Annotated in this window: 46 protein-coding genes and 1 pseudogene; 24 read left to right on the top strand and 23 right to left on the bottom strand. The window is 68.0% G+C overall.

Features of this window, described 5'->3' with window-relative positions:
* Both Q1K70_RS11550 and Q1K70_RS11545 read right to left on the bottom strand, forming a co-directional pair.
* Window positions 1-874: pseudogene (locus tag Q1K70_RS11550) on the bottom strand (malate synthase G); the annotation flags it as partial.
* Between the two features lie 201 nt (window positions 875-1,075).
* Window positions 1,076-1,696: a nitroreductase family protein gene (locus Q1K70_RS11545; RefSeq protein ID WP_300159496.1), complete on the bottom strand. Its 621-nt coding sequence runs from the start codon at window positions 1,694-1,696 to the stop codon at window positions 1,076-1,078.
* A gap of 185 nt (window positions 1,697-1,881) precedes the next feature.
* Between Q1K70_RS11545 and Q1K70_RS11540 the strand changes: the two genes are divergently transcribed.
* Complete coding sequence (locus tag Q1K70_RS11540; protein WP_300159493.1) at window positions 1,882-2,799, top strand: AraC family transcriptional regulator; 918 nt, start codon at window positions 1,882-1,884, stop codon at window positions 2,797-2,799.
* On the opposite strand, the gene Q1K70_RS11535 is transcribed toward Q1K70_RS11540, so the two are convergent.
* Window positions 2,796-3,551 carry a TlyA family RNA methyltransferase gene (locus Q1K70_RS11535; protein WP_300159490.1) on the bottom strand — a complete coding sequence of 252 codons (756 nt, stop codon included), beginning with the start codon at window positions 3,549-3,551 and terminating at the stop codon, window positions 2,796-2,798. The two genes, Q1K70_RS11540 and Q1K70_RS11535, sit on opposite strands and share 4 nt — an antisense overlap.
* 141 nt (window positions 3,552-3,692) lie before the next feature.
* Complete coding sequence (locus Q1K70_RS11530; RefSeq protein WP_300159487.1) at window positions 3,693-5,030, bottom strand: sigma 54-interacting transcriptional regulator; 1,338 nt, start codon at window positions 5,028-5,030, stop codon at window positions 3,693-3,695.
* Window positions 5,031-5,235: 205 nt separating this feature from the next.
* Between Q1K70_RS11530 and Q1K70_RS11525 the strand changes: the two genes are divergently transcribed.
* Window positions 5,236-5,805: a hypothetical protein gene (locus tag Q1K70_RS11525; RefSeq protein ID WP_300159485.1), complete on the top strand. Its 570-nt coding sequence runs from the start codon at window positions 5,236-5,238 to the stop codon at window positions 5,803-5,805.
* Window positions 5,806-6,128: 323 nt separating this feature from the next.
* Here Q1K70_RS11525 and thrC read toward each other — a convergent pair whose 3' ends face one another.
* The 7 genes from thrC to rpsF all read right to left on the bottom strand — a co-directional run bounded on the left by thrC (window position 6,129) and on the right by rpsF (window position 12,155).
* Complete coding sequence (gene thrC / locus Q1K70_RS11520; RefSeq protein WP_300159483.1) at window positions 6,129-7,580, bottom strand: threonine synthase; 1,452 nt, start codon at window positions 7,578-7,580, stop codon at window positions 6,129-6,131.
* Between the two features lie 16 nt (window positions 7,581-7,596).
* Window positions 7,597-8,103 carry a DUF456 domain-containing protein gene (locus tag Q1K70_RS11515; RefSeq protein ID WP_300159480.1) on the bottom strand — a complete coding sequence of 169 codons (507 nt, stop codon included), beginning with the start codon at window positions 8,101-8,103 and terminating at the stop codon, window positions 7,597-7,599.
* The gene (locus Q1K70_RS11510; RefSeq protein ID WP_300159441.1) at window positions 8,100-9,398 is read right to left on the bottom strand and encodes a phenylacetate--CoA ligase; all 1,299 of its coding nucleotides are present in this window, start codon (window positions 9,396-9,398) and stop codon (window positions 8,100-8,102) included. Before Q1K70_RS11510 ends, Q1K70_RS11515 begins: the two co-directional genes overlap by 4 nt.
* A 200-nt stretch (window positions 9,399-9,598) precedes the next feature.
* Complete coding sequence (gene dnaB, locus Q1K70_RS11505) at window positions 9,599-11,056, bottom strand: replicative DNA helicase (RefSeq protein ID WP_300159438.1); 1,458 nt, start codon at window positions 11,054-11,056, stop codon at window positions 9,599-9,601.
* Window positions 11,028-11,573, bottom strand: coding sequence for a 50S ribosomal protein L9 (gene rplI / locus Q1K70_RS11500; protein ID WP_300159435.1), 546 nt, complete (start codon window positions 11,571-11,573; stop codon window positions 11,028-11,030). Before rplI ends, dnaB begins: the two co-directional genes overlap by 29 nt.
* 12 nt (window positions 11,574-11,585) lie before the next feature.
* Window positions 11,586-11,843 carry a 30S ribosomal protein S18 gene (gene rpsR, locus Q1K70_RS11495; RefSeq protein ID WP_029459286.1) on the bottom strand — a complete coding sequence of 86 codons (258 nt, stop codon included), beginning with the start codon at window positions 11,841-11,843 and terminating at the stop codon, window positions 11,586-11,588.
* Between the two features lie 3 nt (window positions 11,844-11,846).
* On the bottom strand, window positions 11,847-12,155 hold the full coding sequence (gene rpsF, locus Q1K70_RS11490; RefSeq protein WP_300159431.1) for a 30S ribosomal protein S6: 309 nt from the start codon (window positions 12,153-12,155) through the stop codon (window positions 11,847-11,849).
* Window positions 12,156-12,354: 199 nt separating this feature from the next.
* On the opposite strand from rpsF, the gene Q1K70_RS11485 reads away from it, so the two are divergent.
* Window positions 12,355-14,466: a SpoIIE family protein phosphatase gene (locus Q1K70_RS11485; RefSeq protein WP_300159428.1), complete on the top strand. Its 2,112-nt coding sequence runs from the start codon at window positions 12,355-12,357 to the stop codon at window positions 14,464-14,466.
* Between the two features lie 12 nt (window positions 14,467-14,478).
* Here the strand turns inward: Q1K70_RS11485 and Q1K70_RS11480 are convergent, their stop codons facing one another.
* On the bottom strand, window positions 14,479-15,273 hold the full coding sequence (locus Q1K70_RS11480; protein ID WP_300159425.1) for a nitroreductase family protein: 795 nt from the start codon (window positions 15,271-15,273) through the stop codon (window positions 14,479-14,481).
* A 274-nt stretch (window positions 15,274-15,547) separates the two neighbouring features.
* Window positions 15,548-16,081 (bottom strand): nitroreductase family protein, encoded by a 534-nt coding sequence (locus Q1K70_RS11475; protein ID WP_300159422.1) that lies wholly within the window; start codon window positions 16,079-16,081, stop codon window positions 15,548-15,550.
* A 495-nt stretch (window positions 16,082-16,576) separates the two neighbouring features.
* Between Q1K70_RS11475 and Q1K70_RS11470 the strand changes: the two genes are divergently transcribed.
* The gene (locus tag Q1K70_RS11470; protein ID WP_300159419.1) at window positions 16,577-16,981 is read left to right on the top strand and encodes a response regulator; all 405 of its coding nucleotides are present in this window, start codon (window positions 16,577-16,579) and stop codon (window positions 16,979-16,981) included.
* Window positions 16,982-17,191: 210 nt separating this feature from the next.
* Here the strand turns inward: Q1K70_RS11470 and Q1K70_RS11465 are convergent, their stop codons facing one another.
* The 6 genes from Q1K70_RS11465 to Q1K70_RS11440 form a co-directional block, all read right to left on the bottom strand.
* Entirely contained in the window at window positions 17,192-17,434 is a 243-nt protein-coding gene (locus tag Q1K70_RS11465) for a hypothetical protein (RefSeq protein ID WP_300159416.1), read from the bottom strand.
* Window positions 17,435-17,714: 280 nt separating this feature from the next.
* A complete protein-coding gene (locus Q1K70_RS11460) occupies window positions 17,715-17,999 on the bottom strand; it encodes an RNA-binding protein (protein ID WP_300159413.1) in 285 nt (94 codons plus the stop codon).
* Window positions 18,000-18,424: 425 nt separating this feature from the next.
* The gene (locus tag Q1K70_RS11455; protein ID WP_300159410.1) at window positions 18,425-20,128 is read right to left on the bottom strand and encodes a dynamin family protein; all 1,704 of its coding nucleotides are present in this window, start codon (window positions 20,126-20,128) and stop codon (window positions 18,425-18,427) included.
* 20 nt (window positions 20,129-20,148) lie between these two features.
* On the bottom strand, window positions 20,149-20,787 hold the full coding sequence (locus Q1K70_RS11450) for a hypothetical protein (protein WP_300159408.1): 639 nt from the start codon (window positions 20,785-20,787) through the stop codon (window positions 20,149-20,151).
* A 112-nt stretch (window positions 20,788-20,899) separates the two neighbouring features.
* Complete coding sequence (locus Q1K70_RS11445) at window positions 20,900-21,235, bottom strand: STAS domain-containing protein (protein WP_300159405.1); 336 nt, start codon at window positions 21,233-21,235, stop codon at window positions 20,900-20,902.
* A gap of 18 nt (window positions 21,236-21,253) precedes the next feature.
* Window positions 21,254-21,670, bottom strand: a complete 417-nt coding sequence (locus Q1K70_RS11440; protein WP_300159402.1) for an ATP-binding protein — start codon at window positions 21,668-21,670, stop codon at window positions 21,254-21,256.
* A 260-nt stretch (window positions 21,671-21,930) separates the two neighbouring features.
* Here Q1K70_RS11440 and Q1K70_RS11435 point away from each other — a divergent pair, with 260 nt between their 5' ends.
* Complete coding sequence (locus Q1K70_RS11435; RefSeq protein ID WP_300159399.1) at window positions 21,931-22,740, top strand: YkgJ family cysteine cluster protein; 810 nt, start codon at window positions 21,931-21,933, stop codon at window positions 22,738-22,740.
* Window positions 22,741-22,875: 135 nt separating this feature from the next.
* Entirely contained in the window at window positions 22,876-23,289 is a 414-nt protein-coding gene (locus Q1K70_RS11430) for a hypothetical protein (RefSeq protein ID WP_300159396.1), read from the top strand.
* Here the strand turns inward: Q1K70_RS11430 and Q1K70_RS11425 are convergent, their stop codons facing one another.
* Both Q1K70_RS11425 and Q1K70_RS11420 read right to left on the bottom strand, forming a co-directional pair.
* Complete coding sequence (locus Q1K70_RS11425; RefSeq protein WP_300159393.1) at window positions 23,290-24,489, bottom strand: hypothetical protein; 1,200 nt, start codon at window positions 24,487-24,489, stop codon at window positions 23,290-23,292.
* Window positions 24,486-24,992: a hypothetical protein gene (locus Q1K70_RS11420; protein ID WP_300159390.1), complete on the bottom strand. Its 507-nt coding sequence runs from the start codon at window positions 24,990-24,992 to the stop codon at window positions 24,486-24,488. The genes Q1K70_RS11425 and Q1K70_RS11420 overlap by 4 nt, the downstream gene beginning before the upstream one ends.
* Window positions 24,993-25,303: 311 nt before the next feature.
* Between Q1K70_RS11420 and Q1K70_RS11415 the strand changes: the two genes are divergently transcribed.
* The 5 genes from Q1K70_RS11415 (at window position 25,304) to Q1K70_RS11395 (ending at window position 31,009) form a co-directional block, all read left to right on the top strand.
* The gene (locus Q1K70_RS11415) at window positions 25,304-25,855 is read left to right on the top strand and encodes a chemotaxis protein CheW (RefSeq protein WP_300159387.1); all 552 of its coding nucleotides are present in this window, start codon (window positions 25,304-25,306) and stop codon (window positions 25,853-25,855) included.
* 103 nt (window positions 25,856-25,958) lie between these two features.
* Window positions 25,959-28,070: a methyl-accepting chemotaxis protein gene (locus Q1K70_RS11410; RefSeq protein WP_300159384.1), complete on the top strand. Its 2,112-nt coding sequence runs from the start codon at window positions 25,959-25,961 to the stop codon at window positions 28,068-28,070.
* A 47-nt stretch (window positions 28,071-28,117) separates the two neighbouring features.
* Window positions 28,118-30,289: a chemotaxis protein CheA gene (locus tag Q1K70_RS11405; protein WP_300159381.1), complete on the top strand. Its 2,172-nt coding sequence runs from the start codon at window positions 28,118-28,120 to the stop codon at window positions 30,287-30,289.
* Between the two features lie 32 nt (window positions 30,290-30,321).
* Window positions 30,322-30,654, top strand: a complete 333-nt coding sequence (locus Q1K70_RS11400) for an STAS domain-containing protein (RefSeq protein ID WP_300159377.1) — start codon at window positions 30,322-30,324, stop codon at window positions 30,652-30,654.
* Complete coding sequence (locus tag Q1K70_RS11395; RefSeq protein WP_009179869.1) at window positions 30,647-31,009, top strand: response regulator; 363 nt, start codon at window positions 30,647-30,649, stop codon at window positions 31,007-31,009. The genes Q1K70_RS11400 and Q1K70_RS11395 overlap by 8 nt, the downstream gene beginning before the upstream one ends.
* Before the next feature lie 162 nt (window positions 31,010-31,171).
* Here the strand turns inward: Q1K70_RS11395 and Q1K70_RS11390 are convergent, their stop codons facing one another.
* Together Q1K70_RS11390 and Q1K70_RS11385 are read right to left on the bottom strand one after the other, a co-directional pair.
* Complete coding sequence (locus Q1K70_RS11390; RefSeq protein ID WP_300159364.1) at window positions 31,172-32,530, bottom strand: glycerate kinase; 1,359 nt, start codon at window positions 32,528-32,530, stop codon at window positions 31,172-31,174.
* 84 nt (window positions 32,531-32,614) lie between these two features.
* Complete coding sequence (locus tag Q1K70_RS11385) at window positions 32,615-33,148, bottom strand: hypothetical protein (RefSeq protein ID WP_300159362.1); 534 nt, start codon at window positions 33,146-33,148, stop codon at window positions 32,615-32,617.
* A gap of 642 nt (window positions 33,149-33,790) precedes the next feature.
* Here Q1K70_RS11385 and nudC point away from each other — a divergent pair.
* The 13 genes from nudC to gspE all read left to right on the top strand — a co-directional run bounded on the left by nudC (window position 33,791) and on the right by gspE (window position 50,608).
* On the top strand, window positions 33,791-34,684 hold the full coding sequence (gene nudC / locus Q1K70_RS11380) for an NAD(+) diphosphatase (RefSeq protein WP_300159359.1): 894 nt from the start codon (window positions 33,791-33,793) through the stop codon (window positions 34,682-34,684).
* Window positions 34,685-34,774: 90 nt separating this feature from the next.
* On the top strand, window positions 34,775-35,212 hold the full coding sequence (locus Q1K70_RS11375) for an Rrf2 family transcriptional regulator (protein ID WP_300159356.1): 438 nt from the start codon (window positions 34,775-34,777) through the stop codon (window positions 35,210-35,212).
* A 179-nt stretch (window positions 35,213-35,391) separates the two neighbouring features.
* Entirely contained in the window at window positions 35,392-36,693 is a 1,302-nt protein-coding gene (locus Q1K70_RS11370; protein ID WP_300159354.1) for a cytochrome ubiquinol oxidase subunit I, read from the top strand.
* 80 nt (window positions 36,694-36,773) lie between these two features.
* Window positions 36,774-37,802, top strand: coding sequence for a cytochrome d ubiquinol oxidase subunit II (gene cydB, locus Q1K70_RS11365; RefSeq protein ID WP_300159350.1), 1,029 nt, complete (start codon window positions 36,774-36,776; stop codon window positions 37,800-37,802).
* Between the two features lie 218 nt (window positions 37,803-38,020).
* On the top strand, window positions 38,021-38,293 hold the full coding sequence (locus Q1K70_RS11360; RefSeq protein ID WP_300159347.1) for a hypothetical protein: 273 nt from the start codon (window positions 38,021-38,023) through the stop codon (window positions 38,291-38,293).
* 14 nt (window positions 38,294-38,307) lie between these two features.
* The gene (locus tag Q1K70_RS11355; RefSeq protein WP_300159344.1) at window positions 38,308-40,539 is read left to right on the top strand and encodes a heavy metal translocating P-type ATPase; all 2,232 of its coding nucleotides are present in this window, start codon (window positions 38,308-38,310) and stop codon (window positions 40,537-40,539) included.
* Window positions 40,520-40,960 (top strand): HMA2 domain-containing protein, encoded by a 441-nt coding sequence (locus Q1K70_RS11350; RefSeq protein WP_300159341.1) that lies wholly within the window; start codon window positions 40,520-40,522, stop codon window positions 40,958-40,960. The genes Q1K70_RS11355 and Q1K70_RS11350 overlap by 20 nt, the downstream gene beginning before the upstream one ends.
* 86 nt (window positions 40,961-41,046) lie before the next feature.
* Complete coding sequence (locus Q1K70_RS11345) at window positions 41,047-41,688, top strand: HD-GYP domain-containing protein (RefSeq protein WP_300159502.1); 642 nt, start codon at window positions 41,047-41,049, stop codon at window positions 41,686-41,688.
* A gap of 47 nt (window positions 41,689-41,735) precedes the next feature.
* Window positions 41,736-42,809, top strand: a complete 1,074-nt coding sequence (locus Q1K70_RS11340; protein WP_300159338.1) for a GGDEF domain-containing protein — start codon at window positions 41,736-41,738, stop codon at window positions 42,807-42,809.
* Window positions 42,810-42,826: 17 nt separating this feature from the next.
* Entirely contained in the window at window positions 42,827-45,022 is a 2,196-nt protein-coding gene (gene feoB / locus Q1K70_RS11335) for a ferrous iron transport protein B (protein WP_300159335.1), read from the top strand.
* Between the two features lie 90 nt (window positions 45,023-45,112).
* A complete protein-coding gene (locus Q1K70_RS11330; protein WP_300159332.1) occupies window positions 45,113-46,543 on the top strand; it encodes an outer membrane homotrimeric porin in 1,431 nt (476 codons plus the stop codon).
* Between the two features lie 181 nt (window positions 46,544-46,724).
* On the top strand, window positions 46,725-48,779 hold the full coding sequence (gene gspD, locus Q1K70_RS11325; protein WP_300159329.1) for a type II secretion system secretin GspD: 2,055 nt from the start codon (window positions 46,725-46,727) through the stop codon (window positions 48,777-48,779).
* A complete protein-coding gene (gene gspE, locus Q1K70_RS11320) occupies window positions 48,776-50,608 on the top strand; it encodes a type II secretion system ATPase GspE (RefSeq protein WP_300159326.1) in 1,833 nt (610 codons plus the stop codon). The genes gspD and gspE overlap by 4 nt, the downstream gene beginning before the upstream one ends.
* The last annotated feature ends 67 nt before the right edge of the window (window positions 50,609-50,675 follow it).

Raw genomic sequence — 50,675 nt, 5'->3', positions numbered from 1 at the left:
GGTTATGGTAGGCCAGCGCCTTGTCCGGGCCGTCCACCACGGCCACGGAATCCTCGCAGTCGAGGATGGTGGTCACGGCGGCTTCGAGCAGCACGTCCTTGAGGCCCGAGGGACTGGCTTTGCCCACGGGATGGTTGCGGTCGAAAACGAGTTCGATGTGCAGGCCGTTGTTGCGAAGGAGCACCTGCGTCGGCGCCGCGGAATCGCCCACGTGCCCGGCAAAGCGCTCGGGGCGGGCCAGACCCGTGGTCTGGCCGTTTGCAAAGGAAACGGTGAGCGTGCCGTCCGCGACGGCATACGCGGTCACGTCGGCGTGGCGGCCGAAGGCCAGGGGCACGGCCATGTCCAGGAAGCTTGCGGCGTAGGCGACCACGGCCGCGCCGCGCGCCGGGTTGTAACCCGGCCCTTTGGCGGCGTCTCCGGTTTCGGGGATGACGTCCGTGCCGTAGAGCGCGTCGTAGAGGCTGCCGTAGCGGGCGTTGGCGGCGTTTATGGCATAGCGCGCGTTGGTGATGGGCACCACGAGCTGGGGACCGGGGATGGAGGCGATTTCCGGGTCCACATCGGCGGTTTCTATGGCGAAATCCGGGCCTTCGGGGAGCAGGTAGCCGATGCCGGCCAGGAAGCATTTGTAGGCTTCGGGATCATGGGGTTGTCCGCCGCGTTCCTTGTGCCAGACGTCGATGGCGGCCTGCATGGCGTCGCGTTTGGCGAGCAGTTCGCGGTTTTTCGGCCCGAGCGTGGCGACGATGTCGGCCAGGGAGGCGAAGAAGGCTTCGGGCGCGATGCCGGTTGCGGGGAGGATTTCCCCGGCGATGACATCGTAGAGCATTTTTTCGACGGACAGGCCGGCGACGGCGATGCGGTCTGACATGGGCGACGCTCCTTGCTGCTGCGGCCGTGATCGGCCCCGGATGGGGCAACGTCGCGGCAGTGTACGGTATTTGGCCGCTCGCGCAAAGGGGGGACGGGATTACGGGGTCATTTCATGAATTCGCTTTCAGGAAGCGGCAAGGCAAAGGTTAGCTTTGGCGAAGCGGGGCCGGCGGCGGTACCCGCCGCCGGCCTGTCGCCGTTATTTGAGCACGATCTCTTCCATCGCCTTGCGCTTGCGCGGATACACCTCCGGCTCGTCGGGATGGCCCACGGCCAGGATGTTCACAATGCGCATGCCTTCGGGGATGGCGAAACGCGCCTTGATGTTCGCCTCGTCGAACATGCCCACCCAGCACGTGCCAAGGCCCATCTCCACGGCGCGCAGCATGAGGAACGCCTCGGCAATGGCCGTGTTCATGGCGCAAGCGCCGAACTTGGCCTGCTCCGCCGCCTCGGCCTCGCGCGCCACATAGGCGTCGATGCCGTCCATGGGCTCGCCCGTGATGATTTTGCCGTCGCGGTAGAAAAACGCCGCGGACTGCGAATCCTTCACGTAATGGGCCAGATCGGCGCAGCAGATGAAGATGGCGGCCGCGCCGGCCAGCCAGCCCTGCCTGCGCGAAGCTTCGCTGGTGCCGAACCAGGCGATGTCCGCCGGGGCCGTCACCACCTTGAAGCGCCAGGGCTGGGAATTGAGGCTCGACGGCGCGCTTCTGGCCGCCTCCAGCAGTTCGTGGATCTCGTCCTTGGTCAGCGGTTCCTTGGCAAAGGCGCGCACGCTGTGGCGCGCGGCGATGGCTTCCTTGACGCCCATGCTCATGATCGCGTCTCCTTGTTGGCGTGTATCGGGCGGACGTCCCGTCCGCCACGCCCTCGTCCTACCCCGCCGACGCGCCGGCACCAAGGCGGGTTTCTGTCGCCGGCTTGCCTGATCCTGCGAAATTTCGCATTTTCAGCTGCAAGAAACGCCGTTTTGCGGCAACTTGCCCCCAGGGAGCGCCACGAATGACGCCATCGACCGAAACATCCCGGGAGCGCCTGGCCGGGCTTCTCGCCGTCCAGGCCAGGCGCGACGGGTTTTCCGACTCGCCCCTGCCCGGCGTGCGCTACGCCAGGGCCGTGAGCCACTATCCGCTGGCCCCGGCGCTCTACGAGCCGTCCGTGGTCATCCTGGCCACGGGGCGCAAGCGAGCCTTGGTCGGCGGCGCGGTCCACAGCCTGGACCCGGGCCACTACTGGGTGGTGGCGGTGCCCCTGGCCTTTTCCTGCGAGACCTTCGCCACGGCCGACGCGCCGCTTTACGGGCTCTCGGTGCGGGTGGATCCGGCCGTGCTCGGGGAACTGTTGCTGGAGATGGATGACGCGCCCGGAGACGCGTTCGGCGCGCCATCCGAGCCTGCCGACGCCGTGGGCATGCGGGCCATGCCCATGACGGCGCACATCGCCGACGCGGCGGCGCGGCTGGCCGAGTGCCTGGGCGCGCCGGACGAGGCACGCATCCTGGGGCCGGGCATCGTGCGCGAGATCGTCTTTCGGGTGCTGCGCGGCGGCCAGGGGCCGACGCTGCGGGCCCTGGCCGCGCAAAACGGCCGGCTGCGCGCGGTCTCCCGGGCGCTGCGGCGCATCCATGCGGATTTCAAGGACGAACTGGACGTCGAGTCGCTTGCCCGCGAGGCCCACATGGGGCTTTCGACCTTCCATCACGCCTTTCGGGCGGTCACGGCCACGACGCCGCTGCAATACGTGAAGGCCGTGCGGCTGCACAAGGCGCGCGCCCTGCTGGCCGAGCCTGGGGCCACGGCGGCCGAGGCCGCCCAGCGCGTGGGCTACGCCAGCGCTTCCCAGTTCTCGCGGGAGTACAAGCGGCTCTTCGGCGCGCCGCCGTCCGAGGAAATCGCCCGCCTGCGGGGCGCGGCGGGCTAGGACGAGCGGACGAACGCCGCCAGATATTCCTGGTTGCCCTTGGGGCCCTTGACCTTGGACGGCACGACGCCGATGGGCGAGAGCCCCAGTTCCTGGCGGGCGAAGGCCGTCACCTTGTCCACGGCTTCCTGGCGGAAGGCCTCCTCGCGCACCACGCCGCCCTTGCCCACCTTCTCGGGCGTGAGTTCGAACTGGGGCTTGACCAGCGCCACGACAAGCCCACCGGGCTTCAGGAAAGGCAAGAGCGCCGGCAGCACCTTGGTCAGCGAAATAAACGACAGGTCGGCCACCACCACGTCCACGGGCTCGGGCAGCAAATCCGGCGGCGCGTGGCGCAGGTTGACGTTTTCCATGGAGACCACGCGCGCGTCGGCCTTGAGCTTCTCGTGCAGCTGCGCCGTGCCCACGTCCACGGCGTAGACCCGGGCCGCGCCGTGCTGGAGCAGGCAGTCCGTGAACCCGCCCGTGGACGCGCCGGCGTCCAGAGCGACCAGGCCCGAAACGTCCAGGGAAAAAGCCTCCAGGGCCGTTTCGAGCTTGCCCCCGCCCCGACTGACGTAGCGCTCCCCCGCCTCCAGGGAAAAGGCCGTGCCCGTCGGAAACATCCGCCCGGGCTTGTCCACGGCCGCCTCCCGGCCGTCCGCGACCACGCGCACCAGCCCGGCCATGATCAGCCGCTTGGCCCGCTCCCGCGTGTCCGCCAGCCCCTGTTCGAAAACGAGCTGGTCCGCCCGTTGTTTGTCCTTGGCCATGATGCGTCCTTGTGCGGAGGAAGACCGGGGCGCCGCCCCGGGCCCCGCCGGGGGGAATGATTCCCCCCGGCCCCCTCGGGGTGGAAAGGGAAGGAGCGGGTCAGACGCAATGTACGTCCAATAGAAGATTTTGCAGACGCATTATGCGTCCTTGTCGCACCGTCCCAGGATGCGGCGCAGGGTGTCCTTGGAAATGCCCAGTTCGCGACAGGCGGCGTTGCGGTTGCCGCCGTGGCGGTCCACCGCCTCCTGGGCGGCCTGATACCGGACCTCGGCCATGGTCCGGCCGAGCTTCGGGCCGCAGTCGCAGTCGTCGCCGCGCAGATGCTCCGGCAGGTGACAGGGTTCGATGACCCGGCTCTGGCAGAGGATCGCCGCGTATTCGATGATGTTTTCGAGTTCCCGGATATTGCCCGGGTAGCCGTAGGCCATGAGCCGCTCCATGGCCTCGGGGCTCACGGATTCGATGTTCTTCGACACGGCCATGCGGCAGCGCCCGAGCACGCGCTCGACGAGCAGCGGCACGTCGCCGCGGCGCTCGCGCAGCGGCGGAATGCGCACCACCACCACGGACAGCCGGTAGTAGAGGTCCTGACGGAACTGGCCGTCGGACACCATGCGGCCGAGGTCGCGGTTGGTGGCGGCGATGACGCGCACGTCGGCCGGCACGGTCTCCACGCCGCCCAGCGGCTCGTAGGAACGCTCCTGGAGGGCGCGCAGGATCTTGGCCTGCATGGCGTAAGGCAAATCGCCGATCTCGTCGAGGAGCAGCGTCCCGGAATCGGCCAGGGCGAACCGCCCCGGCTTGTCCTTGCGCGCGTCGGTGAAGGCCCCGGATTTGTAGCCGAAAAGCTCGGACTCCATGAGCTGCTCGGGCAGCGCCCCGCAGTTGACGGCCACAAAGGGGCCGGCGCTGCGCTGGGAGAGCTTGTGGATGGCCCGGGCGAAGACCTCCTTGCCCGTGCCGGATTCGCCGAGCAGCAGCACCGTGGAGTCGCTCTGGGCGATCTGCGGCAGCATGCGCACGATCTCGGACAGATGCGGATCGCGGGTGCCGAAGTCGTCGAGCGGCTGCAACCCGGCCAGACGGCTGACGAATCCTCCGCCGGACAGGTCGCGGAACACCTGCACACCGCCGATGACCGTGCCGCCCGTGGCCCAGATGGGCGCGACGCTCACGCACACCGGCACGTCCGGGCAGCCGTTGCGCTTAAGCGTCACGATGCGGTTGGCGATGGGCCTGGCCTCCTCCATGGACTGGCGCAGCACGCAGACCGTGCGGCAGTTGGAGACCCCGAACACCTCCCGGCAGGTGCGGCCCACGGCCTCGGCCGGGTCCATGCGGGCGATCTCGCCGGCGGCCAGGTTGCAGTAGCGCACGATGAAGTCGCGATCCACGGCGAACACGGCGTCGGCCACGTTCTCCAAGGCAAAGGCGCTGGCGTCGTCCCCGGGAAACACATCAAGGGGTCGCTTCATGCAAACTCCAAAAACAACGTCGTCCGCCGCCGGCCTCCCCCTTCAGGGAAGCGGGAATCGCCCCGGCGGACGCAAAAATCGTCCTTACCATACATTAAGAAGAAATCAAAAACAACAACATATTGAAATAATAGATTTTAAAAAACGGCATGAAAAGTGCTTTTTTTCTCAAATAATCACGCCCCGCCCTCCAAGGAGAAACGATATGGACCTGACTCTTACCATCACCGGCCTGTGCTGCGATCTGGCCCTGCATCCGGTGGACGACGAGAACGCCGCCCGCGTCTGCCGGCTCGGCGAGAACCTCTACAAGACCAACTCCCTGGAATGGTGGCGGGCCAACGGCAACAACACCTGCGGCATGCGCCTGACCCGGGATTCCGCCATCGTGGCCGCCTGCGACAGCGGGGCCATGGACCTCGACCCCGGCCATGTGGCCACGGCCGCCGTCGAACTCACCCAGCGCGAGCTGCTCACACGCCCCGAGGACAACGTCTGCCTGCTCGGCTACGACGACGAGGTCTGCTCCCGGAGCTGGACCTGGCGCGACGTGACCGCCTGCGACGCCGAGCGCTTCCGGTTTCTGGTGCAGCGCTGGGACCGCATCCTCGGCGAGGCCGACTATCTGGTCCTTGAGGACGTGTTCTACGACGGCCGCCCGGCCGACAGCGCCACCTGGGGCGAGAGCCAGGGATTTTCCTTCCGCGAGCCCATGGTCGTGCCCATGGACGTCGTGCGCCAGGAGCTCGGCTCCTGCGCGAAGGAAGCGGCCTGACGCCGCGGCCGTGACGGACGGCGAAAATTTTGCCGACGCAAACCACGAGGAACCGACACCAACGTCAATCCAGGGATCGTGGGACCTGACCCCTCCCGCGCCCGTTCATCGGCGAGGCCTCCGCCCGACACCCTGCCCTCCTTCAGGGAGGAGACCCTCGCCGATTCTTTTCCCCCAGCCCCGCCGGTCGCCCCGAGGCAACAACACCAGCCGAGGGGTCCCCGGCGGGACTTGTTTTTCCGAAAGCGCCGGCACGGCCCAAAAACGACGCCGGCGCGGGAAGGGCCTTCCCGCGCCGGCGCTTGTTTGGTCGTAAAAGCCCGCTATTTGCGCGAAAGCCCCAAGGCCTCGACGATGGCCGCCGCGGCCTTGGCCGTGTAGTCCCCGGGGGATAGGGCCGCCTTGTCCGCGTCGGTGAGGATGCCGCGCGGCCGATTGACGAACCTGGCGTCGGGCGTGATGCCGTAGGCCGCCGGGAAGCTCCCGTCGTAATACATTTCCTGGAAGCCGATGAACTTCAGGTGATGGGCCGTGGCGTCGAGGATCGATACTTCCGAGGGCTCGACCAGGCCGAGTTCCCGGGCCTTGATGAGACCGGCCAGGCATTCGCCGCCCTGGGTGCAGCTGATGTGGCCGTGGCGGTTGGCCGTGAGCATGCCCTCGATGATGGCCTGCTCGGTCACCTGGATCACCTGGAAGCTGCCAGGGCCGCCGATCTTTTCGTATTGCTCCACGAAATGGGCCACGCGCGGAAAGGACACCGGGTTGCCGATCATGGCCGCCTGGGCCACGGAGGGCGTCACGGACACGGGCTCGTAATGCCGCTTGGCCGGATCGGCTTCGTCGTAGTAGCGCCAGACCGGGTCGGCGTGGTGGGACTGGACGCCGAAGATGCGCGGCAGGGAGCGGATGACGCCGAGCTTCTTGAGCTTCAGGAAGCCGCTCATGATGGCCGTCACGTTGCCGGCGTTGCCGATGGGCACGAACACGCACTTGCGGTAGGTGTCCCAGCCGAACCACTGGGCCACCTCGAAGGCGTAGGATTCCTGGCCCAGGATGCGCCAGGCGTTTTTCGAATTGAGCAGCGCCACCCGGTAGTTGTCGGCCAGGTGCTCCACCACCTTCATGCAGTCGTCGAAGACGCCCGGCACCTCGATGACCGTGGCCCCGCTGCCGAGCGGCTGGGCCAGCTGCTGGGGCGTGACCTTGCCCTTGGGCAGGATGACCACGGACTTGATGGGCCCGCCGACGTAGGCGGCGTAGAGCGCGGCCGAGGCCGAGGTGTCGCCCGTGGAGGCGCACACGGTCAGCACCGAATCCCAGGCGTTGACCCGCACGAGGTGCTTCAGATAGCTGAAGGCGCAGGCCATGCCCCGGTCCTTGAAGGAGGCGCTGGGGTTCTGGCCGTCGTTTTTGTAGAAGAAGGGCACGCCCACGGCCTCGGTCAGGGCCTCGTTGGCGGCCACGAGCGGGGTGTGGCCCTCGCCCAGGTAGACGATGTCGCCCTCGTCCATGACCGGGGCCATGAGCTCGTAGTAGCGCAGCACGCCGCGAAGGGCCGTCACGCGCGTCGCGGCCCGCTTGTCGAACAGCGACTGCCAATAGCTGGCCGGGTATTCGAGCAGGCTGTCGAAGGTCGTGTCCTCGAGGATGAACACGCCCCCGCAGTGCGGGCAGGTGTAGTAGAGCTCCCGGATATCGAACCGGGCCTGGCAGCCCAGGCAGACATACTCCATCTTGCCCCGGTAGGCCGGGAAATCGCTGACCGTGATCATGCCGCTTCCTTTTCTCTTAGGCCGGCCACAAGGCCCTGGCCGTGGCCACCCACATGACGACGCCGCAGGCCACCTTGGCCGTCATACCGAACACCTTGCCGTACATGGCCCCCATGGCCGCCCGGCGGGCCTCGGCCCCGGCGCGCCCGTGGGCGCGCTCGAAGACATAACAGCCGACAAACGCGCCGGCAACGGCCCCGAACAGGGCTCCCAGACCGAGCAGAAAGGGCGCGCCGAGAAGCGCCCCGGCAAAGGCCCCCAGGAATCCGCCCAGGTTGCCCTTGCCCGTGGCCCCGTATTTCTTGGCCCCGAAGACCTGGGCGAAAAGCTCCACCGCCTCGCCGGCCAGACCCACGCACACGAGCATGGCGTAAAAGGCGAAGCCCAGATGCGGCGCGGGATGGAAATAGTCCCACAAGGCCACCAGTCCAAGGAGCAGCCAGTTGGCCGGCAGGCCGAGGACGTGCAGCGTCAGGCAGCCGAGAAGGAGCAGCAGGAAAAGAACGACGAAGGCGATGGTCACGCACCCTTCTCCCGGTTGTCGATGACGCGCGTGGCCTTGCCCTCGGACTTGGGCAGGGAGTTGCGCTCCACCAGCTCCACCTTGGGCGTGACCAGTATCTCGTCGCGAAGCCGCGACACGATGCGCTTTTGCAGGGCGCCCAACTGCCGCATGTCCTCCACGAAATACTCGTCGCGGATCTCCACCTTGACCCGGATGCCGTCGATGAACCCGTCCCGCTCGAGCACGATCAGGTAGTTCTGGCCCACCTCGGGCATGGCCATGAGGATGCGCTCGATCTGCATGGGAAAGATGTTGCACCCCTTGACGATCATCATGTCGTCGCAGCGCCCGTGCAGCCGGTCGATGCGGCGATGCTCCCGGCCGCAGGGGCAGGCCCCGGGCAGAAAGCGCGTCATGTCGCGGGTGCGGTAGCGGATGATGGGCATGCCCTCGCGCCCGAGGCTCGTCATGACCAGCTCCCCCAGTTCGCCGTCGGGCACGGGTTCGCCGCTGGCCGGATCCACGATCTCGGCCAGGTAGGCGTCCTCCCAGACGTGCATGCCATGCTGTTCCTGGCACTCGAAGGCCACGCCCGGCCCGTTCATTTCGGACAGGCCGTAGGAGTTGTAGCACTTCATGTCGTAAAGGGCCTCCAGGCGGCGGCGCGTCTCCTCGGTGTAGGGCTCGGCCCCGACCAGGGCGATGCGAAGGGGGAGCGAGCGCGGATCGACGCCCATCTCGGCGAAGACCGTGGACAGGTACAGGGCGTAGGACGGAATGATGTGGATGCCCGTGACCTTGAAGTCCATGAGGAGCTTGATCTGGCGGTGGCTGTTGCCCGCGCCGGCCGGAATGGTCAGGCAGCCGAGCTTCTCCGCGCCGCAGTGGATGCCGAGGCCTCCGGTGAAAAGGCCGTAGCCGGACATGTTCTGGAAGACGTCGGTTTTTCGCAGGCCGACCATGTGCATGCAGCGGGCCATGAGCGAGGCCCACCAGTCCAGGTCGTTTTTGGTGTGGTAGATGACCGTGGGCGTGCCGGTGGTGCCCGAGGAGACGTGCATGCGCACCATCTCGCTTTGGGGCATGGCCAAGAGCTTGTCCGGGTAGCTGTCGCGCAGGTCCTGCTTGGTGGTAAAGGGCAGGCGCTTCACGTCGTCGAGGCTGGCCAGGCCCTCGGGATCGACGCCGCACTCCTTGAAGCGCTTCGCGTAAAACGGCGACCCGGCCGCCTGCTTGAGCGTCTTTTTCAGGCGCTCAAGCTGCAACCGCTCGATTTCCGGCCTCGAAAGCCCTTCCGCTGCATCGTAATACACGGCCGCTCCTTTATTGATTGAAGGAAAGGCAGGGAAGATGTGGGGAGGAACCCCCCTCCTCCCCCCAAAAACTTTCAACGTGATACACGCCGCCCCGGCCTCTCGTCCATGCCGGGCGGACGCCCGCAGGTGGGGAGGTCCAGGAGGGGGTCACCCCCTCCTGGCCGCCGGAGGCATCTTCCCTCCTCCCTCGCCCCGCCTTAGCCGAATCCCAGTTCGGACGGGGGCGGGATGTCGGAGAGGTTCTCGAAAGCGGTGGATTCCTTGAAAAAGGTCAGGCGCACCATGCCCGTGGGCCCGTTTCGCTGCTTGCCTATGATGATTTCGGCCACGTTGTCCTCGGGCGTGAGCTCTTCCTTCTTTTTGTAGGCCGCGCCGCGGTAGAGGAAGATGATGACGTCGGCGTCCTGCTCGATGGCTCCGGACTCGCGCAGGTCGGACATCATGGGTCGCTTGTCGGCGCGCTCCTCGACCTTGCGGTTGAGCTGGGAGAGCGCGATGACGGGCACGTGCAGTTCCTTGGCCAGGGCCTTGAGGCTGCGGGAAATGTCGGAGATCTCCTGCTCGCGCGAATCGATGTGGCGCGAGGCGCGCATGAGCTGGAGATAATCCACCACGATGAGCCCCAGGCCATGCTCGGCCTTGAGGCGGCGGCAGCGGGCGCGCAGGTCCATGGTGGTGATGGCCGGGGTGTCGTCCACGAAGATGGGCGCGGCCGAAAGATGGTTGGCGGCGTCGTAGAGCTTGGCCCAGTCGTCGTCGTCCAGGCGTCCCCGGCGCAGCTTGGCCAGGTCCACCTTGCCCCAGCAGCAGAGCATCCGCTGCATGATCTGCTCCATGGACATTTCCAGCGAAAAGACGGCCGTGGGCACGCCGTGCATGGCCGCGCCGCGCATGGCCACGTTCATGGCGAAGGCGGTCTTGCCCATGGAGGGCCGGCCGGCGATGATGATGAGGTCCGAGGGCTGCAGCCCCGCCGTGTACTCGTCGAACTGGTAGTAGCCGGTGGGCACGCCGGTGACCAGCTCCTTGTTCTCCATGCGCTTTTCGATCTGCTCGAAGACGCGGGTGACGAGGTCCTTGGAGGAGTGCAGGCCCTTGGTGGTGCGCGAGTCGGCGATGGCGAAGATGGCCTGCTCGGACTCGTCCAGGAGCTTTTCGGTTTCCTGGCCGCCCTCGTAGCAGCGGCTGATGATGTCCACGGCCGCGCCGATGAGCTTTCGCTGCACGGCCTTTTCCCGGACGATGCCGGCGTGGTGCAGGGCGTTGGCGGCGGAGATGGTCGAAGCGGTCAGATCGGCCAGGTAGGCCGGTCCGCCGACCTCGTCCAGGCGGCCGGAGGCGCGCAGGGCCTCGGCCAGGGACACGAGGTCGATGGGGGCGTTCTGGCGCGAGAGGTCCAGGATGGCCTGGTAGATGAGGCGGTGGGCCGGGGAGTAGAAATCGTCCTCGCCGACCAGGTCGACGAGATTGAACAGGATGGAGTTCTTGAGCAAAACCCCCCCCAGAACCGCCTGTTCGGCTTCGAGGTTCTGGGGGGGGACTTTTTTCAGGACGTCGGAGGAGACCCGCTCCAGGGCCTGCCCGGTCAGCGGCTCGCCGCTTCCGACAAGGCCGGAAGTCTTGGAATTACGCGGTTTCTTCCTCGGACTGTCCACTGGCTTCGGCGGCTTCGACAGCTTCGGGGGCGGAGGCTGCCGGCGCGGCGAGGGTTTCTTCTTCCTCGTTCCCGCCCTGGCGCACGACGGTCACGTTGACCACCCCGCGCAGCTCGGGCAGGAGCTTCACCTGGACGGCGTACTGGCCGAGCGCCCGGATGGGCTCGTCGAGGACGATCTTCTTGCGGTCGATCTCGACGCCGGCCTCGGCCAGCTTGTCGGCGATGATGCCGGAGGTGACCGATCCGTAGAGCTTGTCGCCCTCGCCCACGCGCACCTCGATGACGATCTCCGCGGCGGCCAGCTTGTCGGCCAGGCTCTGGGCGGCGGAGGCCAAGGCGTCGCGCTTGGCCTGCAGTTTCTTGCGCTCGTTTTCGAAGCGGCGCAGGTTGGCGTCGGTGGCCAGCATGGCCAGGCCCTGGGGTATCAGATAATTGCGGCCGTAACCGGGCTTGACGGCGACCTTGTCGCCAAGGCGGCCCAGGTTTTCCACGTCCGCGCGCAAAATCAGTTCCATGGCGTCCCTACCTTACATTTTCTTGAGGTGCTCGGCGCTATGGGTGGCCGTGTAGTACAGAAGGGCCATCTGCCGGGCGCGTTTGATCTGCAGGGTCAGGCGACGCTGACACTTGGCGCAGGTGCCGGTGATGCGCCGGGCGATGATCTTGCCCCGCTCCGTGACGAAATCCTTGAGGATGTCCGGGCGCTTGTAGTCGATGGGCAGGTTCTTGTTGGCGCAAAAGCGGCAGAACTTCTTTTTCGGGGTGAATTTCTTCTTGAACGCCATGGCTTAGGCTCCCTCGGGCACGTACTTGTCGGCGAGCTTGACGGTGACGAACTTCATGATGCCGTCGGTGATGCGCACGATACGCTCGAATTCGGCGATGGCCGGGGCCGGGGCGGCGAATTCGAAACGGGTGTAATGACCGCGGGTCTTCTTCTGGACGGGGTAGGCCAGCTCGCGCATCCCCCACTCGTCCACGGCCAGCATGGCGGCCTTTTCGCGCTCGAGAACGCCCTTGAGGTTCTCGAGGATCTCCTGCCGGTTGTCGGCCGCGAGCTCGGGAGAGAGCAACAGCAGCGCTTCGTACTTCCGCATGATTCCTCCTTGTGGTCTGTGGCCCTTTCTCCCGGGCGCGGCCCATCGGAAAGAGCAAGGCGAACGGGAGTCGTTACCTTCGACGCCCCGGGCTGTCAAGCGGTTCCCGCGCCTTCTTGCCAAACGGCGAGGGCCGACATAGAAGTCGTGACGGCATCTCCGGCCTCGCGCCGCGCCGACGGCCGCTCCCGAGGAATCCATGCGCATCCGCACCAAGCTCCTGCTCGTCCTGCTGACCCTGGCCGTGCCGCCGCTTCTGGCCGTGAGCTTCTACGCCGTGTACGAGGGGCGGCTGCTCGGCCGGGAGCTGGCCGCCCGGGCCGCCGACGCCTACCGCCACGCCGCCGAGCAGGAACTGGCGCTCATGGTCGACCTCATCGGCGAGGATCTCAACGACAACCGGCGGATGATGGAACTGTCCCTGGCCTTCCTGGCCCAGGCCACGCGCACGGCCCTGACCGCCCGTCCCCTGCCCGGCGCGGCGGCGCGCACCGTCGAGGAGTTCGACGCCGCCGGCGGCCTGCCCCCCGGCCTGGGCCCCCTGCCGGACTACCCTGTGCCGGCCACGGCCGACACCCTGTCCATGAGCCGCCCGCAAGGCGTCGCCGCGCCCTTCCCGACGGAAACCGCCGCCCAGTTGTCGGGCCTTGCGCCCACCATGCGCACGCTGCGGCGCAAGCTCGCCGAAAACATGCTCTGGGCCTACGTCGCCCTGCCCGACGGGCTCATGGCCTCCTACCCCGGACACGGCCGCATGCCGGAAGGCTACGATCCGCGCGACCGGCCCTGGTACAAGGAGGCCCTGACGCACCGGGAGGCGGCCTGGACCATCCTGGTGGACGCCTCCACGGGCAAGCTCACGGCCACGGCCTCCATGCCGGTTCTCGACCGGGACGGACGGCTCCTGGCCGTGGCCGCCATCGACGCGCCCATCGAGACCATGCTGCCGGAAAGCGACCTGTCCCGGCGCTGGGGCCAGGGGGTCAAGGCGCTCATCGTGCGCGCCGCCGAGGCCCGCAACGGCCAGGGGATCGAGGTCGTCGGCACCCAGAACTTCATGGACGCGGCCAAAAGCTGGAACACGGTCCCCGTGCCCGAGCAGCTCGCTTCCTCGGACCCCGGCGACGCGGCGCGGCTGGCCCGGGCCATCGTCTCCAAGCAGGCCGAGCAACTCGGGCTGGAAATGGACGGCCAGTCGTACTTCGCCGTGTTCAAGCCCTTTCCGGACACCCTGGCCGGCTTGCTCGTGCTCGTGCCGCGCGAGGCGGTGCTGCGCCAGGCCGACTCGGCCGAGGCCTCGATCCTGGATCGCACGCACGGCATGCTGGCCGTGGTCGTGGGCGTGAGCCTCCTCGCCGTGGCCGGCGCGGCCGTGCTGGCGAGCTTCGGGGCCCGGGCCGTCACCCGGCCGGTCACGGCCCTGTGCCGGGCCGCCGGCAAGCTGGCCCAGGGCGACCTGGACTCCCGCGCCCCGGTGTCCGGCCGCGACGAGCTGGCCGAACTGGCCGACTCCTTCAACGCCATGGCCCCCAAGCTGGCCGAGCGGCTGCGGCTCAAGCAGGACATGCTGCTGGCCATGGAGGTGCAGCAAAACCTCCTGCCGAGCAGTCCGCCCCTTCTGCCGGGGCTGTCCGTGGCCGGCTCCACCCGTTTTTGCGACGAGACCGGCGGCGACTACTTCGATTTCCTGAAAATGACCGGGGACGGCCGGGGCGGCCTGGACGTGATCGTGGGCGACGCCACCGGACACGGCATCGCGGCGGCGCTGTTCATGGCCACGGGCCGGGCGCTGTTGCGGGCCGGCCGGGCGGCCAGGTCGGACCCGGCGGCCCTGCTCACCCTGGCCAACGGGCTGCTGTGCCAGGATACCATGGATTCCGGCAGGTTCCTCACCCTGTTCCACCTGCGCCTGGCGGACGGGGGGCTCGCCCCGCTCGGCCATCTGGAATGGGCCCGGGCCGGACACGACCCGGCGCTCGTCTACGATCCGGCCACGGACGCCTTCGAGGAGCTCATGGGGTCGGGTCTGCCGCTGGGCGTCTTGCCCGACTATGCCTACGAAGGTCAGACCCGCCCGGGACTTGCCCCGGGGCAGGTGCTGGCCCTCGGCACGGACGGCATCTGGGAGGCGCGCAACCCCGCCGGCGAGATGTACGGCAAGGACCGCTTCCGGGAGGTGCTGCGCGCCCATGCCAAGGCCCCGGCCGCGGACATCCTGGCCGTCGCCCACCAGGACGTGGCCGATTTCCAGGCCGGGGCCCCCCGCGACGACGACATCACCCTGGTCATCGTCAAGGCCGAACCCGCCTGAGGCAGGGACTTCCTACAACCAGCGCGCCTGCACGGGATTGCGCGGCGGCACCCCGGCGAAACGGGCCTTGGGGTAGCCGAGCATGAGCCCGCCGTGGACCCTCTGGCCCTCGGCCAGACCCAGGGCGGCACGCAGGGCCGGGTCGTCGTTGGCGGCGAAGGTGAGCAGCCCGGCCCAGCAGGTCCCGAGGCCGCGCGACACGGCGGCCAGTTCCATGAAGGTGAGCGCGATGCCGCAGTCGGCCGCGCCGAAGGGCGCGTCGGCGTCGGTCCAGGTCACGGCCAGGGCCGGCGCGCCGCGCAGGAAGCAGTCGCGGCCGAGCTTCCACAAGGCGGAATACTTGGGCCGGGTGCCCTTGGCCGCGAAATAGGCTGCGGTGAGTTCGGCCAGTTCCCGCACCTTGGCCGGATCGATGGTGACGATCCAGCGGATCTCCTGGACGTTGGAGGCCGTGGGAGCGTAGCGGGCGACGTCGAGCAGCGTGTCCATGAGCTCCCAGGAGACGGGCTTGTCCTTGTAGGCCCGAATGGACCGCCGGCCGCGCAGCATCCCGTCCACGACGTCGGGCTCGGGCCAGGACCGGATGTTCTCGAGCACGCCCACGCTCGGGTCCACGGCGCTGACCCGGCTGTTGGCCAGCGCGCCGTGGGGGCACACGGCCACGCAGTGCCCGCAGGCGTTGCACACGGCCGGGTCGGCGGCCACCGGGCCGCCCTCGGCGCCGAGTTCCAAAGCGCCGCTCGGGCACTCCACGACGCACAGGCCGTCCTTCCTGCATTTGGCGGCATCCACTTCGATCAGTTCCATCCCGAACCTCCTTGGGGGCGTTGCGGTCGTAAGGGCGCAAAAAGGCCACGGACCGACACTAGCGCGGCCGGGACGCTTTGCAAGAAGGCACGCCCGGGTGGCGTGGGCACCGGGAGGAAACCGTGGCGAGGGAAAAATTCGGGGCAGCGGCGGCCGGACCCGGAGGCAGGGGGACGGGGCCGGCCGACGGTCCCTTTGACGTGAGGGGACCCGTTATGCGCGCGTACGGGTCGGCGCGGCGGTCCGCGCCAGCAGTCCGATGCGATGTTTCAAACTACAACCAGATGATGCGGGTTCCGGGAGCGGCGCCGACATGGGCCTCGCGCGAGCCGGGGTAGCCCAGGAAGAGCGCGGCGTACACCGTGGCCGAGGAGGGAATGGCCATGGCGGCGGCCAGTTCCTCGCAGCCAGCGGCGGCGCGGACCATCTCGCCGGCGAAGCACACGCCAAGCCCGAGCCCGGCGGCGATCCATTCCATGCGGGCCACGGCCAGGGAACAAGCGGCGGCCGCCGCCGCGTCGTCGGCGGGACCGAAGGCCACGGCCATGTGCGGCGCACCGCCGAAGATCACTTCGCGCGCCTTGGCGTCGGGCCCCAGGCCGTCGGCCAGGATGCCCTCCCGGCGCAGCCAGCCGGCGGCCAGGTCGGCCGCGTTGTCCATGGCGGCGGCGGACTCCAGCATGACGAAACGCGCCCGACCGGACGATTCGCCCGGAACAGGGCGGCAGGCGGCGGCGACGAGGTCGCGCAGCACCCGCATGGGCACGATGCGGTCCGCGAACACCCGCACGTAGCGGCGGCTTTTCATGAGCTCCGTCTGGGCCTTGGAAGCGACGCCGGTCCAGGAGCAACGACCGGAGGACGGATTGGCCAGGCCCGGCAAAAGGTTGTCGTCGCAAAAGCCGACGTTGATACGAAGCGAACCGCGGGGGCTCCCTTTGCCGACCGGGGCCGGGACCGGCGCAGGCTGCATCTTCGCCGCGGCCGGAGTCGCGGCCGGCGCGGCCGGAGACGCATCCTGGGCCGGTTTTCCGGCCGTGGGCGGACAGATGAAGGGAACGCCCCTGATATACATGACGTTACGTGCCGTTCCATTGCCTTTTCCCTGCATGTGTTCCATGAGAGACTCCTTTGAGGCTCTTTGGCCTTATGCATGGGCCTACGCGCAAACTCCCGGCCGCACAACGTCCCGAATTCCGCATGAAACGTGACCAGGCACAACGTGACCGCTCGTCCCTCCTGTTTTTTCCTTGAGAAAGACAGCCGTCTACGGTATGGATTTTTCCAGAAAAAGGGGGAGCCCATGCGGGTGCTAGTCGTGGACGACGACCCGGCCAGCCGGCACGTGCTGTCGGCCCATCTTTCCGGCCTGGCCGAAACCGTCCTTTGCGAGAGCGGCCTGGAGGCCGTGGAAAACGCGACCCGAGCCATCGAGGCCGGGACTCCCTTCGACGTCGTCTTCCTGGACATCATCATGCCCCACATGGACGGCCACGAGACCCTCGTCCGGCTGCGCGAGGTCGAGGACCGCGCCGGCGTGCCGCCTGAACAACGGATGCGCGCCGTCATGGTCACGTCCATGGACGACGAGACCAACACCATGACCGCCCTGTTCGACGGCCAAGTGGCCGCCTACCTCATTAAGCCGCCAAACCGCTCGGAACTTCTGGAAAAGCTCGTCACCCTCGGCCTGCTCTCCCTGGAGTGACCCATCGCCTTGCGCTTCGTTAATCGCAAATCTATTTTATCAATAAACAGGTTAGCGGATCCGCCATGCCCCTCGCCCCTTCGCGAGGGCCTGCCTGCTGGCCGTGCTTGCGCTTGGCCCCGCCCGCGTCGGTTCGCCGGATATGGGCCGCGACTCCGACAACGTCGCGGCCCTGGTCGTGGTCGAGTGCGACGGGGGCAACCAGTGGGCTTACTTGGAGGCGTCTTGAATGATCCGTATTGTTTCCGCCTTCCGCGACTCAAGGATGAGCAGAAAAACATCTGAACCTTTTTGTCTCCGGTCCCACCACTCGGGCTCGGCCAGGGCGAGGATCGCCTCGGCGACGACGTCCCGTTTTTCACGGGGCACGGCTCGAAGGCGGGTCAGGCACAGCTCTTTCGCCTCGGCCATCTTGTCCGCGATGCTCGCCCGTTTCGTGGCTTCAATTTTCATGATGCTCCTTTGAGCTCGGTCGATTTCTTTTGCGGATATGCCGGCCCGAGCGAGGCGACGTTCCGAATCGCCAGCGCAACGACAACGGGAAAGCCGGCGAGGCGGTCCGAACGGGACGTCCCCCGATCCCTGGGCAAGAAGGCTTTGGCTGCCGCAAGCGCGGTTCATCGGATTCCTGCCGATCAAGGCTTCCCCATTGTCGTCGGTTGATCATAAAAAACAAAGGGCCAGGAACCAGTCCTGACCCTTTCTTTTCGGGATGCGCGCTGGGGCTTTCGGCCTACCAGCGGCGATCTCCGCGGCCACCGCCGCCGGAACGGGGTTTGTCTTCGGCCTCGTTGACTTTCAGATTGCGGCCACCGAAATCTTTGCCGTCCATACCTTGGATGGCCGCCCGGGCGCCTTCGTCGTCCATCTCGACGAAGCCGAAACCGCGAAGTCGGCCGGTTTCCCTATCGGTAATGAGGTTTACGCTGATGACTTCTCCGAAAGTGGAGAACTGGGTACGGATGTCTTCCTCGGTGGAATTAAACGACAGGTTCCCGACATAAAGTTTCTTGGACAAGGGTTTTCGCTCCCGTTTTGGGCATGTTTTTTCGCATTGCTTGGAACTATTCACCGGGAGACGCCCAAGATCCAAAAAAAGTATGCTCGTTTAAGGTCAGAATAACAATATACGCACAGTCTGGAGAATGTAAAGCCAAACCCTATAAAAATATAAAAATGAACACGGTGTGTTTTGTACGGGCCTCCTGATCCTCGACGAGGCTCGTAGCGATCCCCGGAGGGCGGTGTCGGCGGGTATCAGGCTCGACGGCGCGCCGGGCCCGGGAGGCCATCGCCGCCCTGCCGCCGCCCGGGACGCCGACGACGCTTTCGGGACTCAAGCGCGGCAAGGACTTCCGCCTCGACGCCTCCGTTTCCATGCGGGGCGCGACGTGGCCACGGCCCTGGCCTGGCCGGACGGCAAGGGGGGAGACGGGCCGGACGTCAGCTCGGGTCGAAGCCGACCAGGGCCTCGGCCAGGGCGTCCCGGCGGGCGGCGATGTCGTCGAGGGAGCCCCGGCGGGCGGCGATGTCGTCGAAGAAGGGCTTAAAGCGCGACTCCAGCTCCCGAAAGACCCGGTCCAGCCGGGCCGAGAGGCGTTCGTCGAGTTCCAGGCGCAGCCGCTCGCCCCCGGCGGCCAGGCGGCGGCGCATCTCCCGCAGCACGCGCGGGCGCTGCCAGTAAAGAGCGCTGCCGGCGAGCAGCGCGCCAAGGGCCGCCACCACGCCGCCGGTCACGTCGAGGACCGTGCCCTTGACTGCCACGGCGAAGATGGTCCCCAGCACCACCAGCGCTCCGCCCAGGGTGGCCTTGGGGTCCATGCCCGTGACGCTGCCCGGGTCGATGCCGGACAGGGGCCCGCCGTCGGCGAGCAGGGCTTCCACCCGCTCCACCGCCTCGGCCAGCACCCGTTCCCGCTGCTCGCCCAGGGCGTCGGCCGGGATGGCCTCGCCGTCGCGACGCCGGCGCAGCTCGTCCAGGAGCATGCGCACCGAACCGCTCACGCTCTCGAACACATGTCCGGCCCCCTGGCGGGCGATCCCCTCCACCTCGCGCTCCAGGTCGCGGGCGAAGACCTCGCCGAGTTCCCGCAGGCGCGCGGCCGGCCCGGCCGTGTCCTTGCGCCGCAGCATGCCGGCCAGGGAGCGGCCGAGCATGCCGCCGAAGCTCAGTTCGCGGGCGAAGGCCGCCTCGAACTCGCCGGCCAGCCGGGAATAGGCCGCCTCCACCCGGGCGCGCAGCACCTCGGCCTCGCGTCCGGCGGCCTGCCGGGCGGCTTCGAGCCGTTTGGCGATGCGTTCGCCTTCGGCCACGTCGGCCTCGAGTTCCCGGGATCTGGCCTCCAGGGTATGGGAAAGCTCGGCCAGCACCCGCTCGGCCGAGCGGCGCACGGCCTCGAGCTTGGCCGCGAAATGGCCGCCCGAGGCGGTCAGCTCGCGGATGTGGCGGCGGATGGCCTCGATGCCGCCGGCCTCGGGATCGGTCAGGCTTTTCGTGGCGGAAACGAGAAAGATGCGGGGATCGGCCAGGCCCCGGCCCGCGGCCAGTTCGCGCAGGCGTGAGGAATTGACCGCGATCTGCTCGTCGCTGGCCAGGTCGGCCTGGGTCAGGGCGAAGGCCACGCCGCGCCGCCAGGTGTCGGCGGCCAGGTCGAAGAACTCCCAGGCAGAGCGGGAATAGGGATTGAGGGCGGAAAAGACGAAGAGAACCAGGTCGGCCCGGGGAATGAACTCCTCGGTGATCTCCTGGTGCCGGTCGATGATGCTGTCCACGCCCGGCGTGTCCACGATGGCCAGACCGTCGAGGATGGGATTGTCCAGGGCGACGCGCACGACGAGCGGTCCGTCGGGCGTCTCGCCGGGGACCTCGCCCCGGCGGATGATGCGGATGCGGTCCGTGCAGGGGTCAGGGGCGACGTCCGTGACGGTCGCGCCGAGCAGGGCGTTAATCAGGCTGCTCTTGCCGGTCTTGACCTCGCCGACCACGACGAAGAGAAACGGCTCCAGGATGTGGGCGGCGAGCTCGTCGGCGACCTTTTCCAGGTCCGCCCGGCCGCAGCGGGCCGTGAGTTCGCCAAGGCGGCCCACCAGCCCGGACAGGGCGGCGCGGCGCTCAAGAAAACGCGATTCGAGCAGCGAAACAGTCACGTCGTCTCCGGGCCCGCCCGTCAGCGGGGCAAAAACCAGTCCAGGCCCAAGGCCTCGGCGTTCATGGCCCCCCGGGCGTTCTTCTCGTCGGCGGCCGAAATCTTCTTTTCCGCGGCCCGGCACAGTTCCTCCTCGCGCACCATGGAGGTGGCGGCGATGCGGATGGAGTTGCCGTCCGTGAAGGCCCCGTCGTCGCCTTCGTAGTGCATGAGGATCAGGCTCACCGGCTCGCCGCTTGGCGAGCGCAGGCCCCATTTCCAGGTGCGCAGGGTGCCGAAGGCGTTGCCGCGCCATTCCTTGGGCTCGCCGTAGCGCTTTTTGAGGGCTTCCATGATCTTGTTGAAAAAGGCCAGGGACTCGTCGGCGTAGTTGAGCTTGACGCGTACCACCCGGCCGGGCTTGGCGCAAAGCCCCACGTCGACGTAGCCGCTGCGAAAACCCGGCAGCGGGGCCACGGGCACGACGCCGAGGGAGGGACGCTGGGGCGAGCGGTCGACGGTGGTCGAGGCAAGCTTGCCGGACAGCTCGTCCACGTTCTGGCCGAGCCGGATGCCGGCCAGTTCCGAGGGACCGCCGGCGGCCAGGCCGGCGGACGCCGCGAGGCACAGGGCCAGGGCGGCGGCCAGGGCGCGCGGCAGGAGGCGTGAGAGGGCATGCATGGCGGCGGCTACTCCCCGGGGACGGCGCACCCCCGGTGTTCGTGTCGTGCGTCCCGGCTCCCTGCGTCCGAAGCCCGGGCACACGGCTTGAAGGGTTGTTGCCACGAAAAAGTTAGGCGAAATGGCCCAGAGCCTCCTCCTGAGTGGCGTAGATGGGAAAAATCTCCGTGTAGCCGGAAATCTCGAAGACTTCCTTCATGTAGTCCTTGATGGTGGACAGCACAAGCTTGCCCTGGGTCTTTTTGAGCTGCTGCAAGGCGAGCAGCAGCACGCGAAGCCCCGTGGAGTTGATGTAGTCCACGTCCTTGAAGTCCATGAGGACCTTTTTCTTGCCCTGGCCGAGAATCTCCATGACCTTGTCCTCGAGCACCTTGGACGTATTGCTGTCCAGGCGGCCGCCAAGCTCCAGCACGGTGACCTCGCCGCTCTCCCTTTCCACCAGTTGCATGTCCCCACCCCTCTTGCGTTAATCGATGTCTTTTTCAAGTATCAGACGATTGGCCCCGTTCACCCGTTCGTAGGCGACCCGGTCCATGATCGTGCGCACCAGATGGATGCCGAGCCCGCCGACCTGGCGCTGCTCGGGCTCGGAAACGAGGTCCGGAGCCCCGGCCGTGAGCGGATCGAAGGCGCGGGCGTCGTCCTCGATGACGAAGCGCAGGCGGCCGCCCTCCTGCCCCATGGCCACGGAAATGACGTGGTCCCCGTCGTCGCCGTAGCCGTAATTGATGATGTTGGTGATGAGTTCGTCGAGGACCAGGCGGACCTGGAAGCGCAGCTTGGCGGGGAGGCCGTGGGCCTCGCCGAAGGCCTCCACCGCGTCGGCCAGACGGTCGAGCTCCAGCAGCCGGTTGTCGAGTCGCAGGGAAAAGCCCGGTTCCATCCTGACCCCGAAGCCCGGGGCGGCGCGAAGCCGCCCCCGGCCAAAGGCGTGTTGTCCGCCTCTGGCGTCCTGGCGGGACGCCGCGCGGCGGCAGACGGCAGGCTCCCCTCTGTGCGCCCCGGTCCGCCGGGACACAGCCGCCGCCTTGCCGATCAACGGTCAATTTCCGTTTTTCGCCCCCCTGTCAAGGCAAGCCGGGCCGGCCGGTTGCCAAGCAGCGTCGGCGGAAGTAGAAGGCCCGGGCAAGGAGCCATGCCGCCATGAAAGATCTCAACGACGCCCTGGCCGAAACCGAGGTCGACGCCACCGACGCCTTCCTGAGTTCCCTGCCGGAACTGAGGCCCGGGGAATCCTTTTGTTTCGCCTGCCACCCCGAGGTACCCTGCTTCAACGCCTGCTGCTCGGACCTCACGCTCATGCTCACGCCCTACGACATGCTGCGCCTGCGCCGGGCGCTCCACATCTCTTCGGCCGACTTCCTCGCCCATTTCGCCCAGCGCATCGCCATCCCGGACACGGGCTTCCCCATGCCCCGGCTCAGGATGCGCGAGGAGAAGCGCAAGCGCTGCCCCTTCGTCTCGGCCGAAGGGTGCAAGGTCTACGCCGACCGTCCCGGCGCCTGCCGCACCTATCCCCTGGGCCGGGCCAGCCGGCTCGGCGAGGACGGGCAGGTGATCGAGCAGTTCTTCGTGGTGCGCGAACCCCATTGCCAGGGCTTCGAGGAGGCCGCCAGCTGGGACGCCGCCGGTTGGTTGGCCGACCAGGACCTGGCCGCCTACAACCGCTGCAACGACCGCTACATGCGGCTCATGGCCCTGGCCCGGGGCAAGGGGGCGCGGCTCACCGACAAGCAGGAGCAGATGGTCTGGCTGGCCTTGTACCAGCCCGACGCCTTCCAGGAGTTCATCGCCAAGATGGACCTGTTCCGGCTGGTGGAGATCGACGAGGAACGCAAGGCCCGGGTCCTGGCCGACGAGGAGGAGGCGCTGTCCTTCGGTCTGGACTGGCTCGAGCTGGCCTTTTTCGGCATCGAGGAAGGGCTGCGGCGCAAGCGCCAGCCCATGCCGTAAAACGCTTCCCGCCGCGACGGGCCGGCTGGGAGGCCTCCCGTCGGCCGTCGCGAAAACGCCCTTCCTGGCGCTTCCCTTGCATGTTTTTTCCGGTCCGGCAGTTTTTGCCGTAACCTTCGACCGGGAGAAGCGTCCATGTCCTTCGACGCCGCCGACGTCCTGGCCCAACTCGACGCGCGCCTGCGCACCCGGGGCTACAGCGGGCTGACCGCCGCCCCGCCCGATTCCGGAACCGACCCCGCGCCGTTCACGACAGCCATGTCCGAGGCCAGGCGCGCCTTCGAGAGCCGCCCCCGCATCGGCTACGCCGAGGACGGCCTGCCCGTGACGGGGCAGGAAAAAACGGCCTGTCTGGCCAATATCGAGGATCTGGCCCAAAAGGCCGTGGCCCGAGGGGAAGACCCCGACGGTCTCCAGTTTCTGCTCGCCAGGCTGCCGGTGCACGACGGCCTCATGGGCCCGATGCTCGGCTATGAAATGCTGCCCCTCGTGCGCCTGACCGCGCCCCTTCCCCTCGCCGAAAACCAAATCTCCCCGGTCGAGGCCTGATCAGGGCAGTCCCCAACCCTGCCGCCCCTCCTTGTAGAGGCGCTCCGGCAGCACGGCCAGCACGGGCGCGGCGGCCGGGTCGAGCCAGGCGGCAAGCCCCGCCGCCGCTTCCTCGGGGCAGCCCACCGCTCCGCCCGTGGGCGGGCCGCCGGCCGGCCGGGTGTTGAGAAAGACGCAGGAGCCGGCGTCCGGCTCGGGATTGTCGCGGTTGTGGCCGACGACCACGCCCCAGACGTTGGCCCGGTCGTCGCGCACCATGCGCTCCTGTTTGGCCGTCCCGCCGACGGCGCGCTCGCCCGGACCGACGATGCGGCCGAAAAGCGGCGAGGAGGCGTCGGTCACGCAGGCCGTGCGGTCGGTGAGGACGTGGTAGGGAAGCCGCACGCCGGCCGCCTTGGCCGCGGCCTCGTCGGCATAGCCGAACGCCTCGGGCAGGCTGAAGAAACCGGCGGGCGTGCGGCCGTCGCCCTGCTTCCTGACCGGCCCTTGGGGCAGGGCAACGAGCCCGCGCCCGACGCCGAGGCCGTTTCTGCCGAGCTGGCACGGCACGGGCTGACCGGCCTCGCGCCAGGGAGCGTCGGGGCCCTGGCGCTCGAACCGGCGCAGCACGCCCTTGCTCGAGGAAAAATCCGGGGCAACGACCAGAATCAGCTGGCGGCAGGCACCCAGGGGAAAGCCCTTGGAGGCCTCCGGCCGGCCGGCGGCGGCCTCGGCCGGCGCGGCCTGCCGGGCCGGGACCGGCGGCGCGGGCATCTGGGCTGCGGTCGGCGCGGGCACGACACCCGCCGTGGGAGCGTTGGCCGCGACGGCGGCGGCCTGGGGCGCGTTGGCCGCGACCTGGACGGGAGCCGGCGGGGCGGCCAGGGCGGGGACCGCCGCCGTCCCGCCGCCGGGCTTGCCCGGAAAAAGGCGGCCCGCTCCGGGCTCGGCTCCGGCGGCAGGCGGGGCCGCCTTGCCCTTGGGCGGGGCCTCGAGGTCGGCGGCCAGGGACTGGCGGTAGTCCGGGGCCAGCACCGCCGCTCCGCCGGGACCGCGACGGTGCACGTCCTCGGGCCGCACCACCGGGGTCTTGCCGGTGACCGTTTCCTTGTCGCTCGGGGGCGCGTCGTCGGAGCAGCCCCAAAGTCCGGCCAGCAGCGCGGCCACGAGGAACAACCCGGCCGCGGCCGCCTTGCGGCGGCAAAAAAGCCCCCGGCTCATGCCTGGTCCGGCTGCGCGTCGGCGTCGGACGGAGGCGCGGGCTGGTCGGCCTGAGCCTTGTCCTTGCGCCTGGGCCGCCTGGCCCCGGCCATGAGCGTCGCCAGCTTTTCGGCGGCCTTGGCGGCCTCCTCGCCCTTGCCCAGGAAATGCATCTCGCCGCGCGGGGAGATCCAGTGCCAGCCGGCCGGCTTGACCAGCTCGGTCGCACCGTGCTTTTCCAGAAATTCCAAAGCCTTCGCTGATTCGAGCTCCACCGTCAGGGAAGCCAGCAGGGCGTCGGCCTCGAACACCGCCGCAGCATTGCGAAAGATTTCGAACGCGCCGTGGGCCACGTCGAAAAGAGAGAAATCGCCCTTGGTGCGTCGCCCGGAAAGCACGGCCTCGAGCTGCGCCAGATCGGCGCGCAGGGCCTTGAGCTCCTTAAGCGCCGCGTCGCGGGCCGCTTCGCGCCGTTCTTCCAGAGTCTTGCCGACAGCCGCCGTGGCGGCGCGTTTGGGGGGCATCGCAACCTCGCTTGTTTTTTCCGATTATAGGACCAAACGCGCCGAATGTGGAGCGCAAAGTCCTTGTGCCTCCCGGAGGCGGCGCGGGCGTCTGACGCATCGCCCCCATGGACGACTCCCGCCCGCTCGACCCGGCGGACAGGCCCGAGCCGGCCTGGTGCAACACCCGAATTCGACATGTGGAATCCATAAAAAAGCATTGTCCTGGCAACGACATCTGTGTATCGTCGCGACCATGGGCTCGTCCTGTCGTCGCCTCGAAACGCAAATCGGCCGATTTGCAGAACCCAAAGGGGAATAAAGGGATCGCCATGGCCGTAACCGCCCAAGCCGAAAGCCAACGTTTCCTCACCATGACCCTCGGTCATGAAATTTTCGCCATCGACATCTTCTCCGTGCGCGAGATCCTCGACTACACCGACATTACGCGGATTCCGCAAACGCCCGAATTCATGCGCGGCGTGGTCAACGTGCGCGGCAGCGCCGTGCCCGTGGTGGACCTGCGCATGAAGTTCGGGCTGGGCCAGGTGGAGCGCACCCTCAACACGCGCATCGTCATCGTGGAGATCCGCCACGACGACGCCGTGTCGGTGATGGGCGCCCTGGCCGACTCGGTCAAGGAAGTGCTCGAGCTCGAGACCGACCGCATCGACCCGCCGCCCCGCATGGGCGCGGCCGTGCGGGCCGACTTCATCAGGGGCATCGGCAAGCACGCCGACCGGTTCATCCTGATCCTCGACGTGGACAAGGTCTTTTCCAGCGACGAGATCCAGGACATGTCGCAGATGTTCGCCGAGGGCGCGCCGTCGGCCCCGGGCGCTCCCTTTGCGTCGGCCCAGGTCGAGGAAGAATTCGTCCGCTGATCGCGAATGCGAGGGGTTTCCGGCCGCGCCGGGCGCCGCGCCGTGTCGCCATGACCGCCATACGGGCCGCGGACAGGGACATCATCGAGGAAAAGGTTCCATTATGTTCAAGAATCGCGGCCTCGCCTTCAAGCTCAGCCTCGGGTTTTGCCTGCTCATTGTCTTCACCGTCATCGTGGCCGCCGTCGCCTACAAGAGCCAGGATGCGCTCCTCGACCGGACGAACAAGATGGACACGGTCAACACCATCAGCGACGCCATCACCGCCGCCCGCATGGACATGCTCTATTACATGAACTCCGACGAGACGGCGCGCCTGGACAGCTTCCGCAAGCGCCTGGGCACGGCCAAGGACATGGCGCAAAACATCAAGCGCTCCCTCGAGGACCCGCGAAACCGCGAGCGCATGGACGCCATCATCGCCGAGGCGGCCGCGTACGAAGCCGGCCTCGGCCGGTATCTCGAAACCCAAAAGAACCAGCGGGAAACCCTCAAGGCTTTGGTGGATGCGGCCGGTGAACTGCAGAAAGCCGCCGAGGCCCTTTCCCGGCGTCAGGCCGAAAGCCTGTCCAAGGCCGTGGCCGGCGGGGCCGAGGCGGTGGCGCGCACGGCCGCACTGGGGCAGCGCGTCGAGTTTCTCGTCCAGCAGTTCCTGCGTTCGCGCATCGAGGTCCTCTATTATCTCTGGAAGGGCGATAAAAGCCGCATGGACACCGCTCGCGGCATCCTGGAAAAGCTGATCGCCACCGGGCGGGAAGCCTTGCCCCTCATGGCCGTCTCCGAGGAACGCTCCCTGCTGGAAGACATCCTCGCCCGCGCCGAGACATACAAAAACAGGATGGAAGGCTTCATCACGGCCTCCGAGGCCCAGGCGGTCGTGGTCAAGGAGATGGCCGCCGCCGCCGACAAGGCGGCCAAGGTGGCCGACGAGGCCGTGGACGTCCAGCAGGAGAGCATGCACCGGGAATCGCGCAACGCCACCATCGCCAACGCCGTCGCGGCGGCGGCGGCCATCCTGCTCGGCGCGCTTTTCGCCACGCTCATCACCAAGGGCATCCTGCGCGGCGTCAAAAAGGCCATCGCCGCGGCGGACGCCGTTTCCCACGGTGACCTCGACGCGGACGTCACGACGGACGGGCGCGACGAAATCGCCATGCTCCTTTCCGCCATGGGCCGCATGATCGAAGCCGAGCGGACCACGGCCGAGGCGGCGGGCAAGCTGGCCCAGGGCGACCTGTCGGTTTCCGTGGCTCCGCGTTCGGACAAGGACGTGATGCTTTTGAGCCTGGCCGAGATGATCGAACGGCTGCGCGACGTGGTGGGCGAGGTCCAGTCCGGGGCGGAGAACGTGGCCTCGGGCAGCGAGGAGATGAGCGCCTCGGCCGAGTCCCTGTCCCAGGGGGCCACGGAGCAGGCCTCGGCCGTGGAGGAGTCCTCCTCGGCCATGGAGGAGATGGCCTCGAGCATCAGCCAGAACGCGGACAACGCCAGCCAGACCGAGGCCATCGCCGTCAAGGCCGCCGGCGACGCCAGGGAATCCGGCCAGGCCGTGACCCAGGCCGTGGCCGCCATGAAGGAGATCGCCGGCAAGATCTCCATCATCGAGGAGATCGCCCGGCAGACGGACCTGCTGGCCCTCAATGCCGCCGTGGAGGCGGCCCGGGCGGGAGAGCACGGCCGGGGCTTCGCCGTGGTGGCCTCCGAAGTCCGAAAACTGGCCGAACGCAGCCAGGCGGCGGCCTCGGAGATCACCCAACTGTCGCGCTCCACCACCGGCGTGGCCGAACGGGCCGGCGAACTGCTGGCCAAGCTCGTGCCCGACATCCAGCGCACCGCCGACCTCGTCCAGGAGATCAACGCCGCCAGCCAGGAGCAGTCCACCGGCTCGGGCCAGGTCAACAAGGCCCTGCAACAGCTCGACCAGGTCATCCAGCAAAACGCCTCGGCGGCCGAGGAACTGGCCTCCACTTCCGAGGAATTGTCGGCCCAGGCCGAACAACTGCAGGCCAGCATCGCCTTTTTCCGTCTCGACACCGGCTCCGCGCCCCCCCGTCCCCTGCCCCAGGCGGCCAAGGGCAAGGCCGGAGCCCGCAAAAGCGGCGCCAAGATGGGCGCAACGATACGAAAGCCTGTTGCCTCGACGGTCGAAAACAGGAAAGATGCCGCCATGTCCATCGACATGGACAATGACGACGATCAGTTCGAACGTTTCTAACGCCCGCTCCGCCCGGCGGAAGGCGCTTGAGACGACGGAGGCGCGCCATGTCGGAGATCGATCCGTCCATCGCCATCTACGTGGAAGAAACCCGGGAGCTGCTCGCCGAACTGGAACGCGGCCTGCTGGACCTGGAAAACGATCCTTCCGACATGGAGCGCGTGGACGCCTGCTTCCGGGCCATGCACACCATCAAGGGCGGCGGGGCCATGTTCGGCTTCGAGGAGATTTCCCGCTTCACCCATGACGTGGAAACCGTGCTCGACCGCGTGCGCGCGGGCGCGCTGCCGGTGACCCGGGAACTGCTGACCCTGACGCTGGCGGCCAAGGACCACATCCTGGCCCTGCTCGAAGCCCCGGCCGAGGCTGGCCCGGATCTGCGGGAGGCCTCCGACGCCCTGCTCGATTCCTTCGCCGCCTTCCTGCCCGAAGCCCGCGAGGAAGCGGCCGAGGCCCAGGCCTCGCCTTCCCAGCAACACCCTACGGCCACCCTCGACGGGGAGACCTACGCCTGCGAGGCCGAGCCCGGGCCGCCCTCCATCTATTGGGTGCGCTTCCGGCCCGCCCCCCGCATCCTGCACAGCGGCAACGACCCCGTGCGCCTGCTGGCCGAATGCGACGGCCTCGGCCGCGCCCGGGTGCTGCGTCACGGCCCCATGCCGGACCTCGACGCCCCGGACTTCGACCCCGAGGAGACCTACGGCGTCTTCGACGTGATCGTGCGCACGCCCTGCGGCGGCAACGACCTGCGCGACGTGTTCATCTTCGTGGACGGCGACTCGGACGTGCTCGTCGAGCGCATCCACCGGGGCACCCTGCGCGACGCCGACCTGGACGAGCTCGTGCGCGCCCTCGCCGGCCTGGACGCCGCGCCGCCCGAGGTCGTCCTCGACGCCCTGTCCCAGGCCCTGTCCGCCAAGCTCGCCTTCATCACCGAGGCCAAAGCCCGCGTGGCCGAGAAGACCGCCCGCCTGACCGGCGCCGAGCCGTCCAAGCAGCGCCAGACCGCCCCGTCCACGGCGGCCGCTTCGACCACCCTGCGCGTGGACGCGGCCCGCCTGGACAGCGTGGTCAACATGGCCGGCGAGCTGGTCATCCTGCAATCCCGCCTGCGTCAGGCCGTGCAGGCCCGGGACCTCGACGCCGCCGCGGCCGTGGACGAGGACCTGGAACGCCTCACCGACGCCATGCGCGACGTGGCGCTCGGGCTTCGCATGCTGCCCATCGGCACGGTCTTCAGCCAGTTCACGCGGCTTTTGCGCGACCTGTCCGCCACGCTGGGCAAGGAGGTGGACTTCGAGGCCCGGGGCGGCGACACGGAGCTCGACAAGACCGTCATCGACCGCATCAAGGACCCCCTGGTCCACATCCTGCGCAACAGCCTCGACCACGGCGTGGAACCGCCGGACGCCCGCGAGGCGGCCGGCAAGCCCCGCCGCGGCCGCATCACCCTGTCGGCCAGCCATTCCGGCGGCAACGTGGTCATCGCCATCGTCGACGACGGCCGGGGCATCGACGTGGCCGCCGTGCGCAAAAAGGCCGTGGAGCGCGGATTGCTGCCCGCGGACGCGGACGTCAGCGAGAAAGAGATCCTGGAGATGATCTTCGCCCCCGGCTTTTCCACGGCGGAGAAAATTTCCGACATCTCCGGCCGGGGCGTGGGCATGGACGTGGTCAAGCGCAACATCGAGGCCCTTCGCGGCATGGTGGAGCTGGAAAGCGTCCTCGGCCAGGGGACCACGGTCACCATCAAGCTGCCGCTGACGCTCGCCATCATCGACGGCTTCTCCGTGGTCGTGGGCGGCGACTCCTTCATCGTGCCCCTGGTCAACCTGCGCGGCTTCCAGGAACGCTTCCTCGCGGGCGAGACGCGCACCGTGGAGAACATGGAGCGCATGGGCGAGCTGATCCCGGTAGTCAGCCTGCGCCGGCTCTTCGATGTGCCCGGCGACCAGCCCGGCTACGAGCGGGTGGTGGTCACCGAGGTCGAGGGCGAGATGGTGGGCTTTTGCGTGGACAAGGTCGTGGGCCGCCAGCAGGCCGTGATCAAGAGCCTCGACGACTGCTACCGCCACCTCAAATGGATTTCCGGCACGACGATCAACGGCGACGGGAGCATTTCGCTGATCCTCGACGTGCCGCAACTGGTGCGCTTCGTGCGCGGCCAGGAGGACTCCCGCTTGCACGCGGCCAGAGCCTCCCGTACACTGACCCAGTAGACCCGGATACGGGCGACAGGAGCGGCTGCGACATGGAACTGCACCAAAAACGGGAAGGCGACCGCCTCACCCTGGCCATTTCCGGAAAATGCACGGTGGAGCACGCGGCGGCGCTACGCGCGGCCCTGCTCGAGGCCGTGTCCGCCGGCCCGAAGCTCGGCCTCGACGTCTCGGGCGTCGAGGAGGCCGACGTCACCTTCCTGCAACTCCTTTTGGCCACGGCCCTGACCATGGAGCGCGAGGGCGCGTCGCTGCGGCGCTCGGGCGCGCTTTGCGAGGCCGTCCGGCAGGCGGCCCACGTCTCGGGCTTCGATCAGACGCCCCCCCTGCAAACTTTTTTCGCCGATGAGGAACGCGATGGCTAAGCGAATCATGACCGTGGACGACTCGGCGAGCGTGCGGCAGATGGTGGCCTTCACGCTCAAGAAGGAAGGGTACGACGTCATCGAGGCGTCCGACGGCAAGGACGCCTTGTCCAAGCTCAGCGGGACCGTGGACATGGTCATCACCGACCTCAACATGCCCAACCTCGACGGCATCGGGCTCATCAAGGGCATCCGCGCCCAGGCCGCCTACAAGTTCATCCCCATCGTCATGCTCACCACCGAATCCCAGGCCGGCAAGAAGGCCGAGGGCAAGGCCGCCGGGGCCACGGGCTGGATCGTCAAGCCCTTCACCCCGGACCAGCTCGTGGCCGTGGTCAAGAAAGTCCTGCGCTGACCGCGTCCTTCCCCTACGTTCGCCCGCCCGGCCCGGCCCAGCGCCCGGCCGGGCTTTTTGTTGTCCGGACGTCGTCCCGCCTCGCCTCATCCATGCCCGCGCACGTCCCCTTCGAGGGAATACGCCTCGCCCTCCCCCGACGAATCGGCAGGGGGACGCCGGCTAGGGCGTCAGGAGCACCTTGATGTCGCAGACGTTGGTATTGGTGGGCCCGGTCTTGAGCAGACGGCCCACGGCCTCGAAGTAGTGGTAGGCGTCGTTGTCGGCCAGGTAGCGCTCCACGGACAGCCCAAGGGCCAGGCCCCGGCGCAGGATGTCCAGGGAGGCGAACGCGCCCGTGGCGTCGGTGGGGCCGTCGGAGCCGTCGGTGGAGGCGGCCAGGAACACGGTCTCCTCGGCGTTTCGGGCGTCGCGGGCCAGTCCGGCCAGGTAGGCCAGGGCCATTTCCTGGTTGCGCCCGCCTTTGCCGTGGCCGCGAAGCGTCACGGTCGTCTCGCCCCCGGCGATGACGCAGGCCGGACGCGGCAGCGGCACGCCGTACTCGGCGATGTCCCGGGCCATGCCGAGGAACAGGTTGGCCATCTCCCGGGCCTCGCCGGTCAGGTGGGACGTCACCACCACCGTGGCGTAGCCGAGCGCCGCCGCCTTGTCGCGGGCGGCGAGCAGGGCCTGGAAATTGGTGCCCACGAGCACGGTGCGGGTGTGGGCGAAGACCGGGTCGCCGGGCTTGGGCGTGTCCGGGGCCCGGCCGGCGGCCACGTCCTCGAGCACGGCCAGGGCCTCGGGGGCGATGGTGTCGGCCACGCCGTGGCGGGTAAGCACGGCCAGGGCGTCGGCCCCGGTGGTGGGATCGGGCACGGTGGGCCCGCTGGCGATGACGTCGAGGTCGTCGCCGACCACGTCGGAAAGGAGCAGGCCCAGGCAGGCGGCCGGGGCGATGGCCTCGGCCAGCCGGCCGCCCTTGACCGCCGAGAGCTTCTTGCGCACGCAGTTGATCTCCTGGATGGTCGCGCCGCAGGAGAGCAGCACCCGCGTGGTCTGCTGCTTGTCGGCCAGGGTCAGGCGGCGTCCCGGGAGGTCGATGGGCGCGGCCAGGATGGCCGAGCCGCCGCCCGAGACCAGGACGATGACCAGATCGTCCGGCCCGGCCTCGACCGCCAGCTCCAGCACGGCCTTGGCCGCGGCGGCGCTGCGCGCGTCGGGCACGGGATGGGCCGCCTCCAGCAGGCGCACCCGGGAGAGCTTTTCCAGATAGCCCTCCTTGACCGCCACCACGCCCCCGGTCAGGCGTTCGCCAAGCAGGCGCTCGAGTCCGAGCGCCATGCGGGCCGAGGCCTTGCCCGCGCCGAGCGCGAAAATGCGCCGGAAGCGCGAAAGGTCGTACTCGTGGCACTCGGTTTCCGTGCTCACCCGCAAAATGTCTCCGGACAGGGAAAGCACTCGGGCCATCATGGCCAGGGGATCGACCCGGTCGAGTCCCGCCCGGAAAATGGCCTCGGCATCGGCAACGGCGTCGCGCATGGCATTTCCTCCCCTTTTGCGGTACGGGCGGGTGCGGCGTTGTTTTGGAACTGCCAGGAGCCCGGGGAGGCGTCAAGACGGCCGTCAGGCCGCTGGGAAACGAAACGACGCCGCCGGATCGCCCGCCTTGAGGCGTTGCGGGTTGCGGGCCGCATGGTTTGGGCGCAGCCGCTTGCCCTTTGGGGCGAGGCTTCGCTTCGGGTCGCGAGGTCCTTCGCGCCGGTGCGCTTGAGGCTCTCCGTTGCCATGCGCTTCCACTCGCCTGCCCTGTCCGATCCGACAGACAGTGGCCGCAATGGCCGCGATGCGCCCCTTTTCGCCGTGGCTGCGCACGGGGCCTTTGAGGCGACGAGGCGCGAAACAGTGAGGCTCTCGATATTGTTGGCGCAAGATGAAAGGGAATCGTCCAGCACGATCGCCTTTCGAATCTTGGTCGACTTCCACGTCGGTCATGTCGTTGCCTTGTTTGTCGGCGGCAAGTCCTTCTGCCTTGATATCGACGGCGTTGCGGCCGGCATCGTCGCCGACCGGTCCCAGCGCCGGAGCTTGCGTGACCACGACGACCTTTTGTCCCGGCTCAGGTCCGGCCGCCGGCTGCGGCACGCCAGCGCGTACCATGCATCCGGCGGCTATCATGGAGACATGGGCGAGCAATGCCCGCTCGCAAAAAGATTCTCACGTATACGATTCCTTTGACCGGTCGAGGTTATGTTGCCAAAATCAATGGAATATTAAATACAGTATAATCAGTAGCCCGGCTGGCACGCCAAGAATCCAGGCCAGAAAATATTTTCCCATTTGCACACCTCCCGAACGATTGTTTATGTTGAGAATACAAGTTGGAAAGCACAATACCCGACACAATAAATCTAAATTACTGAAAGCATCTTTGCGCAACTTATCGGATATCACCGAAAAATTGTTCAATTATATTGAATTTTACTAAAAAATTTCCTGCAGTATTAATTCAAAATACCTTGCACTACATCAGCATTGTTTCGTCGGCAAATCCAGACCGACTTATCTTTCCCCTTAGCACGCATTTTTTCTTTCTGACAATCTTTTTATTCAATTGCTGAAATATTCTCTTGCCCAAAGCTTCCTTCTAAATCATATACGGTCGTTTTCACAGGCGATCGCCTCCGGCGACAGGACGTGATTTTCCTGTCCGTCCTGGCCTTCCGACTCGGTTTGGCCTATTCAGGAACGCATCGGCACCAATCCGGCCCGCCGGACGGGCCCAAACGCCGCGAGCACGCCATGCCCTATCCCGACGCCGTCAACCTCGCCTTCAACCGGGCCGTCATCGAACCCGACTTCGCTTTTTCCACCCCGGACAGGGACCGGCCGGACGAACCCGGCTATTGGCTCGTCCTTCGGGAAAACGACCTGCTCGTGCGCCAGGCCCCGGACGGCGACGGCTTCTGCCTGCCCTACGGCCGTGGGCCGCTGGGCGGCCCCTACGCCGTGACTCCGGTCTTCATCGGCACGTGGCTCGGCCGGCCCCTTCGCACCGCCAGGCTCGTCCCCGAAGCCGGTTCAGCCCCGGGACTCGCCGCCGTCCCTGCCGGCTACCGCTCCACGCTCCTCGACGAAAAACTGCTCAGTCTGGCCGGCATAGCCCGGCAAGTGCTCCACTGGCGCGACCGCAGCCGCATCTGTCCGGCCTGCGGCGGCGCGCCGCGCGAGATCGCCGGCAGTTTCGGCGCACGCTGCCCGACCTGCGCCCGGGAATACTACCCGCGCCTGCATCCGGCCGTGATCGTGCTCATTCGTCGGGGCGAAGAGTATCTGTTGACGCGAAAGCCCGGCTGGCCCGCCGGACAGTACGGCATGGTGGCCGGTTTCGTGGAGTTCGCCGAATCCTTCGAGGAGTGCGTGGTCCGGGAGGTGGCTGAGGAGACCGGGCTGGCCGTGACCGACATCCGCTACGTGGGCAGCCAGAACTGGCCCTTTCCGAGCCAGATCATGGCCGGCTTCACGGCGCGCTGGGCCGGCGGCGAACTCGTGGTGGACACCACGGAGCTGGAAAGCGCGGCCTGGTTCTCGGTGAAGAATCCGCCCCTCGTGTTGCCACCGCCGACGAGCATCGCCCGCTTCATCGTGGACCGCTGCGCCCCGGAACTGGTCGCGGCCGCCCTGGCCCGAAAATAACGGCGACCTGCAAGGGAAATCCGTTGACAGACCCGCACGGCCCATATATAGGACTAATCAAATCCGACTAATCCAAGTTGAGGGCCCGCCATGCGTTTGACCCGAGCCGGCGAATACGCCATCCGCTGCCTGCTCTACCTGTCCATGCACCGCGACCGGCCGGTGATCGGCCGCAAGGAGATCGCCGAGGCCATGGACATCCCGGCCCAGTTCCTGGGCAAGGTGGCGCAGCAGTTGGCTCGGGCAGGCATCATCGCCATCCGCCAGGGCGCCCAGGGCGGCTACGAACTCGTGGCCCGCCCGGAAGATATCACGCTTTTATCCGTGGTCGAGACCATCGACGGGGAAATTTTCCTGAACGACTGCATCCACCGTCCGGGCAGCTGCGACCGGCAGGGGTTTTGTTCGGTGCATCTGGTGTGGGAGCGGGCCCGAAAGCAGCTCCGCGACACCCTGGCCGGCACCACGCTGGCCAGGCTGGTCGAGGAAGAATCGCAAGGGTGCGCGAAACGGTCTCCCGGACCGTGAAAATACAGGGCCGCGCAAGCGGAAATCGTCGTGGGGCTGGTGCATTTTCCCCGACGCGGTGCTAGGAAGGGGCCAAACCGGCGAACGGGTCGCGGGACGCGACCCGCGCCGGACGAGGCAGCGCCAGGGACGATGCAACGAGGGACCTTTGGACCAGACGGAGGAAAAGGAGACGGATCATGGACGTATTAATGCTTTCCCGGTTGCAGTTCGCCTTCGCCACATTCATCCACTTCATCTTCGTGCCGCTCACCTTGGGCCTGTCGCTTATCGTGGCGGTCATGGAGACGAAGTACGTGCGCACGGGCGACGAGACGTACAAACGGATGGCCAAGTTCTGGGGCAAACTCTTTCTGATCAACTTCGCCCTGGGCGTGGTGACGGGCATCACCCTGGAATTCCAGTTCGGCACCAACTGGTCGCGCTACTCGGAATTCGTCGGCGACATCTTCGGCTCGCTCCTGGCCATCGAGGCCACGGCGGCCTTCTTCCTGGAATCGACCTTCATCGCCGTGTGGGTGTTCGGCTGGGAGAAACTCTCGCCCAAGCTGCACGCCGTATGCATCTGGCTGGTGGCTTTCGCCGCCAACCTGTCGGCCCTGTGGATTCTTCTCGCCAACGGCTTCATGCAGCACCCGGTCGGCTACGTCATCCGCAACGGCCGGGCCGAACTGTCGAGCTTTCTTGAAGTCGTCACCAACCCCTACGGCTGGAACGAATTCTTCCACACCGTGACCGGCGCCTGGGCGCTCGGCGGCTTCTTCGTGGTCGGCGTGTCGTCCATCCACCTGCTGCGCAAGAGCAACGTCGACTTCTTCACCAAGTCCTTCCGCGTGGGCGCGGCCTTCGCCCTGATCTTCTCCATCGTCGTGGCCCTGGTCGGCCACCGCCAGGGCAACATCGTGGCCGAGGTCCAGCCGGCCAAGCTCGCGGCCATGGAATCCCACTGGGAAACCCAGAAGAACGCCCCCATGTACCTCCTGGCCGTGCCCGACCCGGCCAACGAGGGCAACAGCATCCAGATCGGCCGCATTCCGAGCATCCTGAGCCTCATGGCCTTCAACGACCCCTCGGCCGAGGTCAAGGGCCTCAAGGACTTCCCCAAGGAAGACCGCCCGCCCGTGACGCTGACCTTCTCCGCCTTCCGCCTCATGGTGGGACTCGGCACCCTCATGCTGGTGCTGGCCGTGCTGGCCTTCATCGCCCGCCACCATCCGGCCGAGAGCTCGCCCAAGCTGCTGAAGGCCTTCATCTGGACCATCCCCGTACCCTACATCGCCTTGCAGGCCGGCTGGGCCGTGGCCGAGGTCGGACGCCAGCCCTGGATCGTCTACGGCATCATGCGCACCAGGGACGCGGTTTCGACCCTGGCCGTGGAGCAGGTGGCCATCAGCCTCGTCGCCTTCTTCGTGGTCTACATCCTGCTCGCGGCCCTGGACATCTTCCTGCTGGCCAAATACGCCCGCAAGGATCCGGCCTAGGGCCCGCGCGACACGGGAAGCCTTTTGACGCAACATAGCCCGAACCCGGCCCGGCCGGTTGCATAGCAAGGAGAATGGCCATGGATCTCGGAACCACCTGGTTTATCCTTTGGGGAGTGCTCTGGGCGATCTATTTCGTCCTGGACGGCTTCGACTTCGGCATCGGCATCATCCGCCCGTTCTTCTCCAAAAGCGACGTCGAAACCCGCATCATGTACAACGCCATGGGCCCCTTCTGGGACGGCAACGAAGTGTGGCTCATCACCGCCGGCGGCGTGACCTTCGCCGCTTTCCCCAAGACCTACGCCGTCATGTTCTCGAGCCTGTACACCCCGCTCATGCTCCTGCTCTTCGCCCTGATCCTGCGCGGCGTCACCCTGGAGTTCCGCTCCAAGGTGGACAGCGAGGGCTGGCGCAAGCTGTGGGACGCCTGCAACTTCCTGGGCAGCTTCCTGCCGGCGCTGCTTCTGGGCGTGGCCTTCGCCAACATCTTCAAGGGCGTGCCCATCGACGGCAACGGCATCCTCCAGGGCAACCTGCTCACCCTGCTCAACCCCTACGGTCTGGCCGGGGGACTCCTGTTCGTGGCCCTTTTCGCCCACCACGGCGCGCTGTGGCTGGCGTTCAAGTCCGAAGGCGATATCCGCGCCCGGGCCCTGGGCCTGGCCGGCAAGCTCTGGCCGGTGGTGGCCGTGCTGGTGGTGCTGTTCCTGGTCATGTCCTGGACCATGACGCAACTTTTCACCAACTACCTGGTCAACCCGATCCTGTTCGCCATCCTGCTCGTGCCCGTGATCGGACTGATCCTGACCTACACGTACCGCAAGCAGGGCCGGCCCCTGGCCTCCTGGGTCGGCTCGGCCCTGCTCATCGGCGGGGCGGCGCTCTTCGGCGTGGTCGGCATCTTCCCGGCCCTTCTGCCTTCGAGCCTCAACCCCGCCTATTCCATGACCATCGAAAACTCCTCCTCCACGCCCCTGACCCTTTCCATCATGCTCGGCGTGGCCCTGGTCTTCGTGCCCATCGTCATCATCTACCAGGTCTGGACCCTGCACACTTTCCGCCATCCGGTGACCAAGGAAGACCTGGAATACGAGGAAGCCTACTAGGCAGCCTTCCTTTCGACGCGCCATCCAAGGCCGCCGGCGGGGCAACCCGTCGGCGGCCTTTTTACGCGCAACCGCTTGGCTTTTCGAAAAAATAAGTTTGATATTGACAACGATTATCACAATCGCTAAAAAAGGTCCCGTCGGCTTTGACACAGAACTGTAACTCATGCAGAAAATGTAATGAAACCCTTCAAACCGCCTTACCAGAGAGGAACATCATGAACGAATCCATGAAGAACGGGCTGTTTCTGTTGGCCGGCGTCGCCGTGGGCGCGCTCGGGGCCGTGGCGCTGGGCAAGGGCAAGTTCTCCGTCCGCCCGGCCATGACCGATCTGCTTTCCCACGGCATGGACCTCAAGGAGAAAACCGCCGCCGTGCTCGAGCGCGCCAAGGAGAACATCGACGACCTCATCGCCGAGGCCAAGCACGCCAAGGAGACCCGCGAGGGCAAGGCGGCCGCCGCCGTCGCCCCCGAGGGAGAATCGGCGTAAGCCGCGAGTCCCCCATGACCTGCTGCGCCATCGTCTCCGACGTCCCTGGCCGCCTGCGCCTGCGCTACGCCTCGGCCGCCGCCTTCGCGGCCGGGGCTTCGCCCCTGGCCGCGGCCCTGTCCGCCCTGCCCGGGGTCGCCGCCGTGGAAACCAACCCGCGCACCCGGGGCGTCCTGGTCCATTACGCCGTCGGCCCGGCCCGGGTGGCCGTCCTGGCCGTCACCCAGAACGGTTCCTCGCCCTACGCCGGCAAAACGCCGCCGGCGGCATCCGTGCTGCGCGCGGCCAGAAAGGCCCTGGGCGACGCCGGCCGGGCCGTGACCGCGGGACTCGTCCAGGCCCCGGCCGTGCTCGTCCAGGCCCCGGCCGTGCTCGCCCAGGCCCCGGCCGTAAGCGAACCCACGCCGGCGGCGACCCTGCTGCGCGAGGCCGGCATGTTCGTGCTGCGCCGGATCCTGCCCCCGATCTTCCGGCCGATCCTGCTCCTGCGCCGGGTCTTCCCCTTCCTGCGGCGCGGCGCGACGGCCCTGGCCCGGGGCAAGATCAACGTCGAGGTCCTCGACGCCCTGGCCATCGGCGTGTCCATCGCCCGCAAGGACTACCGGGCCGCCACCGGCATCGCTCTGCTGCTGGGCCTCGGCGAGGTGCTCGAACATTCCACCCGCAAGCGGTCCCGCGAGAGCCTGGCCGCGACCCTGACCGCCTCCTTCGACGCCGTCTGGGTGCGCCGCGACGGCGAGGAAAAACGCATTCCCGCCGCCGAGGTCGTGCCCGGCGACCTGGCCGTGGTCGGCATGGGCAGCGCCATCCCGGTGGACGGCGTGGTGGCGGAAGGCGAGGCCATGGTCAACCAGGCCTCCATGACCGGCGAGCCCCTGCCCGCCCACAAGCGGGTGGGACACACGGTCTTCGCCGGCACGGTGGTCGAGGAAGGCTCCCTGGTGATCCGGGTCGAGAAGGCGGCCGGCGAGACGCGCATCCAGAAGATGGTGGCCGTCATCGAGGAATCCGAGAACTACAAGGCCAAGGCCCAGGATTTGGCCGAGCGCTTCGCCGACGCCGTGGTGCCCTGGACGCTCCTTGGCGCGGCGGCGGTCTACGCCGTCACGCGAAACGCCCGCCTCGCCTCGGCCGTGCTGCTGGTGGACTTCTCCTGCGCCATCAAGCTCTCCGCTCCGCTGGCCGTGCTGGCCGCCATGCGCGAGGCCGCCTCGGGCGGCGTGCTGGTCAAGGGCGGCAAGTTCCTGGAGGCCGTGGCCTCGGCCGACGTGTGCGTCTTCGACAAGACCGGCACCCTGACGCAAGCCCGGCCCCGGGTGGCGGCCGTGGAGGCGCTGAACGGCTTCGACCGCCGCTACGTGCTCAAGCTCGCCGCCTGCCTGGAGGAGCACTTCCCCCATCCCGTGGCCCGGGCCGTGGTGCGCCAAGCCGAGGAGGAGGGCGTGGTGCATCACGAATTCCACGCTCATGTCGACTACATCCTGGCCCACGGCCTGTCCTCCCGGGTCGGGCAGGAACGGGTGCGCCTGGGCAGTCGGCATTTCATCGCCGAGGACGAGGGCATCGACGTCGGCGAGGCCGATGCGGCCATCGAGGCGGCGGGATTTTCCGGCCTGTCCACCCTGTACCTGGCCGTGGAGGATCACGTGGCCGGCGTGCTGGCCATCGAAGACCCGCTGGTGCCCGAAGCCCCGGCCGTGCTGCGCGAACTGGCCTCTCGCGGAGTCGAGCGCCTGGTCATGCTGACCGGCGACGCGGCCGGGCCGGCCGCCATGGCCGCCCGCAGGCTCGGCATCACCGACTTCCACGCCCAGGTTCTGCCCCAGGACAAGACCCGCATCGTGCGCGAACTGCGCGGCCAGGGCCACGTGGTGGCCATGGTCGGCGACGGCATCAACGACTCCCCGGCCCTGTCGGCGGCCAACGTCGGCATCGCCCCGCGCCACGGCGCGGACATCGCCCAGGCCGCGGCGGACATCCTCCTGGCCGAGGGCGACCTGTCGAGCCTCGTTCCCCTTCGCGACATCGCCTCGGGGCTCATGGTCCGGCTCAAGTCCAACTTCCGCACCATCTGCTGGGTCAATTCCGTCATCCTCGTGCTGGGGCTGACCGGCCGCTTCACGCCGGGCATCTCCGCCCTGGCCCACAACCTGGCCACCGTGGGCGTGGCCCTGGCCAGCCTGCGCCCCTACCTTCCCCGTCAACTCGAACATGGAGGCTCGTCCCATGATCGCCAGCCGCATTGAAGGCCGCATCCGTTTCCGCCACCCGATCCTCACGGATCCCGAAACCATCCGCGCCGTGGCCGAGCAGGTGGCCGTCCTGCCGGGCATCACCGGAGTGGAGGGCAACCCGCGCACGGGAAGCCTCCTCGTCACCCACGACGCCAGCGTCGCCTCGGACGACCTCGTGGCCATGGCCGAGGCCATGGCCGCCAAGCTGGCCCCGGAGCAGACCGCCCTGCCCGCGTCCAGGCAGGCCCGGCCGGGCCTGCGCAAGGGCCAGCTCAAGCGTCGCACCCAGAAGATCGGCCTGGCCACCTGCATGGCCGGGGCCGTGGCCACGGGCCTGGCCGACACCAAGTCCGCCCACCTGGCCTTCGGCCTGGGCCTGGCCGGCTTCGCCGCCTGGCACCTCTTCATGTTCCGCCGCCGGTTCCTGGCCTGAGGGGGCGATCCGCCTTGCAACAGACTCACGAGACGTTTGTGTTCAAGACTCCCTTTCTCGACGCCGGCTTTCCCGCGTCCGCACCCCTGGCCGCAGCGCACGCGGACCATGAGACCGCCATGGCCCTGGTCCACGAGCTGGCCGCCTCCCTGGGCCGGGCCATCGACGCCAAGGACGCACACACCCAGGCCCATTCCGAGGAGGTGGCCGAGGCGGCCAGGCTGCTGGCCCAGGGCATGGACCTGCCGGAGCGGCTGGTCCGCGTGGTCCACGTGGCCGGACACCTCCACGATATCGGCAAGATCGGCGTGCCCGACGCCGTGCTTTGCAAGCCCGGACGGCTGACGCCCGAGGAATGGGAACGCATCAAGGCCCATCCGGCCATGGGGGGCGACATCCTCGCCCCCCTGTCCTGCCTGACGGAACTGGGCGTCGTGGCCATGGTGCGCGCCCACCACGAGCGTTTCGACGGCCAGGGCTATCCCCTGGGCCTGTCCGGTGAGGCGATTCCGCTCGGCGCACGCATCATCGCCGTGGCCGACAGCCTGTCGGCCATGCTGCAGACCCGGCCCTACCGGCCGGCCATGGATTTCGAGGCGGCCTGCCGCGAGATCGTCGCCTGCTCGGGAAGCCAGTTCGACCCGGCCGTGGTGGCCGCCTTTGCGGCGCAAAAGGGCCGGCTGCGCCGCCTGACCGGCACGTTCCGCAAGGATGCGCCCCGGTCCTGACCGGCCAAGCCGCCGTGGCCATGACGCGAAAGATCAAGGACGGCTTCATGCAAACCGTTTCCGTTGCCGATTCCGTCCCCAACGCCCGGGACGCCCGTGAGGCCGGCGGCGCCTGCGACGCCCGGCAGGCCGCCGAGGCGCGCCGGGCCCGCGCCGGCGGGCGGGCCCGGGGGGGGAGATCGCCTGGCGTCACCGCGCGCATGCGCCTGGTGCTCTTCCTCGTCGTCGCGCTGCCGCCCGGCGCTGCCCTCTATCTCGTGGAAAACGGCCTGGTGGCCTCGCCCGGGCGCATGCTCGGCCTGTGGCTGGCCCTGGCCCTGGCCCTGGTCCTGCCCCTGTCGCGCCTGGCGGCACGGTTCGTGGTCCTTGGCGACATCGCCGCCGTCAACGCCTTCTGCGCCGGCCTGCGCCGGGGGGAATACCACCGCCGCCTGCCCCTGCCGCCCCAGGGCGACGACGAGCACGAAATCCTGCGCTTAAAGCGCGACCTCAACTGGCTGGCCCACGGCGTGGAGACCCGCGAGACGTGGCTGACCGCCCTGCTCGACGAGACCAGGCGGCGCGAGCGCCACTTCGCCGACCTCTCGCGCACCGACGGCCTCACCGGCCTTTTCAACCGCCGCCATTTCGACGCCTCCCTGCCGGACCTGGCCGAAGAGGCCGCCGGGAGCGGCCACCCCCTGTGGCTGGCGCTCCTCGATTGCGACGCCTTCAAGGGCGTAAACGACCGCTTCGGGCACCCGGCCGGGGACGCGGTCCTGGCCGCCATGGGCAGGACGCTCCTCGATTCCACCCGCGAAGGCCTGGACATGCCCTTTCGCCTAGGCGGGGACGAATTCGCCGTGATCCTCACCCGCCTGCCGGCCGAGGCGGCCCTGGCCGTGGCCGAGCGCATTCGCCGCCGCTTCGCCGCCAGCCAGGAATACGGCGCCACGGCCAGCATCGGCCTGGCCCGGCTCGACCCCGGCCGGGACGCCAAGCCCTACGCCGAGGCCCTGACGGCCCGCTGCGACGCGGCCCTGTACCGGGCCAAGGCCGCGGGAGGCGACGCAGTCGTCGCCGACCCAAGCGACGCGCCCCCGCGCGCCGGCGCGCCAAGGCACGCTCCCCAAGGGGCCTGAGAAAAGGACCACCCGCCATGTCACCGACCTTGACCTTCGCCCTGGCCGGCAATCCCAACTGCGGCAAGACCACGCTGTTCAACGCCCTGACCGGCGCGCGCCAGCACGTGGGCAACTACCCCGGCGTCACCGTGGAGAAGCGCGAGGGCCGGATGCAGGCCGTCGGCCGCGACCTGATCCTGGTCGACCTGCCGGGCATGTACTCCCTGACCGCCTACTGCGCCGACGAGCAGGCCGCCCGGGCCTTCCTGGTGGAGGAGAAGCCGAGCTGCGTCATCGACGTGGTGGACGCCGGCACCCTGGAGCGCGGGCTCTACCTCACGGTGCAGCTGCTCGAACTGGGCGCGCCCGTGGTTTTGGCGCTCAACATGATGGACGAGGTGCGCCGCCGGGGCATGACCCTGGACGCGGGCCTGCTCTCGCGCCTGCTCGGCCTGCCCGTGGTCGAGACCGTGGCCCGGGAGGGCCGGGGGACCGACGTGCTGGTGCGCCAGGCCCTGGAATTCGCAAGCGCCCGTCGCGGCCACTGGAAACCGTTGGAGCTTTCCTACGGCCCGGACGTGGACCGGGCCCTTTACGCCATGCAGGCCCGCATCGAGGCGGACCGGTTCCTGGTGGACCGCTTCCCGGCCCGCTGGTTGGCGCTCAAATACCTGGAGGGCGACGAGGACGTCATGGCCCTGGGACGGCGCGCCGGCGAAACGACCGCCTTCCTGGAGGAGGCCGCCGCCGAGCTCGCCCGGCGCGTCCAGGCCACCCAGGGCACCTGTCCCGAGGCCGTCATCTCGGATTTCCGCTACGGCTTCATCGCCTCCCTGCTGCGCCGGGGCGTGATGAAGCGAAACGCCTCCCCGGACCGCATCGCCCTGTCCGACGCCGTAGACCGGGTGCTCACCCATGCCGTGGCCGGCCCGGTGATCATGCTGGCCGTGCTGTTCGGCATGTTCCAGCTGACGTTTCTGGCCGCGCACTATCCCATGGACTGGCTGGAGGCGGGATTCGCCTGGCTCGGCGAATGGGCCGGCACGCTTTTGCCCGAAGGCATGCTGCGCTCGCTGGTCGTTTCCGGGGTCATCGCCGGCGTGGGCGGCGTGCTCGGGTTCGTGCCGCTCATCGGCGTGATGTTCTTCCTGCTCTCCTGCCTGGAGGACCTGGGCTACACGGCGCGCATGGCCTACATGCTCGACCGGGTGTTCCGGGCCTTCGGCCTGCACGGGGCCTCGGTCATGCCTTTCATCATCTCCGGCGGCATCCCGGGCGGCTGCGCCGTGCCCGGAGTCATGGCCGCCAGGACCCTGCGCAGCCCCAAGGAGCGCCTGGCCACCATCCTGAGCGCCCCCTTCATGGCCTGCGGGGCGAAGATCCCGGTCTACCTCCTGCTGACCGCCGCCTTTTTTCCCGAGCATCCCGGGCTGATACTTTTCGTCGTCACCCTGTGTTCCTGGGCCGCCGCCCTGTGCGTGGCCAGGTTGTGGCGCTCCACGGTCATTCCGGGCGCATCCACGCCCTTTCTCATGGAACTGCCGCCCTACCGGCTGCCCACCTTGCGCGGGCTCCTGATCCACACCGGCGAGCGGGCCTGGCAGTACGTGAAAAAGGCCGGCACCGTGATCCTGGCCATCTCCATCGTCATGTGGGCGGCCATGACCTTTCCCGGCCTGCCGGCGGAGCGTCTGGAGGCCTACGACACGCAGCGCCAAGCAGTGGACGAACGGCTCGCCGCCCTGCCTGACGGCGATGCGGCAGCCGCGACGCGGGAAGGCCTGACCCAGGAACGGGAAAACCTGGACAACCGGCAGGCCGAGGAGGCCCTGCGCGGCTCCCTGGCCGGGCAGCTCGGCCAGGCCCTTGAGAGCGTGAGCCGCCTGGCCGGCTTCGACTGGCGCGTCAACATCGCGCTCATCGGGGGACTGGCCGCCAAGGAGGTGGTCGTTTCCACCCTGGGCACGGCCTACGACCTGGGCCAGGCCTCGCCGGACGCGCCCGAGGCCCTGTCCGCGCGCCTGGCCGCCGACCCGGCCTTCGGCCCGGTCACGGCCCTGGCCCTGGTCGCCTTCACCATTCTCTATGCGCCCTGTTTCGTGACCGTGGCCGTCATGGCCCGGGAAACGGACTGGAAATGGGCGGCCTTCGCCGTAACCGCCAACACGGCGCTGGGCTTCGCCGCGGCCGTGGCCGTCTTCCAGATCGGTCGGCTCGTCAGTAACCTGTAACGGAGGAAGGAGGAAATCGACGGAGAAAAATAATGACTTCGTAACACAATCAGCATACACTTTAACCATTCGCAGCAAGGGGGAACGATAATGAGACTAAAAGTCGCTTTCATTGCCATGACGCTTCTGCTGGCCACGGCGCAGGCCGCCCTCGCCGCCACAGAGGTGCGCATGGCCGGCGACGCCCGCGTCTACGGCGTCTTCTTCGCCAACCGCAACTTCACCGGTTGGGACGAGACCGGCACCCAGACCGAGGACCGCATGACCATCTGGCAGCGGCTGCGGCTGCGGACCGACTTCGTAGCCAACGAGAACCTCAAGTTCCGCTTCGGCATGCGCGTGGACGACGAGGCCTGGGGCCACGGCTACCTGACCGCGGCCAACCCCCAAGCGGTCATCGAGCCCTACCTGGCCTACCTGCAGTTCAAGTTCCCGGGCACCGACATCGAGGTCACGGCCGGCTACCAGCCCCTGTCCGTGCCCCACACCGAGGTCTTCTACGACAGCATCGTGCTGGCCGCCGACGACGGCGACCAGTCGAGCGCCGCGCTGCACGTGAACATCCCCGTGGGCGAGAACTTCTCCATCCAGGCCGCCTACGCCCGGCTTCTGGACGCCCACCGGACCTTCCAGTCCACGACCACGCAGGTCGGCGACGCCTTCGACATCTACCAGTTGGCCCTGCCCGTGACCGTGGACGGCTTCTCGGCCACGCCCTGGGGCCTGGTCGGCGTCTACGGCAAGGATTCCGATCCCGAGGGCCTGTTCAACGCCGGCCTGCGTTCGGCCGGCAGCTACCTGAACGTCACCGGCTACCCGTACAAGGACAACCAGAACCCCATGTGGTGGGCGGGCCTAGCCATGACCGTGGAGGCCCTGGACCCGTTCAAGTTCTACGCCGACGCCATCTACGGCGACGCCGCTCCGGGCGACCGTGAGCGCAACCGCCGCCGGGGCTACTTCATCGACGCCGGCATCACCTATTCGGGCCTCGATTGGATGCTGCCCGGCGTCTTCGGCTGGGTGTCCAGCGGCGAGGATTCGAGCCTGTCCAACGGCAGCGAGCGCCTGCCCGTCATCACGCCCAAATGGGGCCCTGGCACCTCGTTCCTGTTCGACGCCGACCAGGAATTCGCCAACAACAACATGGGCGTGGACCCGACCGGCACCTGGGGCCTGGCCGCCAGCCTGCGCGACATCAGTTTCATCGAGGCGCTGAAAAGCCGCCTGACCTTCGCGGCCATCGCCGGCAACAACAGCCCGGCCGGCCTGCGCAAGGCCGTGGCCGCCAGCGGCGGCGTGGGCGAATACGTGTCCATGGGCCGCAACCTGGCCACGGGCGAATGGGTGCTCGGCGTCAACTTCGACCACAGCTACGAAATCACCGAGCAGCTGAGCCTGACGCTCCAGACCGGCTTCGCCTCGCCCCAGGGGCTCAAGACCAGCATCTGGGGACACCGCTTCACCAACCAGGCCGAGAACGCCTACATGGCCTCTCTCGGTCTCCTCTACACCTTCTAGCCGCCTCCGCCCCGCCGGCCGCGAGCCTGGACGCCCCCAAGCCCCCGTGCTAGGGTCGTTCCGGGCTCGCGGCCTTTTCGTCGCCGAGACGGCCGGCCCGGCCCGGCGGCGGGGCCAACGCCCCGGGAAACGCCGGGGGGTCCCGGACCTGCCAGAATTCCACGGAAAACAGGTGCACGCCATGCCCCGTCTCCCGCGACCCCTGGGCAACATCCTTCCCTGCGCGTCGCGTCAGGCCGGCGGCCTTCGCGTGCTCGTCCTCGCCCTCTGGACGCTGTGCCTGGCCTGCCCGGCCGCCTGGGCCGCCCCGGCCCAGCCCGAGGCCCCGGCCGGCGCGGCCGCGCCGGCCGGGGCCAAGTCCATCAGCCTCAACTTCGACGGCGTGGACCTGCGCGCCTTCATCAAATACATCAGCCAGGTCACGGGCAAGAATTTCGTCGTCGACGACGCCGTCAAAGGCAACGTCACCGTGATTTCCCCCGCCCCTCTCACCCTGGAGGAAGTCTACAAGGTCTTCGAGTCCGTGCTCGAGGTCAACGGCTTCACCGCCCTGCCCACGGAGAACTTCGTCAAGGTCGTACCGGCCAAGACCAGCCGCACGCGCAGCATGCCTGTGGTGGACGGCCGCGAGGTGGTGCCTTCGCCCAACGACCATATGATCACCCAGGTCCTCAACCTCAACAACGTCCGCTCGCCCGAGGTGCGCAAGGTCCTGGCCCCCCTGGTCTCTCCGGACGGCCTGCTCGCCGACTACGCCGACACCAACGCGCTGATCATCACCGACTACCGGCCCAACATCCAGCGCATCATCGGCATCGTCAACCAGATCGACGTGGCCTCGGCCAAGGCTTCGCTCTACATGTTCCCCCTCAAGCACGCCTCGGCCGCCAAGCTGGCCCAGAAGATCGAGAAGGTGCTCTCCCAGGAGGCCCGCAAGGAAGGCGGCGGCGCGGCCAAGCTCAACGTCGTGGCCGAGGAGCGCACCAATTCCGTCATCGTCATGGCCGAGCCGCAATACGTGAGCCAGGTCAAGGCGCTGCTGGCCAAGCTCGACGTGCCCAACCAGACCGAGCAGGGCAACCTGCGCGTCTTCAAGCTCCAGCACGCCGACGCCGAGAACCTGAGCAAGGTTCTCAACGAACTCTTCACCAAGGGCGCGACGGCCGCGTCCGGCGACGGCAAGGCCCAAGGCGCGCCGACCATCGCCGGCGGCTTCAACTTCGTGGCCGACAAGGCGACCAACAGCCTGCTCGTCACGGCCGCGCCCGAGGACTTCGGCTTCGTCGAGAGCGTGGTCAAAAAGCTCGACGCCCCGCGCAAGCAGGTCTACGTCGAGGCGCTCATCATGGAAGTGTCCACGGACAAGTCCGTGTCCTTCGGCGTGAACCTGAACGTGGCCAACAAGCAGAAGGCGCTTGGCGACAGCAAGTACGGCGGCCTCGTCTACGGCTCCTCCAACCCGGCCGGCTACGAGTCCCTCTACAACTCTTCCGGGGCCTTCGTGCCCCCGGCCGGCGGCTCCCTGGGGGCCCTGGCCTTTCCGGTCAAAATCGGCGAGGTGGTCTACTCCAACCTGCAGGCCATGGTCAGCGCGGCCAAGTCCGACAACAGCTTCAACATCATCGCCACGCCCCAGCTCATGACGCTCGACAACGAGGAGGCCACCATCACCGTGGCCGAGAACCGCCCCTACCTGACCAGCCAGGACGTGGGCCAGTCCACCACCGACCGCCCCTACCAGCGCTTCGACTACAAGGACGTGGGCACCACGCTCAAGGTCACGCCGCAGATCAACGAGGGCAACGCCATCAAGCTCAAGATCAGGCAGGAGACCAGCCGCATCGACGAGACCGTGACCAAGGAGACGGGCACGCTGCAGCCCACCACCCGCAAGCGCGTCACCGAGACCACGGTCATGTGCCACAATGGCGAGACCATCGTGCTCTCGGGGCTCATCGGCAAAAGCCGCAGCGAAGGCAACAGCAAGGTCCCGGGACTCGGCGACGTGCCCGTGGTGGGCTGGCTCTTCAAGAACAAGTCCGTGGTGGACGACCGCACCAATCTCTACGTCTTCATCACGCCGCGCATCACCTCGCCGGGCCCGGACAGCGACCGGCTCCTGCACGACAAGCAGATGGACATCGAGCGCCAGATCGAATTCGGCGAGGCGGAACTCGTCACGCCCATCCGCAAGGCCCCGGTCTTCTTCGCCGCCGGCGGCGGCAGGCGGCCATGACCGGGACCCCGTCCCCGCGTCCCGAAAACCGCCGTACCACCATGGTCAGGCGTCTGGCCGAGGCCTGTCGCCTGCCGCTTTTCGCCGCGCCCGCCTCGGTGGGCAAGGACGGCCCGACCGCTGCCGAGCGCTGCCTGCCCCGGCGGGCGCTCCTCGAACCCGTGGCCGAGACGTTGGGCATCGGCTGCGACGCCCTGGAGGAAACCTTTCGCGAGGCCGCCCGGCTCGGCCAGAATCCCATCAAGCGCCTGGCCGAGGTGCACAAGGCCGACCCGGAACTGGCCGGCCGGGCCCTGGCCGAGGCGCTGGGCATCCCCTACGCCGCTACGATCGCCCTGACCGAGGCCGACGCCGAGCGCCTGCGCGCCCTGCCTTTCGCCTATCTCAAGCGCAACCTGGTGGCCCCCTTCGGCGAGCCCGGGGCCATGCGCCTAGCCATGGCCGACCCCTTCTGCCCGGAGCTGGCCGACGACGTGAGAAGGCTTCTCGGCGCGGCCGACCTCGCCCCGGTCCTGGCCCCGGCCGAGGCCATCCTGGCCGCCGTCAACCAGGCCTTCGGCGAGGCCGACGCCGCCGGCCAGCCCGTGCTCGACGACGTCAGCCTCGACGACTTCATGGGGCCGCCCCCGGAAAACATGTCCACCGAGGACCTCCTGGACGAGACCAGCGACGCCCCGGTCATCCGCCTCGTGAACCAGCTCCTCACCCAGGCCGTCAAGGACCTGTGCAGCGACATCCACATCGAGCCCTACCAGAATGCGCTCAAGATCCGCTTTCGCCTCGACGGCGTGCTCTACGACATCAAGACCCTGGACAAACGCTGGCATCCGCCGGTGGTCTCCCACGTCAAGATCCGCTCCAAGCTCGACATCGCCGAGCGCCGCCTGCCCCAGGACGGCAGCTTCGACATACGGCTGGGCAACCGCAACGTGGACATCCGCGTCTCGGTCTTCCCCACCAAGTTCGGCGAGCGGCTCGTGCTGCGCCTGCTGGAGAAAAACACCCGTATTTTAAGCCTCGGCGAGCTGGGTCTTTCCCCAGGCAACCTGGACATCGTAAGAAAGCTCGTGGCCCTGCCCCACGGCATCATCCTGGTCACCGGCCCCACGGGCTCGGGCAAGTCCACCACGCTCTACGCCACCATCAACCACATCAATTCCGCGGACAAGAACATCCTCACCATCGAGGACCCGGTGGAATACCAGATCGAGGGCGTGGGGCAGATGCAGGTCAACGCCAGGATCGACCTGACCTTCGCCAACGGCCTGCGCTCCATCCTGCGCCAGGACCCGGACGTGATCCTGGTGGGCGAGATCCGCGACGAGGAGACGGCGCAGATCGCCTGCCAGGCGGCGCTGACCGGGCACTTGGTCTTCTCCACCCTGCATACCAACGACGCCGCCTCGGCCGTCACCCGGATGGTGGACATGGGCATCGAGTCCTACATGGTGGCCTCGGTGGTGCGGGCGCTGATCGCCCAGCGCCTGGTGCGGGTGCTGTGCCCCCGCTGCCGGGAGCCCTATGCCGCCGCCGAAGAGGACCTCCTTCCCCTGGGGCCGGCCGGGGAAGGCCTGGTCGGGCGCACGCTGCACCGGGCCGTGGGCTGCGCTCACTGCATGCACACCGGCTTTCGCGGCCGCACCTCCATCCACGAGGTTCTGGTCGTTGACGAGCCCATGGCCGAGGTCATCCTGCACGGGGCCGAGGCCGGCCGCATCCGCGCCCGGGCCATCGCCGCCGGCATGAGCACCCTGCGCGGCGACGGCATCGCCAAGATCCTGGCCGGGATCACCACCACCGACGAGGTGGTGCGAGCGACAGTGGTTTAGCCGCGGGGCCCTACCCTTTCCTCAATAACCACAACCTATTGCTACACCCGCCCAACACGCCGGCGCG

It is taken from the genome of Solidesulfovibrio sp., assembly GCF_029978005.1.
Taxonomy (GTDB): domain Bacteria; phylum Desulfobacterota; class Desulfovibrionia; order Desulfovibrionales; family Desulfovibrionaceae; genus Solidesulfovibrio.
The sequence above is the reverse complement of the archived record's forward strand: the minus strand, read 5'-3'. Positions and strand labels throughout refer to the sequence as shown.

Bases quoted from the DNA above. Each gene is read 5' to 3' on its own strand.
- Q1K70_RS11545 (WP_300159496.1), bottom strand. From the start codon at position 1,696: ATGAGCATGGGCGTCAAGGAAGCCATCGCCGCGCGCCACAGCGTGCGC.
- Q1K70_RS11540 (WP_300159493.1), top strand. From the start codon at position 1,882: ATGACGCCATCGACCGAAACATCCCGGGAGCGCCTGGCCGGGCTTCTC.
- Q1K70_RS11535 (WP_300159490.1), bottom strand. From the start codon at position 3,551: ATGGCCAAGGACAAACAACGGGCGGACCAGCTCGTTTTCGAACAGGGG.
- Q1K70_RS11530 (WP_300159487.1), bottom strand. From the start codon at position 5,030: ATGAAGCGACCCCTTGATGTGTTTCCCGGGGACGACGCCAGCGCCTTT.
- Q1K70_RS11525 (WP_300159485.1), top strand. From the start codon at position 5,236: ATGGACCTGACTCTTACCATCACCGGCCTGTGCTGCGATCTGGCCCTG.
- thrC (WP_300159483.1), bottom strand. From the start codon at position 7,580: ATGATCACGGTCAGCGATTTCCCGGCCTACCGGGGCAAGATGGAGTAT.
- rplI (WP_300159435.1), bottom strand. From the start codon at position 11,573: ATGGAACTGATTTTGCGCGCGGACGTGGAAAACCTGGGCCGCCTTGGC.
- rpsR (WP_029459286.1), bottom strand. From the start codon at position 11,843: ATGGCGTTCAAGAAGAAATTCACCCCGAAAAAGAAGTTCTGCCGCTTT.
- rpsF (WP_300159431.1), bottom strand. From the start codon at position 12,155: ATGCGGAAGTACGAAGCGCTGCTGTTGCTCTCTCCCGAGCTCGCGGCC.
- Q1K70_RS11485 (WP_300159428.1), top strand. From the start codon at position 12,355: ATGCGCATCCGCACCAAGCTCCTGCTCGTCCTGCTGACCCTGGCCGTG.
- Q1K70_RS11480 (WP_300159425.1), bottom strand. From the start codon at position 15,273: ATGGAACTGATCGAAGTGGATGCCGCCAAATGCAGGAAGGACGGCCTG.
- Q1K70_RS11475 (WP_300159422.1), bottom strand. From the start codon at position 16,081: ATGAAAAGCCGCCGCTACGTGCGGGTGTTCGCGGACCGCATCGTGCCC.
- Q1K70_RS11470 (WP_300159419.1), top strand. From the start codon at position 16,577: ATGCGGGTGCTAGTCGTGGACGACGACCCGGCCAGCCGGCACGTGCTG.
- Q1K70_RS11465 (WP_300159416.1), bottom strand. From the start codon at position 17,434: ATGAAAATTGAAGCCACGAAACGGGCGAGCATCGCGGACAAGATGGCC.
- Q1K70_RS11450 (WP_300159408.1), bottom strand. From the start codon at position 20,787: ATGCATGCCCTCTCACGCCTCCTGCCGCGCGCCCTGGCCGCCGCCCTG.
- Q1K70_RS11445 (WP_300159405.1), bottom strand. From the start codon at position 21,235: ATGCAACTGGTGGAAAGGGAGAGCGGCGAGGTCACCGTGCTGGAGCTT.
- Q1K70_RS11440 (WP_300159402.1), bottom strand. From the start codon at position 21,670: ATGGAACCGGGCTTTTCCCTGCGACTCGACAACCGGCTGCTGGAGCTC.
- Q1K70_RS11435 (WP_300159399.1), top strand. From the start codon at position 21,931: ATGAAAGATCTCAACGACGCCCTGGCCGAAACCGAGGTCGACGCCACC.
- Q1K70_RS11430 (WP_300159396.1), top strand. From the start codon at position 22,876: ATGTCCTTCGACGCCGCCGACGTCCTGGCCCAACTCGACGCGCGCCTG.
- Q1K70_RS11425 (WP_300159393.1), bottom strand. From the start codon at position 24,489: ATGAGCCGGGGGCTTTTTTGCCGCCGCAAGGCGGCCGCGGCCGGGTTG.
- Q1K70_RS11420 (WP_300159390.1), bottom strand. From the start codon at position 24,992: ATGCCCCCCAAACGCGCCGCCACGGCGGCTGTCGGCAAGACTCTGGAA.
- Q1K70_RS11415 (WP_300159387.1), top strand. From the start codon at position 25,304: ATGGCCGTAACCGCCCAAGCCGAAAGCCAACGTTTCCTCACCATGACC.
- Q1K70_RS11410 (WP_300159384.1), top strand. From the start codon at position 25,959: ATGTTCAAGAATCGCGGCCTCGCCTTCAAGCTCAGCCTCGGGTTTTGC.
- Q1K70_RS11405 (WP_300159381.1), top strand. From the start codon at position 28,118: ATGTCGGAGATCGATCCGTCCATCGCCATCTACGTGGAAGAAACCCGG.
- Q1K70_RS11400 (WP_300159377.1), top strand. From the start codon at position 30,322: ATGGAACTGCACCAAAAACGGGAAGGCGACCGCCTCACCCTGGCCATT.
- Q1K70_RS11395 (WP_009179869.1), top strand. From the start codon at position 30,647: ATGGCTAAGCGAATCATGACCGTGGACGACTCGGCGAGCGTGCGGCAG.
- Q1K70_RS11390 (WP_300159364.1), bottom strand. From the start codon at position 32,530: ATGCGCGACGCCGTTGCCGATGCCGAGGCCATTTTCCGGGCGGGACTC.
- Q1K70_RS11385 (WP_300159362.1), bottom strand. From the start codon at position 33,148: ATGGTACGCGCTGGCGTGCCGCAGCCGGCGGCCGGACCTGAGCCGGGA.
- nudC (WP_300159359.1), top strand. From the start codon at position 33,791: ATGCCCTATCCCGACGCCGTCAACCTCGCCTTCAACCGGGCCGTCATC.
- Q1K70_RS11375 (WP_300159356.1), top strand. From the start codon at position 34,775: ATGCGTTTGACCCGAGCCGGCGAATACGCCATCCGCTGCCTGCTCTAC.
- Q1K70_RS11370 (WP_300159354.1), top strand. From the start codon at position 35,392: ATGGACGTATTAATGCTTTCCCGGTTGCAGTTCGCCTTCGCCACATTC.
- cydB (WP_300159350.1), top strand. From the start codon at position 36,774: ATGGATCTCGGAACCACCTGGTTTATCCTTTGGGGAGTGCTCTGGGCG.
- Q1K70_RS11360 (WP_300159347.1), top strand. From the start codon at position 38,021: ATGAACGAATCCATGAAGAACGGGCTGTTTCTGTTGGCCGGCGTCGCC.
- Q1K70_RS11355 (WP_300159344.1), top strand. From the start codon at position 38,308: ATGACCTGCTGCGCCATCGTCTCCGACGTCCCTGGCCGCCTGCGCCTG.
- Q1K70_RS11350 (WP_300159341.1), top strand. From the start codon at position 40,520: ATGATCGCCAGCCGCATTGAAGGCCGCATCCGTTTCCGCCACCCGATC.
- Q1K70_RS11340 (WP_300159338.1), top strand. From the start codon at position 41,736: ATGCAAACCGTTTCCGTTGCCGATTCCGTCCCCAACGCCCGGGACGCC.
- feoB (WP_300159335.1), top strand. From the start codon at position 42,827: ATGTCACCGACCTTGACCTTCGCCCTGGCCGGCAATCCCAACTGCGGC.
- Q1K70_RS11330 (WP_300159332.1), top strand. From the start codon at position 45,113: ATGAGACTAAAAGTCGCTTTCATTGCCATGACGCTTCTGCTGGCCACG.
- gspD (WP_300159329.1), top strand. From the start codon at position 46,725: ATGCCCCGTCTCCCGCGACCCCTGGGCAACATCCTTCCCTGCGCGTCG.
- gspE (WP_300159326.1), top strand. From the start codon at position 48,776: ATGACCGGGACCCCGTCCCCGCGTCCCGAAAACCGCCGTACCACCATG.